This is a genomic window from Stenotrophomonas sp. SbOxS2, from assembly GCF_013416715.1.
In the GTDB taxonomy this organism is placed as follows: Bacteria; Pseudomonadota; Gammaproteobacteria; order Xanthomonadales; family Xanthomonadaceae; genus Stenotrophomonas; species Stenotrophomonas lactitubi.
On sequence record NZ_JAAVXD010000007.1, the window covers coordinates 113755 to 171425 of the forward strand.

The window sequence follows — 57671 nt, forward strand, 5'->3', positions numbered from 1 at the left end:
GACCACGCTGGCGCGGAACGGCGACCCGTCACGGCGCACCCGCCAACCTTCGGCCGCCTGGTGCCCGCTTTCCGCCGCCAGTCGCAGCAGCCGCTGCGGCTCGCCGGCATCGCGCTCGGCCGGCAGGTAGAAGCGCCCGAAGTGGGTACCGATGACTTCTTCCGACCGGTAGCCCTTGATGCGCTCGGCACCGGGATTCCAGCTGCAGACGATGCCGTCGGGATCGAGCAGGTACAGCGCATGATCGCGCACGCTGTCGATCAGCAATCGCAGCTGTCGGGAAGGGTCCGTCAACACGGACGGCGTCGAAGCGGCAGCGACCACGATGAAATGCGTATTACCTGTGTGAGGCACGAGAACGTAGGCAGTGCAGTGTGAAGAAGGTGTGCACGCAACGCCCGTGCCATTGGTCGTATGCGGCTGAATGCGACACGGAGTAACATCACCCCCCTTTTCCAATGTGGAACCGACCTGCATGCGTCCTGGTGCGACTACGCGTGACCGCTGGATCTGGATGACCTCGGCGGTGCTGGTGGCGGCTACGGCCGCGCTGGAACTGGTGGTGCCGCTGGGCTACGCGGTGTGGCTGGCCTATTTCATGGCCATCGGCGTCACCGTGTTCCAGCGCAGCGCCCGGGTACCGTTCGTGGTGGCCGTCAGCGCCTGCGTGCTGCTGGCGGTGGGCTACAACGTGGCGCCGGCCAGTACCAATTCGTCCTTCTCGTTCGTCAACCGGACCATCGGTGGCGCCGCTTTCCTGATGATCGCGCTGATCGCATCGCGTGCGATCCAGGCGCGACGCGAGGCCATGCGCGCGCTGTGGCTGCAGGAAGCTGAGAATGCAGTGGCGCTTGGTCTGCGCGGCGAGCTGGCACCGGAGCAGATCGCCGAGGCGGCGGTGACGGCACTGGCAACCCACCTGCGTGCGGACGTTGGAGCGCTCTATCGACTGGATGGAGGCCGGCTGCAGCTGACCGGTGGACTGGCCTTGCCGACCGGCATCCCGGCGACGTTGGGCCTGCAGGAAGGGGTGGCAGGGCAGGTGGCCCGCGACCAGCTGGCGCGGCACCTGCAGGGTGGCGACGCGACCACGCTGGAGCTGCAGACGAGCCTGGGACGTGTGCCTGTGCGCGAGCGCATCCTCGCCCCGGTCAGCAGTGACGGCGCCGTGGTCGGTGTGATCGAGCTCGGTCGCTCGGTTGTGGGTGATCAGCGTGCACTGGATGACGAACTGTTGGAGCGCTGCGCCGAAACGATCGGCATGGCACTGCGCACCTCGATGCTGCGCGGGCAGCTGATGGTGCTGCTGGAGGAGTCGCAGCGCCAAGGCGAAGAACTGCAGGCGCAGCAGGAAGAACTGCGTGTTGCCAACGAAGAGCTGGAAGAGCAGAGCCGCAGCCTGATGCAGTCGCAGAGCCATCTGGAACAGCAGCAGGCCGAGCTTGAGCAGAGCAATGTGCAGCTGGAAGAGCGCACCCACGAGCTGGAGGCGCAGAAGCAGGCGCTGCTGGTCGCGCAGGGCCAGCTGGTGCGCAACAGCAACGAACTGGCTGCCACCTCACGCTACAAGTCCGAATTCCTGGCCAACATGTCGCACGAACTGCGCACGCCGCTGAACAGTTCGCTGATCCTGGCCAAGCTGCTGGCCGACAACAAGGACGGCGCGCTCAGCGACGAGCAGGTCAAGTACGCCCGCGCCATCCTGTCGTCCAACAACGACCTGCTGGCGCTGATCAACGACATCCTCGATCTGTCACGCATCGAAGCAGGGCACGTCGAACTGGCCGATGAAGTGGTGGTGGTCGACAGCGTGCTGCAGCGGCTGCGTGAGACCTTCGAGCCGATGGCGCGGCAGAAGGGCCTGACGCTGCAGGTCGAGGCCGATGGCCTGGCCCCCAGCCAACTGGTGGCCGACAACCAGCGCCTGCAGCAGATCCTGAAGAATCTGCTGGCCAATGCGGTCAAGTTCACCGAGCACGGCAAGGTCAGCCTGCACGTTCGCAGCGGCGGCAATGGCCGGATCCGATTCGAGGTCTCCGACAGCGGCATCGGCATCGCACGCGATCAGTTGCAGCTGATCTTCGAGGCCTTCCGCCAGGCCGATGGCAGCACCCGCCGCCGTTACGGTGGCACCGGCCTGGGTCTGTCGATCTCGCGTGACCTCGCGGTACGCATGGGCGGCGATATCCAGGTGGACAGCGAGCCGGGCCGCGGCAGCTGCTTCATTCTCGAACTGCCTCTGCAGGGCGCGCCGATGGCCGAGGCCGGCGGAGACACCGCAGTCGCCGCGCCCGAACAAAAGGCACCCGTCGCGCCGACGGCCCCTACGCCTGTTGCCCAGCGCTCCAGCGCCACTCCGGTCGCCGCGGTGGCCGATGACCGTGGCCGGCGCCACCACGCAGGGCGGTTGATCCTGGCCGTGGAAGATGATGCGGTCTTCGCCGAAGCGCTGGTGACGCTGGCGCACGAACTCGATTTCGACTGCGTGGTGGCCACCACCGCCGAAGAGGCGTTGGCGCTGGCGGCGGACCTGCGCCCCAACGGCATCCTGCTGGACATCGGCCTGCCCGACGTCTCCGGCCTGACCGTGCTCGAACGGCTCAAGCGCAACCCCGACACCCGGCACATTCCGGTGCACGTGGTCTCCGGCATGGACCGCAGCCAGGTGGCACGCGAGCTGGGCGCGATTGGTTTCGCGATCAAGCCGACCACGCGCGAGCGGTTGGTGGCAGCCATCGAGCAGCTTGAACAGACCAGCCAGCGCGACGTACGGCGCCTGCTGATCGTGGAGGACGACAACGACCTGCGTCGCAACCTGGAACTGCTGCTGGGCCGCGATCAGCTGCAGATCGCCGCTGTCGGCACGCTTGCCGCAGCGGTGGAACAGCTGAGCACGGTCACATTCGACTGCATGGTGATGGACCTGTCGCTGCCCGACGGCAGTGGCTACGACCTGCTTGAGCACATGGCGGGCAACGATGATGTCGGCTTCCCGCCGGTCATCGTCTACACCGGCCGTGCCCTCAGCCGCGAGGAAGAGCAGCGCCTGCGCCGCTACTCCAAGAGCATCATCATCAAGGGCGCGCGTTCGCCCGAGCGCCTGCTCGACGAGGTGACGCTGTTCCTGCACAGCGTGGAGGCCAACCTGCCCAGCGACCAGCAGCGCCTGCTGCGCGAAGCGCGCCGCCGCGACACCGTGCTCGACGGACGCACCGTGCTGCTGGCCGAGGACGATGTGCGCAACATCTTCGCGCTGTCCAGCGTGCTGGAGCCGCTGGGGGTGACGCTGGAGATCGCCCGCAACGGCCAGGAGGCCGTTGATCGGCTGGCCCAGCGTGAGGTGGACCTGGTGCTGATGGACATCATGATGCCGGAGAAGGATGGCCTGCAGGCGATGCGCGAGATCCGCGCGCAGCGCCACCTGCAGGACCTGCCGATCATCGCGCTGACCGCCAAGGCCATGCCCGACGACCGTGAGCGCTGCCTGCAGGCCGGTGCCAACGACTACATCGCCAAGCCCATCGACGTGGACAAGCTGGTATCGCTGTGCCGGGTCTGGTGCTCGCGGCAATGAACGAGCAGGCGCTGTTCGACCTGGAGCTGAAGGTCCTGCTGGAAGCGCTGTACCAGCGCTACCACTACGACTTCCGCAGCTATGCGGTGTCCTCGCTGCGCCGTCGCGTCAGCCAGGCCATGCAGCGCTATGAGTGCGAGCGCCTGTCGGATCTGCAGCATCGGCTTCTGCACGAGCCGGAGCTGTTCGCCCAGGCCATGCAGTTCTTCACCGTGCAGGTCTCGGAGATGTTCCGTGACCCGGAGTATTTCCGGCAGATGCGCGAACAGGTGGTGCCGGTGCTGCGTACCTACCCCTCGGTGAAGCTGTGGGTGGCCGGCTGCAGTACCGGCGAGGAAGTGTGGTCGCTGGCGATCCTGCTGCACGAGGAAGGCCTGCTCGAGCGCAGCATCGTCTACGCCACCGACATCAACCCCGCTGCACTGGCCACGGCCGAGGCTGGCGCCTACGGCATCGACCGCCTGGCCCAGTTCAGCCGGAACTACCTTGCCGCTGGCGGCACCGGTTCACTGTCGGACTATTACACCACCGCCTACGACGGCGCGGTCTTCGACCGCCAGTTGCGCCGCAACGTGGTGTTCGCCGACCACAGCCTGGCCACCGACACGGTGTTTTCGGAAGTGCACCTGGTGTCCTGCCGCAATGTGCTGATCTATTTCAACCGCGACCTGCAGGATCGGGCGGTGGGATTGTTCCGCGAAGCACTGGTGCATCGCGGCTTCCTCGGCCTCGGCAGCAAGGAGTCGCTGCAGTTCGGTCGCCATCACGATGCGTTCGAAGCCTGTTCGCGGGAGCACCGCCTGTACCGGAAGGTGGCCTGATGGTGGCGATGTCCCGCCCTGAAGTAGTAGTGGTCGGCGCATCGGCCGGTGGCGTGGCCGCCCTGCAGATCGTGCTTGGCGCGTTGCCGGCCTCCCTGCCGGTGCCGGTACTGGTGGTGCTGCACCTGCCGCGCGACCGTTCCAGCCGCATCGCCGATGTGCTGGCACCGTACTGCGCGCTGACCGTGCGCGAAGCGGAGGACAAGCAGCCGCTGCAGGCGGGAACGGTGACGTTCGCGCCGCCGGATTACCACCTGTTGGTGGAAGACACGCAGGCCATCGCACTGTCGATGGACGATCCGGTGCTGTTCTCGCGGCCGGCCATCGATCCGCTGTTCGAATCCGCCGCAGCCGTGTTCGGCACGCGTGTGCTGGCGATCCTGCTGACCGGTGCCAGCAGCGATGGCAGTGATGGCGTGGCCGCGGTGCGCACCGCTGGTGGCCAGGCCTGGCTGCAATGCCCCGAGGAGGCCGAAGCATCGATGATGCCGGCCTCCGCCCTGCAGCATGCCGGCGCCGACGCCGTGCTGCCCCTTGAACTGATGTGTCGCCGCCTGAAGGAGTTGTTTGCATGAACCTGCTGCCGCCGGACCCTGCTCAGTCGCAGGCCCCGGTCAACCTGCTGATCGTCGACGACGTGCCGCAGAACCTGGTGGCGATGGAGGCGCTGCTGCGCCGCGAGGGCGTCAACCTGCTGCTGGCCGATTCCGGCGCGCAGGCGCTGGAACTGCTGCTGGAGCATGAGGTGGCGCTGGCGCTGCTGGACGTGCACATGCCGGAGATCGATGGTTTCATGCTGGCCGAGCTGATGCGCGGCTCGCAGCGCAGCCGCGACGTGCCGATCATCTTCCTGACCGCCTCGCCGGACGATCCGCACAGGGTCTTCAAGGGCTACGGGACCGGCGCGGTGGATTTCCTGCACAAGCCGGTGGCGCCGCAGGTGATCCTCAGCAAGGTCAATGTGTTCATCGAGCTCTACCAGCAGCGACAGCTGCTGAAGGCACGCAACGAGGCGCTGGAGCGCGCGTTGAAGCTCAACGAGACCATGGCCGCGGTGCTGACCCACGACCTGCGCACGCCGCTGTCGGCGATCCTGCTGTGCGCCGACAAGCTGTCGCTGGAGCTGCCGGCCGACAATGCCGGCGCGCAGCAGACACTGAGCTATCTGGAAGCCAGCACGCTGCGGATGGCGCGCATGGTCGAGCAGTTGCTGGACTTCTCGCGGATCCGCAGTGGTGGCCTGCGCCTGCAGACCGGTACCTGCGACCTGGCCGAGGTGACGCGTGCGGTGCTGGTGGAGGCCGGTGCCGGTCATCGGGCTGATCGCATCGCACTGGATGTGCGCGGTGATTCGACCTTGCAGGGCGACATGGATCGTTTGGGGCAGATCATCGCCAACCTGGTCGGCAACGCACTCACCCATGGCGCTGATGCAGTGGTGCAGGTGCAGGTCGATGGCGGCGATGCACGCGTGGTCGCGCTGCGCGTAAGCAACGCCGGCCATGTCGATGAAGCGTTGCTGCCGCGTTTGTTCGAACCGTTCAAGGCAAGCTTCCACCAGAGCAACGGCTTGGGGCTGGGCCTGTACATCGTTGACCAGTTCGTGCGTGCCCATGGTGGACAGCTGAGCGCGCGCAACGACGCAGGACAGGTGGTGTTCGAGGCACTGCTGCCGCGCCGCGCCGATGGACGCAGCCCGGCCGTTTCCTGAATTCTTCAGCTGACGCGTGAGCGTACTGAGACGGACGCGTCCGCAACTGCTACCGTGGCACCACTCTTGCAAAGGAAGCTCCATGCCACTGCGTGCCATCGCCTACGTCAGCCAGTCCAAGCCGGATCTTTCCGCCGAACGTCTGCAGGCGCTGGTCGAAGATGCCGCGCGCTTCAACAAGGTGGCAGGGGTGACCGGCGTGTTGCTGAATGACGGCGAGCGCTTCCTGCAGTACATCGAAGGTCCACCTGATGGCATCGATTCGGTGTATGAGCGCATCCTGCAGGCTGGCAGTCATGTCGACATCGTCGAGCTCGCGCGCGGCCGGGTTGGCCAGCGTCAGTTTCCGTACTGGGCGATGCGCGTGTTGCCGGTGGACGCTGCGCTGCTGCGCCAGCTTTCCGCAGGGGACTGGGCGGGGTTCGCCCGTACGGTGAACGGTGACAGTGCACTGTTTACCGCGGTGGATCTGTTGACCGAGGTCGTGCGGCCGGCGCTCAGCGCGGGCTGATCGCTAGCGCTGCGGAGTGCAGTACGCCGCGTGCAATGCCTGCAGCACCCCCAGCGCCGGACCGTCCAGCAGCCGATAGTGCAGTGTCTGTGCCTGCCGTCGCGTTGCCACCACATCCAGATGGCGCAGCACGGCCAGATGCTGTGACAGCGCCGATGCGCTCAGGCCGGTCACCGCCTGCAATTCCGGCACGGGTGCTTCGCCTTCCACCAGACGACACAACACACGCAGTCGCGCCGGGTGGGCCAGCGATTTCAGCAAAGCGGCTGCCTGTGCGGCATGCGTGGCCATCGCGGCACTGTCGGTGGTGATGCTGGGCACGGCTTGACCCGATAGTTCAGGAAAGTCTAATTTAGGGAAATCTAAATTAAAGGGCAAGCCGATGCGCGCGATACAGAGGGGCAGGACGTGAACCTGCCCTGGGCGGCAATTGCAGGCGGCGGCCTGATCGGTACGTCGGCAGTGGTGCTGCTGGCCACGCTCGGTCGGGTGGCCGGCATCAGCGGCATCACTGCAGGCGCCGTGGCTGCACCACGTGGTGATCGTGGCTGGCGCTGGGCCTTCCTGCTCGGATTGATGGTGGCTGCGGCGGCGGTGCTGAGCTGGCAGGCGGGCGCGGGACAACCACCGCGCGCGTTGTTGCGTGACGCACTGCCGCCCTGGCAATTGATCGCTGCCGGTGTGCTGGTAGGCGTCGGTACGCGGCTGGGCAATGGCTGCACCAGCGGCCACGGTGTCTGTGGCCTCGCCCGTGGTTCACGACGATCGCTGGTGGCGGTGCTGGTGTTCATGGCCTGCGCGATGCTCACCACGTTCCTGGCGCGCCACGGCGGAGGCCTGTCATGAGCCGCAGCCTGTGGGCCGCATGTGCTGCCGGTGGCCTGTTCGGCACCGGTCTCGCGCTGGCCGGCATGACCGACCCGCGTCGCGTGCTCGGTTTCCTCGATGTGGCCGGCGACTTCGATCCCACGCTGGCTTGGGTACTGGCGTCGGCACTGCTGGTCAGTGCACTGGGTCAGTTCTGGCTGCGGCGGTGGCAACGCCCATGCTGCGCCGAGCGCTTCCAACTGCCGGCAGCGCAGGCGGTCGATAGGCGGTTGCTGCTGGGCGCGGCAGTGTTCGGCATCGGCTGGGGCTGGGTCGGCTATTGCCCGGGGCCCGCGCTGGCCGCGCTGGCGGTGGGCGCGCGCGAAGCCCTGTGGTTCGTGCCGGCGATGGCGGCTGGTTTCTGGCTGCATGACCGCTGGCTGCGCTGAGGTTTCACGTTTGCCTCACCGGTGCAGGGTTCAGATCACTTTTCCCGGGGAAAGGAGCATGGCATGGCACGGATGAAGTGGAACGGCAGCGCGTTGTTGGCGGCGGCACTGGCGACGGCGTCGATGCCGGCCATGGCCTGCACGCGCGCGGTGTATCTGGGCGACAACGGCGATGTCATCACCGCCCGCTCGATGGACTGGAAAGTGGATGTCGCCACCAATCTTTACGTGTTGCCGCGTGGCATCGCGCGCACCGGCAAGGCCGGGCCGGGCTCGATCGCATGGACTGCGCGCTACGGCAGCGTGGTGGCCACCGGCTACGACATCTCCACCACCGATGGCATGAACGAGAAGGGCCTGGTCGCCAACCTGCTGTGGCTGGTCGAGTCGGAATACCCGGCTCAGCGCAGCGGCAAGCCCGGCCTGTCGATCTCGTTGTGGGCGCAGTACGTGCTGGACAATTTCGCCACGGTGGAAGAAGCCGTGACCGCCCTGCAGCGCGAGCCGTATTCGATCGTTACCGACAAGGTGCCTGGCGAAGACCGCCAGGCGACGCTGCATCTGTCGCTGTCCGATGCCAGTGGTGACAGCGCGATCGTCGAGTACATCGGCGGACGCCAGGTGATCCATCACGATCGCCGCTACCAGGTGATGACCAATTCGCCGATCTTCGACCAGCAACTGGCGTTGAACAGCTACTGGCAGCAGATCGGTGGCACGGTGATGCTGCCCGGCACCAACCGTTCGGCCGACCGCTTCGCGCGTGCGTCGTTCTACATCAACGCGATTCCGAAAGCGGAAGATCCGGTGGAGGCGCTGGCCAGTGTGTTCAGCGTGATCCGCAACGTGTCGGTGCCGTTCGGCATCACCACGCCGGGCGAGCCCAACATTTCGTCCACCCGCTGGCGCACGGTTGCCGACCACAAGCGGCGCCTGTATTTCTTCGAGTCGGCACTGACGCCCAACACCTTCTGGGTCGACCTGACCAAGGTCGATTTCGGCGGCAAGGTGCTCAAGCTCGATCTCGGCCGTGACCAGCGCAATACGTTTGCCGGGGATGCGCTGCAGCACTTCGTGCCCAGCGCGCCGTTCACCTTCCTTGGCGTGGAGGGTTAGCGCGAGGCTGTGTCGCCAGCGCCCGGCAACGTTGCGGGCCGGTAGCGGCGCGCGCACACTCGTTGTATGGGCGCGATCTTCCATCTACGACACTACGGCCAGGCCACCGGCCTGGATCGCCACGACTATGCGCAGTGGGTGTTGCCACTGCAGGGTGAGCTGCAGTTCGAGATGGAGGGCAGGGGCGGCCGTCTTGACCTGTTGCAGGGGGCCTTCGTGGCTGCCGGTGAGGCACACGACCAGGTGGCCGACGGCCCCAACGGTTTCGTGATTGTCGACTGCGGGCCGGGTGTGCTCGATGACGCGACCCAGGAGCACCTGTGCCGGCAGCGCTGGCTACATCTACCTGCCTCATTGCGGCAGCGGCTTGCCCGGGTACAGGCAGGGCAGCCGGTGCCGGCGCTGCTGCCGGACCTTCTGCATACGTTCGCCCCGGCGGGCAGCGGCGCGCGCCTGCAGGGTTTGTGCGCTGCCGTGGAGGCAATGCCCGGACAGGTGTGGTCGGTAGCGCGCATGGCCGCCTTTGTCGGCATCAGCGAAAGCCGTCTGCATGCGGTGTTCCGGTGTGAGTTCGGGGTCAGCCCGCAGGCCTGGCTCAGTGCCAGCCGCCTGCGTTGGGCCAAGCACCAGTTGCGGGTCAGCCCGGCTTCGATCAGCGACATCGCACTGGCCGCTGGGTATTCCGAGCAGAGTGCACTGACCCGTGCGCTGCGCCGCGAATGCGGGCAGACCCCGGCAGCATGGCGGCGGGCGGGCGGCCAGTAGCCTCGGTCAATACGCTGGCCTCTCTGTCGCCTACACTTCGCGGCCTGTGCTCTCCCACCAAGAACCTGCAATGCGCAACAACCCGATTGCTCTGGGCATCGTCAATGGCATCGCTGCCGGAGCGCTATGGGGCGTGGTCTTCCTCGCGCCCGCCGTGCTGGACACCTTCAATGCATTGCAGCTCTCTGCTGGCCGCTATCTGGTCTATGGCCTGATCGCGGTGGCCCTGCTGCTGCCGCGCTGGAAGCGCTTGGCACCGAAGCTCGGCCGCGCCGAATGGATCGGCCTGTTGTGGCTGAGCCTGGCCGGCAACCTGGTGTACTTCCTGCTGTTGGCCACGGCCGTGCAGTGGGCCGGTGGCGCCGCTGCTTCGTTGATTGTCGGCCTGATTCCGGTAGTGGTCACTCTGGTGGGCGTGCGTGAGCAGGGGGCGGTGCCATTGAAGCCGCTGCTGCCGGCGCTGGGCCTGTGCGTGCTCGGGGTGGCGATGGTGGGCTGGGAAGCGCTGATGTCCGAGCACCTGGGCACCCCCTGGCGGCAGCGCCTGATCGGCCTGCTGTGCGCGTTCGGTGCGTTGTTCTCGTGGGCGCTGTACTCCATCGGCAACAGCCGCTGGTTGGCACGACGGCCTGATCTTTCCAGCCATGACTGGTCGCTGCTGACCGGCGTCACTACCGGCGGATTGTCACTGCTGCTGGTGCCGATGGCGTTCATCGGACACGCCGGGACTCATACGACCGCGCAGTGGAGTGGGTTCTGGGCCATCAGCGCGGGCGTTGCGGTGGTCGCTTCGATCCTCGGCAACGCGTTCTGGAACCGCGCCAGTCGCCTGCTGCCGCTGACCCTGACCGGGCAGATGATCGTGTTCGAAACCCTGTTCGCGCTTCTCTATGCCTTCGCCTGGCAGCGACGTTGGCCAAGCCTGCTGGAACTGCTGGCGATCGTGCTGCTGGTCGGCGGCGTGCTGTTGTGCGCGCATGCGCACCGCACGCCCCGCGCGATCACCGAACATGTCGGCTGAATCGACGCATTGAAGCCGACGATCACCGGTTTGTCTCAATTGCAACCAAATGCCGGCACGTTGGCCGATGATCGCCGCAAAGGAATATTGCGCCGCAACACTTGACAGGGGCCATCGTGCCGGTGTTTTCTGTACGTCATGGTCCTTGATGCCGCCAACGCCCGTCTGATCGCCCCCGCTACCGCGGGCCGTTCGACTGCGCCGGTCGCCATCACCACCACCATTACCACCACCACCGTCACCACTGCCCTGGTGCGGCCCGTCGTCTTCGTGTAACTCCCGAAAACAACGGCCCCGCACCATCCAGGTGACGGGGAAACTCGACCACCTGCATGCGACGGGGCCTCCAACCGAGGTCTGCATGTCTTCCATCGCCCCCGCCCATTCGCCTGCTGCGTCCGCTCTGGCTGCGCCGTCCACTGTCGTGCACAAGTTCGGCGGCACTTCGGTGGCCGACGCTGAGCGCTATCGCCATGTTGCCGGTCTGCTGCTGGCCCGCCCCGAGTCGTTGCAGGTCAGCGTGGTCTCGGCCATGAAGGGTGTTACCGACGCGCTGATCGAACTGGCGCACCTGGCAGCCCAAGGCGATGCCGGCTGGCAGGAAGCCTGGCATGCACTGCGCGCACGCCATCGTGGTGCCGCGGTAGCGCTGCTGGGTGAGCAGGTGGGCGACACCGTGGACTGGATCGATGCACGCTTCGATCAGCTGGCCGAGGTGCTGGCCGCCCTGGCGGTGATCGGTGAACTGCCGCGCGAAGTGCTCGACCGCGTGCAGGGCCTGGGCGAAGTGTTCTCCGCACAGTTGCTTGGCACCCATCTGCGCGCGCTGGGTGAGGACTGCGCGGTGCTGGATGCACGCGATGTGCTGGTGGTCGGCCATGGCGAACTGGGCGTGGATGTCGACTGGGATGCCAGTGCCGGCCGTCTTGCCGCGTGGCGGCTGCAGCACCCGCAGCTGCGCGTGGTGGCTACCGGGTTCGTCGCCCGCGACCGCCAGGATCGCGTCACCACGCTGGGCCGCAACGGCAGCGACTATTCCGGTGCGATCTTCGCCGCGCTGTTCAATGCCGATGAACTGCATATCTGGACCGACGTCGACGGCGTGCTGTCGGCCGACCCGCGGCTGGTGCCGGAGGCTGTGCAGCTGCACGCGCTGAGCTACGACGAGGCCTGCGAGCTGGCCTACTTCGGGGCCAAGGTGGTGCATCCGCAGACCATGTCGCCGGCAATCCGGCTGGGCCTGCCGATCTTCATCCGCAATACGTTCCATCCCGGTCATCCGGGTACCCGCATCAGCGCCGAACGCTCGCCACGTGGTCCGGTAAAGGGACTGACGCTGAGCGCGGATCTGGCCCTGCTCAATCTGGAAGGCACCGGTCTGATCGGCGTGCCGGGTACCGCCGAACGCGTGTTCGCCGCGCTGCGCCAGGCGCAGGTCTCGGTGGTGATGATCTCGCAGGGGTCCTCCGAACATTCGATCTGCTGCGTTGTCCGTGCTGGCGAAGCGGCGCGTGGTCGCGATGCCGTGGTGCAGGCGTTCTCGCACGAACTCGCAGCTGGCCAGGTACAGCGCGTGCAGGTCAGCGAGGGCGTCAGCGTACTGGCCGCAGTCGGCGATGGCATGGCGGGCCAGCCGGGCGTAGCCGCGCGGCTGTTCGAATCGCTGGGCCGGGCACAGGTGAACATCCTGGCGATCGCGCAGGGATCGTCCGAGCGCAACATCTCGGTGGCGGTGGCAAGCGCCGATGCCACCCGCGCGCTGCGTGCCGCGCATGCGGGATTCTGGCTGTCGCCGCAGACGTTCGCGGTGGGTGTGATCGGTCCGGGCAATGTCGGCGCCGCGCTGTTGGACCAGTTGCTGGCAGCACGCCAGCAGCTGCTGGCCAAGGCCAACGTCGATCTGCGCCTGCGCGCGCTTGCGTCACGCTCGCGCATGCGCCTGGAGGCCGATGGGCTGCATGAAGACTGGCGCCAGGCGCTGCAGGACGCTGGACAGAGCAGCGACCTGGATCAGTTCACCGAGCACCTGCTGGCCGCACATCTGCCGCATGCGGTGGTGATCGACTGCAGTGGCAGCGCCGAGGTCGCCGAGCGCTATGAAGGCTGGCTGGCCGCAGGCATCCATGTGGTGACCCCGAACAAACAGGCCGGCGCCGGGCCGCTTGCGCGCTACCAGCGCATCCGTGCGGCGGCGGCCGCCAGTGGCGCGCGCTTCCGCTATGAGGCCACGGTGGGTGCCGGCCTGCCGGTGATCACCACGCTGCGTGACCTGGTGGATACCGGCGACGAAGTGTTGGCGATCGAAGGCATTTTCTCCGGCACGCTGGCCTGGTTGTTCAATCGCTTCGACGGCAGCCAGACGTTCTCGGAACTGGTCGCGCAGGCACGCTCGATGGGCTACACCGAGCCGGATCCGCGCGATGACCTGTCCGGTGTGGACGTCGCGCGCAAGCTGGTGATCCTGGCCCGCGAGGCCGGACACGCACTCAGCCTGGAGCAGGTGCAGGTCGAGAGCCTGGTGCCGGCGTTGCTGCGCGAGGGAAGCGTGGACGACTTCATGGCCCGTCTGGGCGCATCCGATGACGCGCTGCTGGCACGGCTGCACGACGCCCGCGAGCGCGGTGCAGTGCTGCGCTATGTCGCGCGGCTGGGCCCGGATGGTGCCTCGGTCGGCCTGCAGGAGCTGCCGGCCGACCACGCGTTCGCCAACCTGCGGCTGACCGACAACGTGGTGCAGTTCCGTACCCGCCGCTACTGCGACAACCCGCTGGTGGTGCAGGGCCCGGGCGCGGGTCCGGAAGTGACCGCTGCCGGCGTGTTCGCCGATCTGCTGCGGGTGGCGGCCGGCGAAGGAGCGCGGCTGTGATCGCACGCGCCTTCGCGCCCGCATCGGTGGCCAACGTGGCCGTGGGCTTCGACATCCTGGGCCACGCCATCGCCGGTATCGGCGATACGGTGAGCGTGCGCCGCATCGACGAACCTTTGGTACGCATCGACGCCATCCGCGGCAGTGCGGTCGAGCTGCCGCTGGATCCGGCCGGCAACACCGCCGGCGCGGCGCTGATCGCGCTGCGGGCGGCACTGGGCCTGCACTTCGGTTTTGCCATCGAGATCGACAAGGGCATTCCCTTCGGCTCCGGCATGGGCGGATCGGCCGCCTCCTGCGTTGCCGCGCTGGTGGCGGCCAATGCGCTGTTGGACGTGCCACTGTCGCGCGAAGCGCTGTATCCGTTTGCACTGGATGGCGAAGCCGTGGCCAGCGGTGGCCGCCATGGCGACAACGTCGGCCCGCTGTTGCTGGGGGGCGTGGCGCTGTGTACGGCTGATCGCCTGGTGCCGATTCCGGTGCCGGCCAGCTGGCACAGCCTGCTGGTGCATCCACATGCGGTACTTGAAACCCGGCGCGCGCGGCAGGCGCTGCAGGGCAGCTATGCGTTGGGCGAATTCGTTGCGCAGAGCGCCAACCTGGCGCTGGTATTGAGTGGCTGCCATCGCAGTGATGCATCGCTGGTGCGCGCCGGCCTGCGCGACGTGCTGGTCGAGCCGCGGCGGGCGGGCCTGATCGTCGGCTTCGACGCGGCGCGTGACGCCGCACTGGCTGCAGGCGCGATGGGCGCAGGCATTTCCGGCGCCGGGCCCAGCGTATTCGCCTGGTTTGAAGATGCCGACCAGGCGCGCGCGGCAGCGGAACCGGTGCGTGCGGCCTTCGCCGCTGCCGGTTTCGAGAGCGATGCCTGGATCTCGCCACTCGATGCACCCGGAGCCCACTTGTGCTGAATTCTCCCTTCCTACCGGATATCGATCCCATGCAATTCGTTTCGACCCGTGGCCAGTCGCCGGCTGTTGGACTCAGTGCGGCCATCGCCGCTGGGCTCGCGCCTGATGGTGGGCTGTACGTTCCGCAGGCGCTGCCGGCGCCGCGCACGCTGCAGGCCGGCGCGACCCTGGCCGACACCGCCGCTGACCTGCTGGCGCCATTCTTCGACGGGGATGCGCTGGCCGATGCCTTGCCATCGATCTGCCGTGAGGCCTTCGATTTCCCCGTGCCATTGCGTGCGCTGGGCAACAGTGGTGATCACGTGTTGGAGCTGTTCCATGGACCGACGGCGGCGTTCAAGGACATCGGTGCGCGTTTCCTCGCCGGTGTGCTGTCGCGGCTGCAGACCGGCCAGGACCGCGACCTGACCATCGTGGTGGCTACCTCCGGTGACACCGGCGCGGCCGTGGCGGCGGCCTTCCATCGGCAGCCTGGTGTACGCGTGGTGGTGCTGTACCCCGATGGGCGGGTGTCACCGCGACAGGCGCATCAGCTCGGTTGCTTCGGCGACAACATCCAGGCGCTGCGGGTAGCCGGTTCGTTCGATGATTGCCAGGCGATGGTGAAGCAGGCACTGGCCGATCGTGATCTGCAGGCACAGGTACCGCTGAGTTCAGCCAACAGCATCAGCCTGGGCCGGCTGCTGCCGCAGATGAGCTACTACGCGCACGCGGCACTGAGCCATCACGCGCAGCATCAGCGGCGCTTGAACCTGGTGGTGCCGACCGGAAATCTCGGCAACGCGATGGCGGCGGTGCTGGCACGCGCGCTGGGCGTGCCGATCGGGCAGATCGTGCTGGCGACCAATGCCAATGCGGTGCTGCCACGCTACTTCGGTGGCGACCCGTACCAGCCCGCGTCCAGCATTGCGACCGTGGCCAACGCCATGGACGTCGGCGCGCCCAGCAATTTCGAGCGGCTGCGCTGGCTGTACCACGGCGACGACGCCGAATTGCGTGCAGCGTTCCGCGCCTTCGCAGTGGATGACGTGACCATCCGCGCGACCATCGCCAGTGCCCATGCCAGTAATGGCGAGCTGTTCTGCCCGCACACGGCCACGGCGGTGAAGGTGCTGCAGGACCTGCGCGCGGGCGGCGCCAAGGGCGATTGGGCAGTGGTCGCTACCGCGCACCCGGCCAAGTTCGAGGCGGTGGTTGAACCGTTGATCGGCGAAGCGGTGGCGGTGCCGCCGGCACTGGACGCGCTGCTGCAGCGTCCAGCGCATGCCGAGCCGCTGGCGGCCGATTACGCAGCGTTGCGCGGGGTGTTGTTGCGTTGACGGAGGCGTCTGCGTGGTTGCTGGCCAGCTGCCGGCACTACCAGAAGCACGCATCACGGGTAGTGCCGGCCGCTGGCCGGCAACCCGATACCGATCGGGCACTCAGCCCAGCACTTCACCGGCCAGACTGCGCAGGCCATCCTCGTCGAGGATCTCAACGACGTTCAGATGGGGCAGGGCGATCAGGCCCTGCTGGCGCAGCTTGGTGAAGGTGCGGCTGACCGTCTCCATGGTCAGGCCCAGATGGTCGGCAATGTCGCCGCGGCCCATCGGCAGCGAAACGCGCAGGCCATCGCCGCCCAGCTTGGCCTCGCGCGCGGCCAGGCGCAGCAGGAAATCAGCGAGTTTTTCCGCCGGTTGCAGGCGCGCCAATGCCAGCGCGGCATCCTGCGCGGCATCCAGCTCCTGGCAGGCGCGTTGTAGCAGCTTGCGCTCAAGGTGCGGATAACGGGCACGCAGGCCCTTCATCTGCGGCAGGGCGACGCGGCACACGCGGCTGTCGGCGATGGCCTCGATGTCGTAGCGATGGTGGTCGCTGCCGCTCAGGCCCAGGTAATCGCCTGGCAGCACGAAGCCATTGATCTGGCGGCGGCCGTCGGCAAGCGTGCGTACCAGCCGCAGTGCACCGCCGGTCAATGTATAGACATGCTGGCGCTCTTCGCCGCTGCGGGCGAGGGTGCTGCCCATCGTCACCTGCTGCGACACGGTCACCTGTTCCAGCGCCTGCACCTCATCGGGCGACAGCGCAGAGCACACCGCCAGGTGGCGTACCGAGCAGTGCAGGCAGTCCAGCGTGGCGCAGGACGGCGCGGCGGGGTCGTTGGTGGCGGGCGGAGCGCCGGAAGGCCGGGACATGTTGCGTGGGCGTATCGCGGGCGGGGGAGGGCTTTATGATACTTCAAGCGGCCGTTGGACCCCGTATTCCACGGCCACGCGATGCGGGGCGCTAGAATGTCGCCCCCTCCCACGTCCCCGTTCCCGCAGGAGTTCCGCCCGTGATCAAGCCCCGTACCCCGCCCGGCACCCTTGAACTGCTGCCGCGCGAGCAGATTGCGTTCCAGCGCATGCTGGACGTCATCCGCCGCAACTACGAGCGCTTCGGGTTCCTGCCGGTGGAGACGCCGGTGTTCGAGCTGTCCGATGTGCTGCTGACCAAGTCCGGCGGCGAGACCGAGCGCCAGGTGTATTTCGTGCAGTCCACCGGCGCGCTGGCCAACGCCGCCGAATCCGGCGACCGCTCGCTGCCGGAAATGGCGCTGCGCTTCGACCTGACCGTGCCGCTGGCGCGGTACGTGGCCGAGCACGAACACGAGCTGACCTTCCCGTTCCGTCGCTACCAGATGCAGCGCGTGTACCGCGGCGAGCGTGCGCAGCGCGGCCGCTTCCGCGAGTTCTACCAGTGCGACATCGACGTGATCGGCAAGGACAGCCTGAGCGTGCGCTACGACGCCGAAGTTCTGGCGGTCATCCACGCGGTGTTTGCCGAACTGCGCATCGGTGACTTCAGCATCCAGCTGAACAACCGCAAGCTGCTGCGCGGCTTCTTCGAGAGCCTGGGCGTGGCCGAAGGCGAGCGCCAGCTGGCGGTGCTGCGCGAAGTGGACAAGCTGGACAAGCGTGGCCCCGACTACGTGCGCGAGACGCTGGTGGGCGAGGGCTTCGGTATTCCGGCCGAACAGGTCGAGAAGATCCTGGCCTTCGTCGCCGTGCGTTCGCAGGGTCATGCCGATGCGCTGGCGCAGCTGGCGGCACTGGAAGCCGGCGCCGGTTCGTCGGAGATCCTGCGTGCCGGCGTGGCCGAGCTGCGCGAAGTGCTGCAGCTGGTGCAGGCACTGGGCGTTCCGGAAAGTGCGTATTGCCTGAACTTCTCCATCGCCCGTGGCCTGGATTACTACACCGGCACGGTGTACGAGACCACGTTGACCGACCACCCGCAGATCGGTTCGATCTGTTCCGGTGGCCGTTATGAAGACCTGGCCAGCCACTACAGCAAGTCAAAGCTGCCGGGCGTTGGCATTTCCATCGGCCTGTCGCGCCTGTTCTGGCAGCTGCGCGAAGCCGGCCTGATCGAGGGCATCGAGGCCAGCAGCGTGCAGGCGCTGGTGGCGCTGATGGACGAGCAGGGCATGCCGCAGTCGCTGGACATTGCCCGTCGCCTGCGCGCCGGTGGCATCAACACCGAAGTGCAGATGGAGCCGAAGAAGATCGGCAAGCAGTTCCAGTACGCGGCCAAGGCAGGTATCCGTTTCGTGGTGCTGGCGGGCGAAGACGAACTGGCGCGCGGCGTGGTGGCGGTGAAGGACCTGCTGCGCGAGCAGCAGTTCGAGATCTCGCGCGACGAACTGGCCAGCACCCTGCAGGTGGAGCTGGAGCAGTCGCGGGTCATGGCGTGAAGCCCGCCGCCGCAGGGGCGCTGATGCTGCTCCTGCTGGCGGGCTGCCAGAGCGATCCGGCGCTGCGCAGCACCCGGATCGGCCCGGCGCAGTACCAGCTGGTGGTTGATCGCTGCCATGTGATCGACCGGGCGCAGCTGGAGCGGGATCTGCAGGCCCTGGCCGAGCGTGCGTGTGCGGGTCGGGCAGGGGAGCTGCAGAACCTGCAGTCCCATCCCAGCCGGCAGGGCAGCCTGTTCGGCGAATGCCTGCGGCGCGGCGCGCTGCAGGCAGAGGTTCGCTGCCTGCCCTGAGCCGGGCCAGGCTCTTTATTTGAAAGCAGAACGCCCACCATTGGTGGGCGTTTCGCGTGCCTATACGAAGAGCAGTCGAGCATGGCTCGACTCTACAAAAGCCGTTCTCGATCACTTTCCCGGCGAGATCCACCAGATCGCGGCCAACTGTCGAAGGCGGGGTGGGTCCGGTTGAGGGGACGTGAGCCGCATGGATGCGGCGACCGAGCTTACATGGACGTACTTGCAGCGTCCCCCTCAACCGGACCCGCCCCGCAAATCCTCAGGAAACCAGCATTTGACGTTGCTTCGGCTTCTGCGGGTGCAGGGCGCAGCCCTGCCGTACCCCCAAAGCCCACGATTTGACGCAGCGCGCAAGAATGCGTTAATGTACTAACGCGCTATTACATTGATGCAAGAGTCCTGCCCGTGAAAGCCCGCCCCGACATCGCCGCCAAAGACCCGCAAGCCGATCTGGACGCCCTGGCCCAGGCCTTTGCCGCCCTGCGCGAGCCGGAACAGGTGGTCGCGTTCCTGCGTGACCTGTGTACGCCGGCCGAGCTGGAAGCCATGGCCGACCGTTGGAAGGTGGTGCCGCTGCTGCAGCAGGGCGTGCCGTACCGCGAGATCCACGAGCGCACCGGCGTCAGCGTGACCACCACCGGACGGGTGGCACGCACGCTCGAGCATGGCCATCGAGGCTATGCCGCCGCCGTCGACCGCCTTGCTTCGCGCTGATCCGCGCCCCGTTCCGAACTTCGAGACCTCCCCCATGAGTGCAACCCAGGCAGCGCCGGCGCGAGACCGGCTGCGTATCGCCATCCAGAAGAGTGGCCGGCTGGCCGAGCCCGCCCGCAACCTGCTCAGCGCCTGTGGCCTGAGTTGGCGCGAGAGCCGTGACAAGCTGTTCTGCTACGGCGAGTCGCTGCCGGTGGACCTGTTGCTGGTGCGCGACGACGACATCCCCGGACTGATCGCCGATGGCGTCTGCGACCTCGGCATCGTCGGCCGCAACGAACTGGACGAGCAGGCCGCTGCGCGTCGCCAGATCGGTCTGCCGGATGCTTACCACGCGCTGCGTGGGCTGGGCTTCGGTCAATGCCGGTTGATGCTGGCGGTGCCGGAAGAGTGGCAATGGCAGGGGCCGGCACAACTGGCCGGTACCCGCATCGCCACCAGCTACCCGGCCATCCTCAAGCAGTGGCTGGTCGCGCAGGGCGTGGATGCGCAGGTGGTGGAGCTGTCCGGCTCGGTGGAGATCGCGCCGCGCCTGGGCACCGCCGACCTGATCTGCGATCTGGTCTCCAGCGGCGCCACCCTGCGTGCCAACCAGCTCACCCCGGTGCACAACCTGCTCGACAGTGAGGCCGTGCTGGCCGGTGCGGTGCGCGTTCCCGATGATGCCCGCGGCGCCCTGCGCAGCATGCTGCTGCGTCGCCTGGACGGTGTGGTGCAGCGGCAGGATCGCAAGCTGCTGATGTTCCGCGCCACAGAGGACCGCGTCGACGCGCTGGCGCAACTGCTGGCCGATGCCGAACCGTTGGTGCGTTTGCCTGCCGATGGCGGTGCGTTGCGCCTGCAGACCATGTGCCCGGGTCCGTTGACCTGGCAGCGCATGGAAGAACTGGAGCGCGCCGGCGCCCAGGGCCTGATGGTATTGAGCGTGGAGCGGTCGCTGGCATGAATCGTCTTATCTGGTCGCAACTTGATGAGGCCGCGCGCAGCGCGGCGCTGACCCGCCCGGTGCAGACCGTGGCGCAGCAGACCCGTGATGCGGTGGCCACGCTGATCGCGCAGGTGCGCACGCAGGGCGATGCCGCGTTGCGCGCGATCACTGCGCGCTTCGATGGCGTGGACCTGCAGGATTTCGAAGTTTCCGACAGCGAGTTCGCTGCCGCCGAAGCCACCGTGCCGGCCGCGCTGCGCCAGGCCATGGTCGAGGCGGCCGAGCGCATCACCCGCTTCCACAAGGCGGGGATGGGCCAGGGCTATGCAGTGGAAACCGCGCCGGGTGTGGTCTGCGAGCGCATGCTGCGGCCGATCGGCCGGGTTGGCCTGTATGTGCCGGCCGGCAGTGCGCCGTTGCCGTCCACCGCGCTGATGCTGGGCGTGCCGGCGCAGTTGGCCGGTTGCCCGCAGGTAGTGCTGTGCACGCCGCCGCGTGCCGACGGAACGGCCGACCCTGCGGTGCTGGTGGCTGCGCGCCTGACCGGCGTGCAACGCGTGTTCAAGCTGGGCGGTGCGCAGGCGATCGCGGCGATGGCCTATGGCACCGGGAGCATCCCGGCGAGCGACAAACTGTTCGGGCCAGGCAACAGTTTCGTCACCGAGGCCAAACAGCAGGTTGCCCAAGACGGTGTCGCCGCCATCGACATGCCGGCCGGTCCGTCGGAAGTGCTGGTGATCGCCGATGCGGGCGCCAATCCGGCCTTCGTCGCCGCCGATCTGCTGTCGCAGGCCGAGCACGGCCCGGATTCGCAGGTACTGCTGCTGACCGATGACGCAGCGATGCTGGCTGCCGTCGAGGCCGAAGTGGAACGCCAGGTGGCCCTGTTGCCCCGGCAGGACATCGCCCGCCAGGCGCTGTCGGCGTCGCAGCTGATCCTGGTCGAGTCACTGCTGGATGCGTTTGCGATCAGCAACCGCTACGCCCCCGAACACCTGATCCTGGCCCTGCGTGAACCGCGCGATTGGCTGGGCCAGGTGCAGGCGGCCGGTTCGGTGTTCCTCGGCGACTACACGCCGGAAGCACTGGGCGACTACTGCAGCGGCACCAACCACGTGCTGCCGACCGCCGGTGCCGCGCGTGCCTACAGTGGTGTCAGCGTGGCCAGCTTCCAGAACCTGATCAGTGTGCAGAGCGCCAGCGCCGCCGGGTTGGCGGCGATCGGCGGCTGCGCGCGCATCATCGCCAGCGCCGAAGGGCTGGACGCGCACGAACGTGCGGTGGCGCTGCGCATGGAGGTGGCCGCATGAGCGCGGACATCGACGGCGTGCTGGCCTTGGTGCGCTCGGATCTGCAGGCCTTCGCCGGCTACAGTTCGGCGCGCAGCAGCGCTGTGCAGGGTGAGGTGTGGTTGAACGCGAATGAATCGGCGTGGGCCAATCCGGCCGACGCCACCGGTGGCAGCCGCCGCTACCCGGAGCCGCAACCGGCTGCGCTGCGTGAAGGGCTGGCATCGCTGTACGGCGTGCAGCCGCAACAACTGCTGGTAGGCCGCGGCAGCGACGAGGCGATCGATCTGCTGGTGCGCGCCCTGTGCGTGCCCGGCCGCGATGGCGTGCTGGTGACGCCGCCGGTGTTCGGCATGTACGCGGTCTGCGCACGCCTGCAGGGTGCGCCGTTGATTGAAGTCCCGCTGATCGATGATGAAGGGGGCCTGCGCACGGACCTGGATGCGGTGATTGCCGCTGCGAAGGGGCAGGGCGCCACGCTCGTTTTCCTGTGCGCGCCGTCCAATCCTGCCGGCAGCGATATCCCGCTGGCGGAGATCGAGCGCGTGGCCGTTGCCCTGCGTGGGCAGGCACTGGTGGTGGTGGATGAAGCCTATGTCGAGTACGCGCAGCGCGCTTCGGCGACCACGTTGCTTGCCGCGCACGCCAACCTGGCGGTGCTGCGCACATTGTCGAAGGCGCACGCACTGGCTGCGGCGCGCATCGGCACCCTGATCGCCGCGCCGGAACTGATTGCGGTGCTGCGTCGCTGCCAAGCGCCATACCCGGTGCCGACGCCATGCGCCGAACTGGCCGTGCAGGCACTGCAGCCGGTCGCGCTGGCACGCACCGCCGAACGCGTGGCCACGGTCATCGCTGAGCGCGAGCGCCTGGGCACCGCGCTGGTTGGCCTGCCGGGCGTCCTTCGGGTGTACGCATCGGCCGGCAACTACCTGCTGGTCCGCTTCGCCGATGCGCAGGCTGCGTTCGACGCGCTGCTCGCCGCTGGCGTGGTGGTGCGCGACCAGCGCGCCGCACCGCAGCTGGGCGATGCACTGCGCATCAGCATCGGCAGCCCCGAAGAGAACGACCGCGTGCTTGCGGCCCTGTCGGCACGGAGGGCCGCGGCATGACGCCGATCCTGTTCATCGACCGCGACGGCACCCTGATCGAGGAGCCGGCGGATTTCCAGATCGATGCCTACGAGAAGCTGCGCCTGGTGCCGCAGGTGATCCCGGCGCTGTTGAAGCTGCGCGATGCCGGCTACCAGTTCGTGATCGTCACCAACCAGGATGGCCTCGGCAGCGAGAGCTACCCGCGCGCCAGCTTCGATGGCCCGAACGACCTGATGCTGCAGATCTTCGAAAGCCAGGGCATCGTCTTCCGTGACGTGCTGGTCGACTGCAGCTGGCCGCACGACAACGCGCCGACGCGCAAGCCGGGCATCGGCCTGATGACCGCCTATCTGCAGGACCGCAGCATCGACTGGGCGCGCTCGGGCATGGTCGGCGACCGCATCACCGACCTGCAGTTCGCCGACAACCTCAACATCCGTGGCTTCCAGCTGCGCAGCGGACAGTTCGGCGGCGAGTGGGACTGGCCGGGCATCGCCCACGCACTGGCCGATGCGCCGCGTACGGCGGTGGTCCAGCGCAATACCAGGGAAACGAAGATCCGTGTCGAACTGGATCTGGATCGTGCCGGTGATGCGCACATCCACACCGGCCTGCCGTTCTTCGACCACATGCTGGAACAGATCGGCAAGCACGGCGGCTTCGCGCTGGACATCCGTGCCGAGGGCGACCTGCACATCGACGAGCACCACACCATCGAAGACACCGGCCTTGCGCTGGGCCAGGCCCTGCGCGAGGCGCTGGGCGACAAGCGCGGCATCGGCCGTTACGGTTTCACCCTGCCGATGGATGAAACCCTGGCCAGTGCTGCGCTGGATTTCAGTGGCCGCCCGTATTTCGTGTTCGACGGCGAGTTCAAGCGCGAGCGTGTGGGCGACATGCCGACCGAGCTGGTCCCGCACTTCTTCCGTTCGCTGTGCGATGCCAGCGGCCTGAACCTCAACCTGCAGGTGCGCGGTGACAACGACCACCACAAGGTCGAAGCCTGCTTCAAGGCATTGGCGCGTGCGTTGCGGCCTGCGCTTGCGCGGCAGGGCACCGCATTGCCGACCACCAAGGGGGCGCTGTGAGCGAGGTCGTGCTGATCGATGCCGGCGGCGCCAACCTGGGCTCGGTGCGCTACGCACTGGAGCGGCTCGGCGCCACGGTGAAGCTGGTCCGCGAGCCTGCGGGGCTGGCCGGTGCGCGGCGGGTGATCCTGCCCGGCGTCGGTGCGGCCGGCCCCGGCATGCAGCGCCTGCATGCGCAGGGCCTGGTCGAGCCGCTGCGCCAGCTGCAGGTGCCGCTGATGGGCATCTGCCTGGGCATGCAGCTGTTGTTCGATCGCTCCGAAGAGGCCGGCGTGGATACGCTGGGATTGATCCCCGGGGTGGTGCGCAAGCTGGTGCCGGCCTGTGGCATCCGTGTGCCGCACATGGGCTGGAACCGGCTGCTGCCGTTGCGCCCGTCGCTGCTGCTGCAGGGGGTGCCAGAGCGCGCCAGTGCGTATTTCGTGCACAGCTACGCCGCGCCGCTGAACAGCCATACCGTTGCCGCCTGCGACCACGGTGGGCTGTTCACCGCCGTGGTCGAGCAGGGTCGCTACTTCGGCGCCCAGTTCCATCCCGAGCGGTCCGGCGACACCGGTTCGCTGATGCTGCGCAATTTCCTTGAGGGCACCGCTGCATGAGTTTCATCGTCTATCCCGCGCTGGATATCCGTGATGGCCGCGTGGTGCGGTTGCGCCAGGGTGACTACGCGCAGGAAACCCACTATGGCGATGATCCGTTGCCGCGTGCGCAGGCGTTCGCCGCGCAGGGCGCGCAGTGGATGCATCTGGTCGACCTGGATGCCGCACGTGCCGGTGGCTATACGCTGGCGCCGCTGCTGGCGGCGATCCGTGCGCAGACCCCGCTGCAGGTACAGACCGGTGGCGGCGTACGTGGCCGCGACGACGTGGCGCGCATCCTCGATGCCGGCGCCAGTCGCGTGGTGATCGGGTCATTGGCGGTGCGCGAGCCGGAGCAGGTAATTGGCTGGTTGGCCGAGTTCGGCCCGGAGCGGTTGACCATTGCCCTCGATGCGCGCCAGGACGCGCAGGGACAGTGGCAGTTGCCGGTGCACGGCTGGACCGAAAACGCGGGGGTGACCCTGGATGCCCTGGCCGGACGCTACGCGCAGGCCGGCATGCGTCACCTGCTGTGCACCGACATCGCCCGCGACGGCATGCTGGCCGGCCCCAACATCAGCCTGTACCAGCACCTGGCGGCATTGCTGCCGGGCGTGGCGGTACAGGCGTCGGGTGGTATCCGCGACGTGGCCGATGTGGCTGCCGCACAGGCCGCTGGTTGTGGCGGCGCGATCCTCGGCAAGGCCCTGCTGGAACAGCGCATGGACCTGGCGGAGGCGCTGGCATGCTGAGCCGCCGCATCATTCCGTGCCTGGACGTACGCGATGGCCGCGTGGTCAAAGGCGTGCGCTTCCGCGATCACGTCGACATGGGGGACATCGCCGAACTGGCCCAGCGCTATCGCGACCAGGGCGCCGACGAGCTGGTGTTCTATGACATCGGCGCCAGCCCGGAGGCACGCTCGGTGGACGTGGCCTGGATCGAACGCATCGCGCGCCTGATCGATATCCCGTTCTGCGTGGCTGGTGGCATCGACAGCGTGGAGACGGCGCGCCGCGTGCTGTTCGCTGGTGCGGACAAGATATCGATCAACTCACCCGCGCTGGGCCGCCCGGAACTGATCAGCGAACTGGCTGAGGAATTCGGTGTGCAGTGCGTGGTGGTGGGTGTCGACTCCGTACGCGAGGCCGACGGCCAGTGGCGCGTGCGCCGTTTCAGCGGCGATCCGGACAAGACCCAAGCGGTGCCGTTGCGCACGCTGGACTGGATCGTCGAGGCGCAGCGCCGGGGTGCCGGCGAGATCGTGCTGAACTGCATGGACAGCGATGGTGTGCGCCGCGGCTATGACGTGGAGCAGCTGCGGCAGGCACGTGCACTGTGCCAGGTGCCACTCATCGCTTCCGGTGGCGCGGGTGCGATGGAGCACTTCGCCCAGGCCTTTGACCAGGCCGACGTTGACGGTGCGCTGGCGGCCAGCGTGTTCCACAGCGGCGCCATCGCCATTGCCGACTTGAAGCGCTACCTGCGCGAGCAGCAGATCGAGGTACGAGATGTCTATTGACGTGCGGCCGTCGCCGCAGGCGCTGGAAACGCTGGACTGGGACAAGGGTGATGGGCTGTTGCCGGCCGTGGTGCAGGACGCCGACACCCTGCAGGTGCTGATGCTGGGCTACGTCAGCGCCGATTCGCTGGCGGCGACGCTGGCGATCGGCCACATGACCTTCTTCAGCCGCAGCAAGCAGCGTCTCTGGACCAAGGGCGAGCAGTCCGGCAATGTGCTGGCGGTGCAGTCGATCAGCGTCGATTGCGATGCCGATACGCTGCTGGTGCTGGCACGCCCGGCAGGCCCCACCTGCCACACCGGGGCGGAGAGCTGTTTCGATGGTGCGCCGAAGGACTTCCTTGGCGGCCTGGACCAGTTGGTCGCGGTACGTGAGGCGCTGCGTCCTTCCGGCAGCTATACGACGTCGCTGTTCGAGGGCGGCATCCGCCGCATCGCGCAGAAAGTGGGCGAGGAAGGCGTGGAGACGGCGCTGGCCGGGGTGGCGCAGGACGATGAGGCACTGCTGGGCGAGGCCTCGGACCTGCTGTACCACCTGCTGGTGCTGCTGCGCGCGCGCGGGCTGTCGCTGAAAGATGCGCGCGACGTGCTGGAAAAGCGCCATCGTTGAACAAGGTGTGCGGACCAACGGTCCGCACCTACAATATGGCGTCTTCTTTTGCCCGGACCGCCCCCATGAAACTGCCTGCCGCCTGGCTGTGCTGCCTGTTGCTGACCTCGCCGGCCTGGGCCGCAGACACCGTGGTCAGCGGCAAGGTCTATCTGGAGCGTGACGGCAAGCCGGGCCGCGGTGCGACCGATCCGGGCCTGGCCGGCGTGCAGGTGTCCAATGGCGAAACCATCGTCAAGACCGCTGCCGACGGCAGCTACAGCCTGCCGGTGCGTGACGGCCAGACGGTCTTCGTCATCAAGCCCGATGCCTATTCCTTCCCGAAGGCTGCCGACGGCCTGCCGTCGTTCTGGCGGCACTACCGGCCGAACGGTTCCCCTGCGCTGAAGTACGGCGGCATCGCGGCCACCAGTGACGTCGCCCGCAACTGGGATTTCGCCCTGCAGAACGACCGGCATGACAGCCGTCGTGGCTTCCAGATGCTGGTGTTCACCGATTCGCAGACCGCCAGCCTGCAGGACATCGGCTACTACCAGCAGTCGATCGTGGCGCCGCTGGTGGGGCAGACCAAGGCGCGTCTGGGTACCACGCTGGGTGACATCGTCAACGACGATCTGACCCTGTACCCGGCGATCAACAAGGTCACCACCGAACTCGGCGTGCCGTGGTTCCACGTGCCCGGCAACCACGACCTGGATTTCGATGCGGCCAATGACGCGCATTCGCTGGACAGCTGGCGCAACATCTACGGCCCCGATACCTATGCGGTGGAAGAGGGCGGCGCCAGCTTCGTGTTCCTCGACGATGTGGTGTACGACCCCACTGCCAAGCCGAAGTATGTCGGCGGCCTGCGCGAGGATCAGTTCGCCTTCCTGGCTGCGTATCTGAAGGGCCTGCACAAGGACCGCCTGCTGGTGCTGGGCATGCACATCCCGCTGTTCGATGCGGCGCCGGGGCGCGAGACCTTCCGCCATGCCGACCGCCAGCGCCTGTTCGACCTGCTGAAGGACTTCCGCAACGTGCTGGTGCTCAGCGGCCACAGCCACACCCAGCAGCACGTCTACCACGGCAAGGCTGACGGCTGGCAGGGTGCCAGGCCGCTGCATGAGTACAACGTCGGTGCCAACTGCGGTGCGTTCTGGTCGGGCGTGAAAAATGCCGCCGGCGTACCGGACAGCACCATGAGCGATGGCACGCCGAAGGGCTATGCGCTGCTGGACGTGGCCGGCAACGGCAGCTACCGCCTGCAGTACCGGGTGGCCGGTGCAGCCGCCAGCGAGCAGATCGGCCTGCATGCGCCGAAGGTGCTGCGCAAGGGCGCGTACCCGGCGTGGGGCGTCTACGCCAACGTGTACATGGGCGAGGACGCCAGCGTGGTCGAGTACCGCGTCGATGGCGGCGCCTGGCAGCCGATGAAGCAGGTCAGCCAGCCTGATCCGCGGCTGATGGTGGAGAACGTCGCCGACGATCTGGCCTCGACGTTGCGCGGCTACGACCGTTCGCCGGAAGCCACCGCTTCGCCGCACCTGTGGCGTGGTGCGTTGCCGACCGATCTGGCCGTGGGCAGCCACAAGGTCGAGGTGCGTTCCACCCAGCCGGATGGTGCGGTGTTCACCGCCAGCACCAGCTACAACCTGCAGACCGCGCAACCCTGAGCGCGGGCCGGGCTTCCGTCACGCACTTCCATCACGAAAGGACGCAGCATGGACATCCGCTTCATGGCCGGCACCACGCCGGTCACCCTCAGCCGCCACTGGTTCACCGGCGCGATGATGCTGCAGAGCGCCAGCGAGAAGGTCTGGGTGCAGCATCCGCTGCATCCGGGCACGCATTTCTCGTTCTCGCTGGTACAGTCGTGGCAGCGCCATATCGCCGGCCATGAAGTGCTGGTGGAGCGGACCCGGCCGCTGCTGTTCGCCGGGTTCCGCCCGCAGCGCCTGCGGGTGCTGGTGGACGGCGTGCAGGTGGCCGAGCAGGAAGGCATGTGAGGCCGGGCGGCGGCATCGCCGCGCTAGGCAAAGGACGTCCGATGCCTGAGAATCGGGACGATTCAATCGATCCAAGCAGGCCAGCGTGAACGTTGCAGCAGTGTCCCCGGTTCCATCCGAACCCGCCCGCAGCGGCGTTCCACGCAGCCTGGTCGTCGCCGATGTCGGCGGTACCTTCGCCCGTCTGGCGCTGGCCGAGACCCTGCCGGGGCAGGCGCCGCGGCTGGGCAGCTACCGCACCTACGCCTGCGCCGACCACCCCAGCCTGGCGGCGATCCTCGCCGATTTCACCGCCAGCCTCGGCCAGCCGATGGCCAGCGCGGTGGTCGCCATCGCCGGCCTGCTCGACGGCGACACCCTGATCAACGCCAATCTGCCGTGGACGGTATCGCTGTCGGCGACGCGCCGCGATTCGGGCCTGCCCGACCTGCAGCTGATCAATGATTTCGAAGCGGTGGCGCTGGCCATTCCGTATCTGCAGGCCGACACGCTGGTGCCGCTGAACGGCGACGCCGATCCGGCCAAGACCTTCCCGGCGCTGGTGCTGGGGCCGGGCACCGGCCTGGGTGCGGCACTGCGCTTCGCCGATGGCGAGCGCCCGGTGCTGGCCAGCGAGATCGGCCACGCTGCGTTGGGCGCCGGCAACGCGCTGGAACTGCACGTGCTGGGCCAGCTGCTGCAGCGCTGGCCGCACGTGGACAACGAACGCGTGCTGTCCGGCAGCGGCCTGATGAACCTGTACCCCTGCCTGTGCGAACTGCGCGGCGTGGCGCCGCAGTGGACCAGCACCGAAGCGCTGATCGCGGCCGCGCGGCAAGGCGACGATGCGCTGGCGGTGGAAACCCTGCAGGTGTTCTGCGCCTGGCTGGGCAGCCTGGCCGGTGACGCAGCGATCGCGGTGGGCGCGCGCTCGGTGTACCTGGCCGGTGGCATTTCCACCCATGTGCAGGACTTCCTGGCCGACGGCCGTTTCCGTGAGCGCTTCCTCAACAAAGGTGTGCTGACCGACGTGCTGCGCCAGGTGCCGGTGTGGCGGGTGGAACATGGCCAGCTGGGCGTGCTTGGTGCAGCGGCCTGGCACGCAGCGCGGACGCCCGCGCACGATTGATCGGCGCTGCCGGCATCGGGCCGGCGGGCGCAGCATGCAGACGGAGGCGAAGATGGTGGATCGCAGGCAGTTCCTGCAGGCCGGTGCACTGGCCGCAGGTGTGGCAGCGTTGCCGGTGGTGAAGGCGCGCACGCAGGGCGGGGCCAAGGTGGTATCGACCTGGGACTTCGGCGTGCCGGCCAACCAGGCCGCGTGGAAAGTGCTGGCGCAGGGCGGCAGTGCGCTGGATGCGGTGGAAGCCGGTGCACGCTGGGCCGAAAGCGAGCTGTGCAATCCCACCGTCGGCCATTGCGGCAACCCGGACCGCGACGGCGTGCTGAGCCTGGACGCCAGCATCATGGATGGCGATGGCCGCTGTGGCGCGGTCGCTGCGCTGGTCGACATCCTGCATCCGGTCTCGGTGGCCCGCAAAGTGATGGAGAACAGCCCGCACGTGCTGCTGGTGGGCGAGGGCGCCCAGCAGTTCGCCGTGCAGCAGGGCTTCGAGCGCCAGCACCTGCTGACCCCGAAGGCCGAAGCGGCGTGGCGCGAATGGCTGAAGACCGAGAAGTACGCGCCGCAGATCAATGCCGAGCGCCGCGGTCTACCCGGCAACAGCGACAACCACGACACCATCGGCATGCTGGCACTGGACGCCAAGGGCAATCTGGCCGGTGCCTGCACCACCAGCGGCATGGCCTGGAAACTGCACGGCCGGGTGGGCGACAGCCCGATCATCGGCGCAGGCCTGTACGTGGACAACGAAGTGGGTGCCGCCACCGCCTCGGGTGTGGGCGAAGAGATGATCCGCAACGCGGCCTCGTTCCTGGTGGTCGAGCTGATGCGCCAGGGGCGCTCGCCGGCACAGGCGTGCCGCGAGGCGATCGACCGCGTGGTGCGCAAGCGCCCCGAGGTGAGCAGGACCCTGCAGGTCTGCTTCCTGGCGATGAACAAGCAGGGCGAGGTCGGTGCCTATGCGCTGCATCGCGGCTTCGTCTACGCGGTGTGCGATGCACAACGCCAGGATGACCTGCGCGACTCGCCGTCGATCTATGCGAGCACGCAGGCGTGAACGTGCGCCGCACGCTGGAGATCGCCAGCAATTCAGTGGCTTCGGCGTTGGCCGCGCAGGCCGGTGGCGCAGACCGCATCGAACTGTTCGACAATCTCGCTGAGGGCGGCACTACGCCGTCGTTTGCCAGCATCGCCATAGCCCGCGAGCGGCTGCAGATTCCGTTGTTCGTGCTGGTGCGACCACGCCCGGGTGATTTCCACTACGACGCGCTGGAAACCGAGCTGATGCTGCGTGATATCGCGCAGTGCCGCGCGCTGGGCTGCGACGGCGTGGTGATCGGTGCGCTGGATGAACAGGGCGACATCGACCGGCCGCTGTGCCTGGAACTGGTGCGGGCGGCCGGCCCGCTGCAGGTGACCTTCCACCGTGCGTTCGATGCCGCGCACGATCTGCCGGCGGCGCTGGAACAGGTGATCGGGCTGGGCTGCCAGCGGGTACTGACCTCCGGCGGTCAGGCCAGCGCCGAAACCGGTGCCGAGGTACTGGCCGCGCTGGTCGCACAGGCGGCCGGCCGGATCAGCGTCATGGCCGGCGCCGGGCTTGGCCCGGGCAATATCGCCGCCGTGGCGCGGCAGACCGGCTGTACCGAACTGCATGCCTCGGCCAAGGGGCAGCGACGCTCGGCCATGCAGTTCCAGAACCCGGCCCTGCGCGGCCTGGACCCGGACTGGAGCCAGACCGACACGGCGACAGTGACCGCACTGCGGAAGGCGCTGGACGCCTGAGAGCTGCCGGGGTTGGATCCCTTCGCCGAAGGGCTCCGACCCCGACCAAGCGCTATCGGGTCAGCACCCCTCTACGAGAGGATCCGACCCGGGTACCCCATTCGCCACGGACAAAACCGTTCTGCGCGCGAGTGTCGTGATCGTGTCATCGACATCTGCGCCGCATCCGTAGCGATGTTTCGCAACTTATTGATTCACTTGGATACCTATAGGCGATAGCGACACGCAGCGGTCGGATGCTGCGTCGCCGCATGCCGGGCGTGGTTCAGCTGTGCTTTAGTTTGGATCGATCCACAGGGGAGGGTGATCGAATCGAGAAGGATCGATTCAACGCCCGGGATCGCCATCCGACCGCGCGCCCACCATCCAAGAGCAACCACCCATGGCTCAGTCCGTCCGCAACCGTCGTCATCTGCTGTCCCAGGCCCTCGTGCTTGCCTTGCTGCCCTTCGCAGCGGGCGCACAGGAAGCGACCACGTCCTCTACCAAGGACCTCGATGCCGTCACCGTTACCGGTTCGCGCATCAAGCGCGCCGGCGTCGAAGGTCCGGCCCCGGTCAACGTGATCACCGCCGCACAGATCCAGAAGGAAGGCTTCGTCACCGTCTACGACGCGCTGAAGACGCTCACCGAAGCGACCGGCACCGTTGAAGCGGCATCGCAGTGGGGCTCGCACACGCCCAACGCGAGCGGCCTGAACCTGCGCGGCATGGGGCCCAACCGCAGCCTGCTGCTGGTCAACGGCCGCCGCGTGGCCGACTACCCGCTGCCCTATGGCGGCGAGACCAATTTCTCCAACTACAGCAACATTCCTGCCGCTGCCGTGGAACGCATCGAAGTGCTGACCGGCGGCGCATCGGCGATCTATGGTTCGGACGCCATCGCCGGCGTGGTCAATGTCATCCTGAAGACCAACTATGACGGCGACGAAGTGCGCGTGCGCGGTGGTACCTCCACCGAAGGCGGCCGCGATACCTGGGATCTGTCCTGGGCGGGTGGCAAGACCGGCGACAACTGGAGCGTGACCTACGCTTTGCAGTACACCAAGCGCGATCCGCTGTTCGGCCGCGACCGGCCGCAGATGGACGACGCTGACGATGCGCTGTACCCGTCCTGGAACATGGAGCAGCGCAAGGTCGGCTTCCGTCCCACCGCAGGCCTGGCGCTGATCGACCCGAGCACAGGCCAGCGCCTGGCACCGCCGGACGGCACCTGCGAGAAATTCGCTGGCGAGTACTACACCGCCGATCGGCTGGTCTACAACTACAACGCCAATACAGTGAGCAACACCGGCCGCCTGTGCGGCATGAGCGCCGACTACGCCAACTGGCTGCTGACCGGTGGCTCGGAGAACGTGTCGGGCAATCTCTATGGCACCTTCGATTTCGGTGATGGCCTGCAGGCCTGGAGCAATCTGGCGGTGTACCGGTCCGAGGCGATCTGGGGCACCAATCCCCCCAGCGTTTCGTTGATCGACGATGCCAACGGCTATTACTGGGATGCCAACCGCAATCGCCCGGTGCTCGGCGTGCGCCAGTTCACGCCGAACGAAGTCGGTAGCCTGGACACGCTGCGCAATACCAACCGCGAGTTGTCGTGGGATATCAGCGCAGGCCTGCGTGGACGCCTGGCCGATCGCTTCGACTGGAGCGCTACGGTCGGCCGTTCCTACTACCGCGTTGAGGAGCGACAGAATGTGGTGGACGAACAGAAGTCGTACGACTTCTTCCTCGGCCCACGGCTGGGCACCACCGGCGACGGTGAGGCCATCTACGCATTGAACGAGTCGCGCTGGTGGAACCCGATCACCCCGGACCAGTACTGGCAGATGGGCACGGTCGCGAAGAATCGCGCATCCTCCTACGTCAACCAGGCCTCGGCCGACATCACTGGTGAACTGTTGCAGGGCTGGGCCGGTCCGATTTCGTTCGCGGCGGTGGCCGAAGTGGCGAAGCAGGGCTATCACCTCAGCCCGGATCCGCGTGCCGGCATCGATTTCGACCTGCAGAACGTTGATCGTGGCGGCGGTGAGCGCACCCGCTATTCGGCCGGTGTCGAGTTCAAGATCCCCTTGGCCGACAGCCTGATCGCCACCGCTGCGGCACGCTACGACCGTTATGGCAGCTACAAGGCCGACGGCGGCGGCGAGGCGCTGGATGTCGGCAGCCAGAAGGAAACCACCTGGAACGCTGGCCTGGAATGGCGTCCGTTCGAGTCGCTGCTGGTGCGCGGCTCCTACGCGACCAGCTTCCACGCGCCGGACATGCACTACCTGCTCGGCCAGGCCAGCAGCTCCGAAGTGCTGACCTACGACCGCCTGCGCTGCATCGAGAGCGGCGCGTATCTGGTCAACAACTGCGGCGTGGGCAATACCGATGTCTGGTATGCGTTCGACGTGAACCGTCGGGGTACGCCGCTGCTGCGCTCGGAAACCGGCAATTCGTGGACGGTCGGCTTCGTCTGGGACGTACTGCCGAACCTGTCGATGAGCGCGGATTACTGGGCGATCAAGCTGGAAGACATGATCGTCGACGTCGGTGCGGACGAAGTGCTGGCCAGCGAGGCCGGCTGCCTGACCGGCAAGAACATGGACGGTACGCCGTGGGCGAATCCGGCTGGTGAGGCTTACTGCGCCGGCATCCTGGCCCGGGTGAATCGTGACAGCAGCGGACGGTTGGTGTCGATCGAGCGCGGGCCGTTCAACCTGGCCAGCCGCGAAGTGCGTGGTATCGATCTGAGCGCGCGCTATCGGCTGGAGACGGCCGCATGGGGCAGCTTCCAGCTGGGGGTGAACTACACCAACCAGATCTCGACGAAGGAGCAGCGCTACGCCAACGATCCGAACCCTGAGCGCCGCGACCGTGACCTGCGCAGCAAGTTGCGCGCGAGCCTGGCCTGGCAGGGCGGCAACTGGAACGCGAACGTGTATGCCGACCGCATCGGCTCGGTGCCGGGCGTGCGCTATCACTGGGGCACCGACCGCCTGGACAACCCCGGCGGCTGCCTGCCTTTCGCCGATGGCTACGTGCCCAGCGACAGTCCGTCGTTGAACTGCCTGGAGCCTGCCACCCGTCCGGATGGATCGGCCAATCCGAACCCGAATGCGGGGCAGCAGACGGCGCGCTATTACGGCCGGGTCGGGCCGTTCATTACCTGGAACTTCAATGTCGGCTACCAGGTGACCGAGTTCATGAAGGTCAATCTGTACGTGAACAACGCGTTCAACGCGACCAGCTGGAACCACAAGGACCCCTACAAGGTCGACTACGATTTCGCCCCGACGCGTCTGCTTGGTGCGGTGGGCCGCGAGTTCGCGCTGGAGTATGTGTTCACGTTCTGAGGGACGGCGGCGCCGGGCATGACCCGGCGCCAGCCACGGGGTGACGGGCAGCCACGCATGGCGTGGCTCTACTGGGCGTTCGGGATGCAGGGTGGTCAGGCATGGCGTGGCTCTACCCAGGCTTTGCAGTAGATCCACGCCATGCGTGGATGGGCCGCTGGCCGGGCGGGGTGGATTTGACCTTCCCACGATGGCAAGGTCTAGGCTGGTCATCTCTCCAGATGGAACCAGGGAAACCAGGCCATGAGCACCTCAAGCGTTACCGCCGTCCCCGGGACGGCTTCCACCCTCAGCCTGCCGATCGAAGGCATGACCTGCGCCAGCTGTGTTGGCCGGGTCGAAGCGGCCCTGGCCAAGGTCGAGGGGGTCGCCAGCGTGTCGGTCAACCTGGCCACCGAGCGTGCGGACATCCGCTCCTCTGGCCCGGTCGACCGCGACGCTTTGATCCAGGCGGTGGAAAGCGTGGGTTATGAGGTACCGGCGGCGACCACCGAACTGGCCGTGGAAGGCATGACCTGCGCGTCCTGCGTCGGCCGCGTGGAGCGCGCGCTGTTGGCGGTGCCGGGTGTCAGCCAGGCCAGCGTCAACCTGGCCACCGAACGAGCGACCGTGCGCGGCGTCGCCGGCATCGACGCACTGGTAGCGGCCATCGACAAGGTCGGCTACGCAGCGCACGCGATCGATGGCGGCGCCCAGGTCGATGAGGAAGCGGCGGAAAAGAAGGATGCCGAGCGGGTGGCGCTGAAACGCGACCTGATCCTGGCCAGCGTGCTGGCAGCACCGGTGTTCGTGCTGGAAATGGGTTCGCACCTGATTCCCGGCATGCATCACTGGGTGATGTCCACGATCGGCCTCCAGGCCAGCTGGTACCTGCAGTTCGTGCTGACCACGCTGGTCCTGGCCATTCCCGGCCGGCGCTTCTACCAGAAGGGCTTCCCGGCGCTGCTGCGCTTGGCGCCTGACATGAACTCGCTGGTGGCGGTGGGTACCGCGGCGGCGTTCGGCTATTCGGTGGTGGCCACCTTCATCCCGCACCTGTTGCCGGCGGGCACGGTGAATGTCTACTACGAAGCGGCGGCAGTGATCGTCGCGCTGATCCTGCTCGGCCGGTTCCTGGAGGTGCGCGCGAAAGGCCGCACGTCAGAGGCGATCAAGCGCCTGGTCAACCTGCAGGCCAAGGTGGCGCACGTCAGCCGCGAAGGGCGCATCGTCGATATCCCGATCAACGAGGTGCTGCTGGGCGACCTGCTGGAAGTGCGTCCGGGCGAGCGCGTGCCGGTGGATGGTGAGGTGACGGAAGGTCGCAGTTTCGTCGACGAGTCGATGATCACCGGCGAGCCGATCCCGGTGGAGAAGTCGGCAGGCAGCGGCGTGGTCGGCGGCACCGTCAACCAGAAGGGCGCACTGACCCTGCGTGCGACCGCGGTGGGTGGGCAGACCATGCTGGCGCAGATCATCCGTTTGGTTGAACAGGCGCAGGGCTCCAAGCTGCCGATCCAGGCCGTGGTCGACAAGGTGACGCTGTGGTTCGTGCCGGCGGTGATGCTGGCGGCCCTCGCTACCTTCCTGGTGTGGCTGATCTTCGGGCCGTCGCCGGCGCTGACCTTCGCGCTGGTCAACGCGGTGGCCGTGCTGATCATTGCCTGCCCGTGCGCGATGGGGCTGGCGACGCCGACCTCGATCATGGTCGGCACCGGCCGCGGTGCCGAGATGGGCGTGCTGTTCCGCAAGGGCGAGGCGCTGCAGTTGTTGAAGGACGCCAAGGTGGTGGCGGTGGACAAGACCGGCACCTTGACCGAAGGCCGCCCGTTGCTGACCGACCTGGAGATCGCCGACGGCTTCGATCGCGCGCAGGTACTGGCCCGGGTGGCAGCGGTGGAATCGCGCTCGGAACATCCGATCGCCCGCGCCATTGTCGAGGCAGCGACGGAGGAGGGCATCGCGCTGTCGGCGATGCTTGATTTCGAGTCGGTGACCGGCATGGGCGTGCGTGCCATCGTCGATGGCGCACGCGTGGAAGTAGGCGCCGATCGTTTCATGCGTTCGCTGGGCGTGGACATCGGCAGTTTCGCCGTGCTGGCCGATCGCCTGGGCAACGAAGGAAAGTCGCCGCTGTATGCCGCCATCGATGGCCGCCTGGCGGCGATCATCGCCGTCTCTGATCCGATCAAGCCGAGTACGCCGGCCGCCATTGCCGCCCTGCACCAGCTTGGCCTGAAGGTGGCCATGATTACCGGTGACAACGCCGCTACCGCACAGGCCATCGCCCGCCAGCTCGGCATCGATGAAGTGGTGGCCGAAGTGCTGCCGGAAGGCAAGGTGGAAGCGGTGCGCCGCTTGAAGGCGGCTTACGGTCAGATCGCGTTCGTCGGTGATGGCATCAACGATGCGCCGGCGCTGGCCGAGGCGGATGTCGGCCTGGCCATCGGCACCGGCACCGACGTCGCGGTGGAGTCGGCCGACGTGGTGCTGATGTCCGGCAACCTGCAGGGCGTGCCCAACGCCATCGCGCTGTCGAAGGCGACCATCGGCAACATCCGCCAGAACCTGTTCTGGGCCTTTGCCTACAACACCGCATTGATTCCGGTCGCGGCCGGTGCGCTGTATCCGGTATGGGGCGTGTTGCTGTCACCGGTGTTCGCGGCCGGTGCCATGGCCCTGTCCAGTGTGTTCGTGCTCGGCAATGCGCTGCGCCTGCGGCGCTTCCAGGCGCCGATGGCGGGCGCGTCCCATGCGGCCCATTGAAGGAGCGATTGCATGAACATCGGTGAAGCATCGAAGGCCTCCAGCGTGTCGGCCAAGATGATCCGTTACTACGAGCAGATCGGCCTGATTCCGCCCGCTGACCGCACCGGCGCGGGCTATCGCGCCTATTCGCAGTCCGACGTGCATCGGCTGCGTTTCATCCGTCGCGCGCGTGATCTCGGCTTTTCGGTGGCCGAGATCACCGACCTGCTGGGCCTGTGGAACGATACGTCGCGCCACAGCGCCGACGTCAAGCGCCTGGCCGAGCAGCACATCGATGACCTGGAACAGCGCATCGAGAACATGCGGCAGATGGCCGACACGCTGAAATCGCTGATCAGCTGCTGCGCCGGCGATGATCGACCCGAGTGCCCGATCCTGCAGCGGCTGGGCGAAGGCGAGGAGGGCGCTGTTCCGGTTGCAGCGCCCGCCGGGGCAGTACGCAGGCGCGCGCGCAGGACCTGACGAAGACAGATGGAAAAGAAAATGCCCGCCCCGGCAATTGCACGGGGCGGGCATCGTTCATGCAACTGGCAGGGTGTTCAGGCCGTACGCGGCGGGAAACCCGCTTCGGTCAGTGCCGCGACGATCTGTGCTTCGCTGGCCGACGTCTGTACCTGCACGCGGCGGCTGGCCGGGTCGGCCGACACGGTCGCCGCCGGATCGACCAGCTCGATCGCCTTGGTCACGCTGCGCGCGCAGCCACCGCAGGTCATGCCGTCCACATGGAATTCCATCTGTAGCTCCTTCGATTCACTTGGGGGTGGAGGCAGTGTGCACCTTGCAACGATGGCAGGGTCAAGCGTTCCCCGGAGCGAAGGGACCACAAAAAACGGCAGCCACCTGTACCAGCGCGGCTGCCGTGGAGGATCGTCCCCGCCCACAGGCGGGGGTGAGACCTTAGAACTTCCAGTTCACGCCGAAGTACAACTGGCGGCCGGCATACAGGTTGGACAGCAGACGGGCCTGGCTGTCATTGCCGATGTAGCTGCGCAGTTCCGACTTGGTGGCGTTGAGCACTGCCGCGGTGACCGTCCAGTCCGGCGTGAGGTTGTAGGCAACGTTCAGGTCGAGCTGGCTGTACGGCTTGGTGTAGGTGGTCATGCCATTCTGCAGCCCGCCAACCACTTCACCGCGACGGTTGTACGAGGCGCGGGCCAGGATCTTGTCGTTCTCGTAGAACACGGTCACGTTGGCCTGGTTCTTGGCGCTGCCCACCAGTGGCGAAGAACCGATCTCTTCGCCATCGAGCACGATCGAGGCCAGGTTGGTGTCGTTGTAGGTGTAGTTGGCCTGCACACCAAAGCCCATGTCGAAGGTGTACTGGCCGTACAGTTCCACGCCCTGCGAGACGCCATCACGGCCGTTGGCCTCGGTGCGGTACTTCTGCACGGTGACCGTCTGGCCGCCGACGGTCATCTGCTGATCGCGCACCACCGGCACGGTGAAGTTGTCCACGTTCTTGCGGAACAGCGCGACACCGGCTGCGGAACCCGGCTTGAAGTACCACTCCAGGCCGATGTCGAACTGAACGGCCTTGAACGGTTCCAGTGCCTTGTTGCTGCCCGAGCCATACCAGCCGGGAGTGTCGGTGCCGCCAGCGACGCGGCGGTCGTTGCTGTATTCCTCGCTGATGTAGGTGAGGCCGCCGGGATAGGCAATGCTGGTATAGCTCGGGCGGGCGATCACTTTCGAAGCCGCGCCACGCAGCACCAGGTTGTCGGTGATATCCCAGGCGATGTTGAAGCTGGGCAGGAAGTCGGTGTAGGTCTTGTCCAACGAGGCCAAGGTGAAGACCTTGTCGCTGGCCTGGGTGTCAGGCACGCGCACGAAGCCGCCCTGGCAGCGCAGGGCGGGATCGGCGGCCGGGTCATCGCAGCTCATCGGCGCGCCGCTGGCGTTGTCCACGAAGTAGTCGTTGAAGCGTTCGACCGAATCGCTGGACTGGGCAAACTGCTTGGTGCGCACCACGCGCACGCCGACGTTGCCGCGTACGCGCTCGGTACGGAAGTTGGCCTGGAAGTAGCCCGAGTAGATCTTCTCGTTGACGTCGTAGACGAAGTCTTCCTCGGTGCGGTTATGCGAGCCGCCGTAGGTCTTGTTCAGGTAATCGATGTAGGCCGGGTAGTTGATGCCCGGGAACACGTTGGCGTTGAAGCCGCCGGCAATGTTGCTGATCGGGTTGGACAGGAAGAAGCCAGGCTGGGCATCGCCGGCAGTTGAATCGCAACCGGCCTGGTAGCGGTTGTTCTTGTAGTCCGCCGGGTCCAGGCCCTGGCACACCCAGTAGGTATTGCCGGTATTGCGGTGCACCTTGCCGTCCCGGTACTTGGTGCCGAACTGGATCGAATCCAGCCAACCGGCTTCGAACAGTTTGGTGAAATCGGCCTGGAAGTAGTTCTGCTCGACCTCGGTCTGCATCCACGACGAGTCGGTGGAGCCGGTGTCCACTTCGGCGATGCCGGCCATCAACTGCTGCTGCAGATCCGGTGAGAACTGTGCCGATGGCGTACCGGTCAGGTCCCAGGCGGTGTAATTGACAGACTGCCATTCGTTGCCGACCTTTCGGCGCGGCTTGGCCGACATCCGGAAGTTCATCGACGGGCCACCTTCAGACCAGGTGCGGCCGCCGGTGAACGACGCCTTCCACAGCGGGCTGATGTCCCAATCGATGGTCAGGTCGGCGGTCTGCGAGAGCGCTTTTTCCTTGCTGTAGCCACCGGTCAACTGCGGGGTAGGCATGGTGCAGTCATCCGGGCCCCAGCCGCCCGGTGCCAGGCCGGCCGCCTTCGCCTGCTCTTCGCTGCAGATATATGTCTTGCCCGGCAGCTTTTCGAACTGTGCGCCGGTCACGATGCTGCCACTGGGGTCGAAGTCCAGCCCATTGAGCAGTCGTCCGCCAGCCCAGTTCCCGTCGCCGTTGAAGCGAGCCATGCTCCACTCCGGCACCTTCAGCATGTTCTGGGTGTAATCACCCTGCAGCTCGAAGCGGAAGTAGTTGGCGGTCAGGGTCAGGTTGTCGATCGGCTTGAACTGGAAGGTCAGCTGGCCGCCCGTGCGCTCGCGCTTCTCTTCCTTCACCGCGAAGTTCACCGAGGTCGGCATGAAGAACTCGCTGTAGTTCTTGCCGGTCTGGTTGTTGAAGCCGGACTTGCCCCACCAGTAATGGATGCCGTCCTGTTCCAGCAGGTTGCCGTTGGCATCACGGGCGGTGGTGCCGTTGCCGTACCACTGGTAGTCCTCGGTGCTGGCTTCCATGGTGCGGCTGGTGCGATTCTGCTGGGTCACGCCGACCAGCACGCCGAAGCGCTCGTCCTTGCTGTGCCAGGAATACAGCGCCGACACCTGCGGGTCGACGTCGTGGCTGGTGTCGGACGAGGTGCCTTCCAGGTTCACGTAGCCGGAATTGGCTTCCATATCCAGCGGGCGGCGGGTGTGCAGGATGACCGTGCCGCCGATGCCGCCTTCGTCGATGCGCGCTTCCGGCGACTTGAACAGCTCGGCGCTGGACAGCATGTTCGACGGCAGCAGGGTGTAGTTGAACGAGCGGGTGGCTTCGTTGTTGGTTTCCGACGAAGCGACGAAGTTGCCGTTCAACTGGGTCAGGGTCAGGTCGGGCGCGAGGCCGCGCACGCTGACCGACTTGCCTTCGCCACCGCTGCGGGTGATGACCACGCCGGGCACGCGCTGCAGGGCGTCGGCCACGTTCTTGTCGGGGAACTTGCCAACGTCCTCGGCGGTGATCACTTCGACCACGGCATTGGCGTCGCGCTTCTGCTGCAGGCTCTTTTCGATTGCGTAGCGATAGCCGGTGACCTGGACGCTGTCCAGGGTGGTGGCATCCTGCGCGCCGGTCGTTGCCGCCTGCTGCGCGGAAGCGCCAAGCGGGGCGACGGCGGCGGCCAGGGCCAGCGCGATGGCCAGCGACAACGCGTCGTGGCCCTGCGTACGTGTTGAATGCTTCATTGCCATCTCTCCCTCTCTCCTGGATTGATCCGGTGACTGACTGACGCGGAAACTTGAATCGATCTAATTCGTGATGCAGATCTTGCCTTCGCCCTGCAGATGCAGCGAGCGCCTGGCAGATGGCGCGGCACGTCCTGTCTTGCTCCCCAACTCCGGGCCATCGCGCTGTCGTCTTGGATCGATCTAAGCGATGGGCGGGGCGATTTTTAGCACGGCAACGGCGCCGACGCATGTTGCTGCGCAATATGGCAGCGACGTGTCGTGCAAATGACCCTTCGCGGAAAATTGCTGTAAGCGGTTACATGCGCAAAAGGGGTGGGCCGGCCGGGCTGCGCCCGGCGCCCGCAGAGGACGAAGCCAGGGCAGCAGCAACGGCAACAGCAACAGCAACAGCACAGCGGCTTTCCGTGGGATGGCGGGGTGGGTCCGGTTGCGGGGGACGCTGCAAGTACGTCCCTGTAAGCTCGGTCGCGCCATCCATGGCGCTCACGCCCCCGCAACCGGACCCACCCCGCCTTCGACAGATTCCCGATGCCGTTGGTAGATGTCGACCTTGGTCGACACCTGGATCCATGCTATGCATGGATGAAATCCAATCGATGATTTCGAAATCGGTAGGTACATCCATCCACGCCTTGCGTGGATCAAATTCGTCGAAATCGAATATTTCGGTAGTTCATCGAACAGCATCCGCGCGTGGCGTGGATCCACGTGTCGACCAAGGTCGACACCCACCAGAATTCCGACAGATCGCCGAAAACTGTCGAAGGCGGGGTGGGTCCGGTTGCGGGGGTGTCCGCGGCATGGATGCCGCGGCCAAGCCCCCAGGGACGGGTTCACGGCGTCCCCCGCAACCGGACCCACCCCGCCATCCCCCGGAATGCAGCTGTCGCTGTTGCCGTTGCCGTTGCCGTTGCCGTTGCCGTTGATCCGGCTCCGGCTCCGGCTCCGGCCTCTGTGGGTGCCGGGCGCAGCCCGGCCACAGCCCACCCCTCATGCTGCGCCGCAGAATGCATTGGGCGAAATTCCCATGCTCTACTTGAATCGATCTAAATCCGCCGGGGTGCGGATTTGTACCGATGGAAACGAGGGCTCGGCCTGTGCGGCCGGTCCTTCGCTGCCGCCCTGCCGCCAAGGAGTCCTGCCCGTGACCAGGTTGTCCCACCGTCGTCCCGACCGCCGCCTGTCGGCACTGTCCCATCGGCCCCTGGCCCGCATCGCCTGCCTGTTGGCGCTGGCGGTGACGCCCTGGCTGCAGGCCGCGCCGGCCGCGCTGGAGCGCGAGGTCAATACCTTCATCGGCAGCAAGGATGACGGCAACACCTTCCCCGGTGCCTCGGCACCATTCGGCCTGATCCAGGTCAGCCCGATCGGCAGCCACTATTCGGGCTGGCGCTACGACGACGACAAGATCCGCGGCTTCGGCCATTCGTTCCTCTCCGGTGCCGGTTGCTGGGAGCAGGGCGGTCAGGTCTCGGTGCTGCCGGTGACGGGCAGCATCGGCCCCGGTGGCGACTTCGATACCGCCAACCCCAAGCAGTTCGACCACAAGGCGTATGCGTCGGCCTATACCCATGACGGCGAAATTGGCCAGGCCGGCTACTACAAGGTGCGTCTGACCAGCTACGGCGGCATTGATGCGGAAGCGACGGCGCGTACGCGCGCGGCTGCCGAGCGTTACACCTTCAGCCAGGGCAAGGGCGATGGCCACGTGCTGGTCAATGTCGGCCAGGCCAACGAGCGCCACTCGGTGATCGGCAGCGTGGTCGACGTGGTGGGTGACCGCGTGGTTGAAGGCAAGCTGGTCACCAAGAGCTTCTGCGGTGGCCATCAATACACCACCTGGTTCCGTATCGAGTTCGACCGTCCGTTCAAGGCGCATGGCACCTGGGGCGAGGGCGGTGGCCTGCCGGGCGCGCGCCACAGTATGGAAGGCGAGCAGAAGCCGAATGGCGCGTGGCTCAGCTTCGATCTGGCCAAGGGCCAGTCGGTCACGGCCGTCAGCGCGATTTCGCATGTGGATGCCGAAGGTGCACGCACCAACCTGCGCGCTGAGGGCATGCAGGGCGGGGCGCTGCTCGGTTTCGATCGCATGCGCGCGCTGTCGCAGCAATCGTGGCGCGAGCAGCTGGCACGCGTCCGCGTGCAAGGGGGCAATGGTGATGACCGCACCGTGTTCTACAGCGCGCTGTACCACGCGCTGCTGCAGCCGCTGACCGGCAGCGATGCTGATGGGCGCTACCGTGGTTACGACGATGGCATCCATCGCGCCGATGGCTGGACCTATTACGAGTACTTCTCGCTGTGGGACACCTACCGCGCACAGAACCAGTGGCTGGCACTGACGCGCCCGGACGTGGCGCGCGACATCGGCCGCAGCCTGCTGGCGATCGACGAGCAGGGCGGCTGGTTGCCGCGCTGGGGCTATGCCAACTTCGAGACCAACATCATGACCGGCGACCCGGTCACCCCCTTCATGGTCGATCTGTGGCGCTTCGGTGCACTCAAGGGCCGTGAATCGCAAGCCTGGGATGCATTGCGCCGCAATGCGTTCGGCACGCCGCCACTGAACTCGCGGATGGCCGGCCGTTCCGGCAACCCGACCTATCTGGACAAGGGCTACGTGGTCTACGACCGTGCGTTCCCGTCCAAGGGCATGGATGTCGATCCGCACCATGGCGGCTCGGCGACGCTGGAATATGCGCTGGCCGACTGTGCGCTTTCGCAGATGGCCGAGGGCCTCGGCCACACGCAGGATGCAGCAACGTTGCGTGAGCGTGGCCGCAACTGGCGCAAGGTATGGGACCCGCAGGTACGTGATGCGGAAACCGGCTTCAGTGGCTTCCCGCGCCCGCGCACCGAAGATGGCCAGTGGTATACCCCGGCAGACGGCCATTACAGCCCGCGCTCGCACCATGGTTTCCATGAAGGCACCGCTTGGCAGTACCAGTGGCTGGCGCAGCAGGACGTGCCGGGCTTGGTCGAGGCGATGGATGGTCGCGAGCAGGCAGGCCGCCGCCTCGATGCGTTCTTCGCGATGGATGCGCTGCAGGCCGACCCGCTCAATGCCGCCCGCAAGGAATGGGTGGTCGGGCCGTACAGCTACTACAACCAGTTCCGCTACAACCCCAACAACGAGCCCGACCTGCATTCGCCGTGGCTGTACACGCTGATCGGCCAGCCGTGGAAGACCGCCGCGGTGGTGCGTGCAGCGCAACAGCTGTTCACCAATGCGCCCAATGGCGTGACCGGCAACGATGACCTCGGCACGATGTCGGCCTGGTACCTGTTCAGTGCGATCGGCGTGTACCCGGCGGTGCCGGGCAGCGGCGAGTTCCTGCTGCATACGCCGCGCTTTGCCAAGGTCGAGGTCGAGCTGGGCAACGGCCGCACCCTGCGCATCGAGGCGCCTGGCGCCGATGGCCGCCGCCTGCAGTACGTGCAGGGCGTGCAGGTCGATGGCCAGGCACATGCCCCGGTGTGGCTGGGCTGGAACCAGCTGCAGCAGGGCCCGAAGCTGCGTTTCGCCCTCGATGGCACGGCGCCGACGCAGGGCTGGGGCACGGCGGTGAAGGATCTGCCGGTGTCCTGGTGTGCGGCCCCGGGCAGCCAGCTGCACTGAGCCGGGCTGTGCCGTTCGAGGCAACCCAGCGAACGGCACGGCACGACAGGGCCACGATCCATTAGGCTTGAGCATCCATCGGAGTGCGGGAAGACGATGAACGACAACGGCGACAGTTCCAGCAAGCGTTCTGGCAAGGCGGTGACGGTGACCGACATCGCCCGTGCCATCGGCGTCTCGCGCGCGACCGTGTCGCTGGTGCTGCGCGGCAGCCCGCTGGTCAACGTCGATACCCGTGCCCGGGTGGAGGCTGAGCTTCGCCGCCAGCGCTATGTCTACAACCGCGCGGCGGCGAACCTGCGGCGACGCACATCGTCCAGCATCGCGCTGGTCATCAACGATCTGTCCAACCCGTTCTTCGCCGAATTCGCTTCCGGTGTGGACGAAGCACTGGGCGGGCGTGGCTACGTGACCCTGCTCGGCAGTACCGGCGAGTCACCCGAGCGCCAGCAGGCGGTGCTGTCCACGCTGATGGAGCACACGCCTGCAGGCCTGATCCTGTCGCCGGCCGAAGGCAGCGATGCCGCGCTGCTGCGGCAGGCGCTGGGTGCCAATGCCAACGTACTGCTGTTCAACCGCGAGCTGGAAGGCGCCGAGTGGGACTTCCTGACCCTGGACAACCAGCATGGTGCTTACCTGGCCACCCGCCACCTGATCGAGCGCGGTCATCGCCAGATCGCGTTCTTCGGTGGCCACGCCGCATCGAGTTCCTGCCACCAGCGCCGCGCGGGTTTCCAGCAGGCACTGGCCGAAGCCGGTCTGGCGCTGCCGCCGGGCTGGATGATCGAATCGGCACCCAACCGCCTGGAAGCGGCCGCGCGTACCGACGAACTGTTCGTCGACGGCCATCGGCCGAGCGCGGCGGTCTGCTACAACGACACCGTCGCGCTGGGCCTGATGCTGGGCCTGAACTCGCGCGGCATCCGTCCCGGCGGTGATTTCGCGGTGACTGGTTTCGATGATATTTCCGAAGCGTCGGTCGCCGTGCCGCCGTTGACCACCTTGACCGCCGACCCGCGCGAGCGCGGCCGGCAGGCGGCATCCCTGCTGCTGCAACGACTGGAGGAACCGGATGCGCCCCCACGGCGCACGGTCGCCCCGGTACAGTTGCGCATCCGCGAAAGCAGTGCCGCACGTCCGAACTGATGCTCTGCTGCTGAACTGATTGCACCCTTCCACGCACCAACGACCTTTCGCGCATCGAGGCGCGTACCGCATGCCGATCTCCGCAACGCCCCGCCCATCCGGTTCCCCGGGCAACCAGCCTGCCGTCACCAACGGCAAGGCGCTGGCCGTGGTCACCACCATCTTCTTCATGTGGGGCTTCCTGACCTGCCTCAATGACATCCTGATTCCGCATCTGAAGGCGGTGTTCGAGCTGAACTACGCCAAGGCGATGCTGGTGCAGTTCACCTTCTTCGGCACCTACTTCCTGATGTCGCTGCCCGCAGGGCGGCTGGTGGCGGCGCTGGGCTACAAGAAGGGCATCGTGGCCGGCCTGGTGATCGCCGGCATCGGCGCGCTGGGTTTCTGGCCTGCGGCCGAGCTGCGCGTCTATGGCGCCTTCCTCGGTGCGTTGTTCGTGCTGGCCACCGGCATTACGGTGCTGCAGGTAGCAGCCAACCCGTATGTCGCGCTGCTTGGGCCGGAGCAGACCAGCTCCAGCCGCCTGACCCTGGCGCAGGCGCTGAATTCACTGGGCACGGCCATTGCGCCGATCTTCGGCGGCATGCTGATCCTGTCCAACACGGCCATGAGCGGCGAGCAGATTGCTGCACTGCCGGCCGCCGAGCAGCTGGCCTACCGTACCGCCGAGGCGCACGCGGTGCAGGGCCCCTACGTGGGCTTGGCGGTGGCGCTGGTGCTGCTGGCATTGTTCGTGTTCCTGTTCCGCCTGCCGGCGCTGAACGACACCACCGAGCAGGCTGACGAGGGTCATCAGCACAGCTACCTGGACGCGCTGCGCAAGCGCCATCTGCTGCTGGGCGTGCTCGGCATCTTCTTCTATGTCGGTGCTGAAGTATCGATCGGCAGCTTCCTGGTCAACTACCTGTCGATGCCCACCATCGGCGGCTTCAGCGAGCAGGAAGCCACCCACTATGTGTCGGCCTACTGGACGATGGCGATGATCGGCCGCTTCGCAGGTTCGGCGCTGCTGGCGCGCTTCTCGCCGAGCCGCCTGCTGGCGATCTTCGCGCTGGTCAATGTCGGCCTGCTGACACTGACCATGATGACCTCCGGCAATGTCGCGCTGTACTCGGTGGTGGCGATCGGCCTGTTCAACTCGATCATGTTCCCGACCATCTTCGCGCTCAGCATCGAGCGTCTGGGCCCGCTGACCAGCAAGGGTTCGAGCCTGCTGATCATGGCTATCGTCGGTGGCGCCGTGGTGCCTTACCTGCAGGGCGTCCTGGCCGACCACGTCGGCGTGCAGGCCAGCTTCATCCTGCCGCTGCTGTGCTACGGCTACATCATTTTCTACGGACTGGTCGGCGCCCGCGCGCCGGCTGCCGGCACGCAGGGAGGCTGAGTCGAAAATGGGTTCCATCGTCTGCTTCGGCGAAATTTTGATCGATCTACTAGCGCAGCCACCGGCCTCGGCCGATACACCGCGCGCGTTCCTGCAGTACGCCGGCGGTGCACCGGCCAACGTCGCGGTGGCCGCCGCACGGCTGGGCGCGAAGACCCAGTTCGTCGGCATGCTCGGCCGCGACATGTTCGGCGACTTCCTGGCGGAGAGCCTGAGCGAACACGGCGTCGGCACCGACTACATCGTGCGCACCGACGCGGCCAAGACCGCGCTGGCCTTCGTGGCGCTGGACGCGGGCGGCGAGCGCAGCTTCAGCTTCTACCGTCCGCCTGCCGCCGACCTGCTGTTCCGTGACAGCGACTTCCAGGCAGGCTGCTTCGATGGCGCGCAGTGCTTCCATGTCTGTTCCAACAGCCTGACCGAAGCGGACATCGCCGAAGCGACGTTCGCCGGCATGGACCGCGCACGCACGGCCGGTGCGGTGGTCAGCCTGGATCTCAACCTGCGTCCGGCGCTGTGGCCGGCCGATGTCGACCCGACGCCGCGGCTGTGGCAGGCGCTGGAACGCGCCGATCTGGTCAAGCTGTCGCGGGAAGAACTGGAGTACCTGGCAGCGCCGCTTGGCGATGACGGCGAGGCACTGGTGCTGCGGCGCCTGCTGGCTGCGCAGGCACGCTGGGTGATCATCACCGACGGCGCCGCCACGCTGCATTGGTACACCCGCGAAACGCAGGGCAAGGTCACCAGCTTCCGCGTGCCCACCGTGGACACCACTGCCGCCGGTGATGCCTTTGTTGGTGGCGTGCTGGTCGGCCTGCTGGAGCGGGGTGGGGCGGGTGCGGGCTTTGCCGCGTTCTGCCAGGACCCGCAGGCAATCGCCGCCACGCTGCGCTTCGGCGCTGCCGTTGGCGCACTGGCGGTGACCCGCAAGGGCGCGTTCGCTGCGATGCCCTCGTTCGATGAAGTGCAGCAGTTGCTGCAGGCACAGGATCTTCCCGCATGAGCACCTCGCCCGATTTCCGTTCTCCCGCTTTCCTGCGCGCGCACATCGCCGACACGATGGCGTTCTACCACCCGCGCTGCATCGATCCGAAGGGCGGTTTCTTCCACTACTTCCGTGACGACGGCAGCATCTACGATGCCAGCCATCGCCACCTGGTGAGCAGCACCCGTTTCGTCTTCAACTACGCCATGGCCTACCGCGAATTCGGCAATGCCGAGTATCGCGATGCAGTCGAGCACGGCGTGCGCTACCTGCGCGAGGTGCATCGCAATCCGGCCACCGGCGGCTACGCCTGGACCCTGCGCGAGGGCGTGGTCGAGGACGACATGAACCACTGCTACGGCGTGGCCTTCGTGCTGCTCGCCTACAGCTGTGCATTGAAGGCGGGTATCGAAGAAGCCCGCGCGTGGATGGACGAGACCTGGCAGCTGTTGGAAGCGCGCTTCTGGGAAGCCGAGCACGGCCTGTACCGGGACGAGGCCGACGGCCAGTGGAACTTCACCGGCTACCGTGGCCAGAACGCCAACATGCACATGTGCGAGGCGATGCTGGCTGCGTTCGAGGCCAGTGGCGAGCAGCGCTATGTCGAGCGCGCGCTGCAGCTGGCCGACAACATGACCCGCCGCCAGGCGGCCAAGGCCGGTGGGCTGGTCTGGGAGCACTACGACGTCAACTGGAACATCGACTGGGACTACAACCTGGACGATCCCAAGCATCTGTTCCGGCCATGGGGCTTCCAACCGGGGCACCAGACCGAGTGGGCCAAGCTGCTGCTGATCCTGGACCGCCACGTGCAGGCCGACTGGCTGCTGCCGACCGCGCAGCATCTGTTCGATGTGGCCGTGGAGCGCAGCTGGGACGAGGCGCGCGGCGGCCTGTACTACGGCTTCGCACCGGAGTCGCGGCGCCAGCCTGGCATGGACGGCGCGCCGATCGGCGGCGACAGCTTCGTCTGCGACGACGACAAGTACTTCTGGGTGCAGGCCGAGACCCTGGCCACCGCCGCACTGATGGCCGCGCGCACCGGCGATGAGCGCTATTGGCAGTGGTACGACCGTCTCTGGGCGTACTCATGGGAGCACTTCGTCGACCACCGGTACGGCGCGTGGTTCCGCATCCTCGACGCTGACAACCGCAAGTACAGCGACGAGAAGAGCCCGGCTGGCAAGGTCGATTACCACACCATGGGCGCCTGCTACGAAGTGCTGAACGTCGTTCGTTGAACATCGTCCGAATGCAGTAGTGCCAGGCCATGCCTGGCAAAAACAACAGGAGTCCGCACGTGCATCGCCTTCCCCTCGTTGTCCGTCTGCTCCTGCTGCTGATCGCGGCGACCGCATTCCCTGCAACCGCCGCCCCGCTGCAGGCGCAGTGGGAATTCCGCCTGCTGCCCGGCGACGCGCAGGGCGCGGCGCATCCGGGCCTGCAGCAGTGGCGCGCGGCCACGGTGCCGGGCAGCGTGCATACCGACCTGCTGGCGCACGAGCTGATCCGCGATCCGTACGTCGGCGCGCCCGAAGCCGAGCTGCAGTGGATCGGCCTGGCCGACTGGGAGTACCGCGCCCGTTTCGATGTGGACGCCGTCACCTTGGCCAGGCCCAACGCCGAGTTGCGCTTCGATGGCCTGGATACCTATGCCGAGGTGAAGCTCAACGGCAAGCCGCTGCTGCGTGCCGACAATGCCCACCGCACCTGGCGCGCCCGCGTCGAAGGTCGCCTGCGAGCGAAGGGCAATGAGCTGCAGATCGTGTTCCGTTCGCCGATCCGCACGCTGCTGCCGGGCGTGCAGGCGATGCCGCACAAAATCGCAGGCAATTATCCTTCGCCGTACGGCGATGAGCCCAAGGACGCGATGGTCGGCAACTTTGCGCGCAAGCCGGCCTACCACTTCGGCTGGGACTGGGGGCCGCGCTACGTGACGGCTGGGGTCTGGCGCGGCGTTGACCTGCAGGCATGGGGCGCGCATCGGTTGACCGACCTGGCCGTACGCACCGATGCGCTTGATGCAGGCAAGGCCAGGCTGGCCGTGGTGCTGCAGATGGAGCAGGGCGCGGTCGCCGGTCCGGTGGCGGTAGACGTTGAGGTGCGTGATCCCGATGGCCGCAGCGTTGCACGGGTGCAGCGCACGGTCGAGCTGAAGCCCGGCCAGAACAGCGTGGAGGTGCCGGTTGAACTGGCCAAGCCGCGGCGCTGGTGGCCGGTCGGTCATGGTGCGCAGGACCGCTACACCGTAATGGCCTCGCTCGACGGTGGCGCCGATTCCACGTTGAAGCGTGAGCAGCGCATTGGCCTGCGCACGGTCGAGCTGCGCCGCGAGCAGGACGACAAGGCAGGGCAGGGCTTCGCCTTCGTGATCAATGGTGTGCCGATCTTCGCCAAGGGCGCGAACGCGATCCCGTTCGATGCCTTCCCTGCGCGTGTTGATGCTGCGCGACTGCGCCAGGTACTGGTCGCCGCGCGCGATGCCAACATGAACATGCTGCGCAACTGGGGTGGTGGTTACTACGAAGACGATGCGTTCTTCGATATCGCCGACGAACTGGGCCTGCTGGTCTGGCAGGACTTCATGTTTGGCGGTGGCATGCAGCCGGGTTACGACCCGGCATTCCGCGCCAGCGTGGTCGCCGAGGCGCGCGACAACGTGCGCCGGCTGCGGCACCATCCCAGCATCGTGCTGTGGTGTGGCAACAACGAAGAAGAAACAGCATGGAAGGATTGGGGCCACGGCCGCGACCTGAAGGCCGCTGATCCGGCGTTTGCAGCGAAGGTCTGGCAGGGCTACGTCGATCTGTTCGGCAACGACCTGCGCCAGGTGGTGAGCGAAGACGGGCTGGGCGTGCCGTACTGGTCCAGTTCGCCCAGCAATGATCTGGACGAGAAAGCCAACGACTCCGCCCGCGGTGACAAGCACTACTGGCAGGTGTGGGGCAATCCAGCGTTGCCGGTGCAGGCCTATCTGCGCGAGACCCCGCGCTTCATGTCCGAGTACGGCCTGCAGGCCTGGCCTGCGGTGGCAACGGTGGACCAGATCGCTACTCGTGCGGAGCAGCGCATCGACAGTCCGGTGATCCGTGCGCACCAGAAATTCATGGCCGGCGAGGGCAATACGCGCCTGCTGCACTACATCGCGCTGGGCTACGGCACGCCGAAGGACTTCGAGGACTTCGTCTATCTGAGCCAGGTGATGCAGGCCGATGGCATCGCCCTGGCGGCGCTGCATCATCGCGCTTCGCGACCGTACACGATGGGCTCGCTTTACTGGCAGCTCAACGACGTCTGGCCGGGTGCCTCGTGGTCGAGCGTTGACTACTTCGGCCGCTGGAAGGCGCTGCACTTTGCCGCGCGCCGCTTCTTCGCGCCGGTCACCGTGGCGGCGCTGCGCGATGAGGGCAGGACGCGCGTGCGCCTGATCAACGACCAGGCCGCGCCGTTGGATGCACGGTGGCGCCTGCGGGTGATGGACGTGGAAGGCAAGGTGCTGCGTCGGCGCGAGCAGGCGGTGACGCTGGTCGCTGCCGGGGTGACCGATATCGGCAATTACGTGGATGCCGAACTGCTGGCCGGCGCCGATCCGGCGCGGACGGTGGCGGTGTTCGAGCTGCTGCAGGACGGCAGGGTGACGGCGCGGCAGGTCGTCGGATTCGTCGAAGCCAAGGACCAGGTGCTGCCACGGCAGCAGCTGAAATCAGCGCTGGCGATCGACGGTGACCACTACCGCCTGCGGCTGCAGAGCGCAGCACTGGTGCGCGCGGCCTGGATCGATTTCGGCGCGCTGGACGTGCAGGTGGAAGACAACCTGCTGGACCTGCTGCCGGGCGAAACCCGCGACATCGCCGTGCGTGGCCCGGTGGATCTGACTGCGCTGCGTGAGGCGTTGAAGGTGCGCACCCTCAACGATCGTTGAGGGTGGCTGAACCACGGTCTGGTAGGTGTCAACCTTGGTTGACACATCGGCCGTATGCCAACCAAGGTTGGCATCTACCAAGAGCGGTACCCGGTAGCCGATGCCGCAGAGCCCATCGGCGGGCCGCGCTTACAGCTGGATCTGCTGGAAGTTCTCGACGCGGTCATGGCCGTTGGCGGCTGCGCCGATGCGCGGCATCGGGTAGTCGTCCAGGCGATCGATCAGACGCGTCTGCAGGCCGGCTTCGCGGGCGGCGTCCAGTTCCTCGACCACATCGGACAGGAACAGGATCTCGCCAGCGGGAACGCCGATGGCCTGCGCGATATGGCGATAGCTGTCGGCCTCGCGCTTGCCACCAACTTCGGTATCGAACCAACCCGACACCAGCGGACTGAGGTCACCGGCATCGCTGAACCCGAAGAACAGCTTCTGCGCCGGCACCGAACCGGAGGAATACACGTACAGCGGCAGGCCCGAGGCGTGCCAGCCCTTCAGCACCGGCGCCACTTCCGGGTAGAAGTGCGCGGTGTAGTCGCCACGACGGTAGCCCGCATCCCAGATCAACCCCTGCAGGGCCTTCAGTGCGGTGTGCTTGCGGTCCTGGTCGATCCAGCCCTGCAGCGTCTCGGCCACCAGGCTGTCCTGGCAGGCGCCGCCGATCTCGCTGGCGACGGCGTCCAGCCAGCGACGCACCTCTGGCTGCTGGCCATGTTCGGCGACGAAGCCGGGCAGCGCCTGGCGTGCGTACGGAAACAGCACGTTCTTGACGAACGAGATGCTGCTGGTGGTGCCTTCGATGTCGGTCAGGATGACGCGGGGCTGCATTGATCAGGACGCCTGGGTCGGAATGTAACGGGGGAATTTCTGCGCGATGTCGGTGCCGGTGAAGTGACCGACCCAGCCATCCGGCTCGGTGAAGAAGCGGATCGCCACGAAGCTGGGCTCATCGCCCATGTCGAACCAGTGGGTGGTGCCGTCGGGCACGGCGATCAGGTCATCCTTCACGCACTCGATCTCATAGACCTTGTCGCCCACGTGCAGGGTGAACAGGCCGGAGCCAGCAACGAAGAAGCGCACTTCGTCTTCCTTGTGGAAGTGTTCGTCGAGGAACTTCTTCCTCAGCTCGGCGCGGTTCGGGTTGTCGGGCGCGATCGAGGCCACGTCCACGCTCTTGAAGCCGCGCTCGGCGACCAGGCGGTCGATGTCGGCGCGGTAGGCAGCAAACACCTCGTCCTGGCTTGCGCCCGGGGCGACCGGCGCGGTGGCCTGCCAGCGTTCAAAGGTGACGCCGATCTTCTGCAGTTCGGCAGCGATGACCGCGCCGTCCTGGGTATCCAGCAGCGGCGATTCGGGATGGGTGTCGTCGTAGATGCGCAGTCGGCTCATGGCGGCAGCTTGAACGTCTCGGGGGGAGGACAGGGTAGCAGGGTGGCAACGATGGCCAGATTCCAGAATGGCATCTGGCCTTACTGGAAACGTCAGCGGCGCAGCTTGCGCAGCTCCAGCTCGCAGTGCAGCAGGAACTCGAATGCTTCCATGTGCCGGCGCGCTTCGGCCATGTCGCGACCCCAGGCGTACAGGCCGTGGCCGTCGATCAGGTAGCCCCAGAGTGTCTGCGTGTCGAGCAGGGCGTCGACCTGGGCCGACAGCACGTCCATGTCCTGGGTGTTGGCGAACACCGGGATGTCGATGGCCATCTCGTGGGTGCTGTTGCCGGCGAAGGCCTTCAACAGTTCGTAGCCTTCCACCCGGATATGGCCCTGCGGCGCATACAGTCGCGAGGCGATGGTCTGCACCGGCGAATGGGTATGCAGCACGCAGCCGATCTCCGGGAAACGGCGATACAGCTGGGTATGCAGCAGGGTTTCGGCGGACGGGCGCAGCGGGCGGCCGACGGCCTTGCCATCGAAGTCCACCACCATGATGTCGTCTTCGATCAGCCGGCCCTTGTCCTTGCCGGACACGGTGATCGCGGCGTGGCGGTCATCCAGGCGGTGGGAGAAGTTGCTGCTGGTGGCCGGGGTCCAGCCGGCCTGGGCCAGTTCGCGGACGTTGTCGATCAGCAGCTGGGCCAGTTCGCTCAGGCGCGCGGTGTCGTAGGGGAAGGTGGGGCTGTTCATGGGGGCGATTTTACTGGATTCGGCCAACGGCTGAGCCCCTCGTGGCTGGTCGAGTAGAGCGGTTCATGGGGTGGGCGGGGCAGGTGGGCCGTGCAGGGGACGCTGCAAGTACGTCCCTGTAAGCTCGATGGCGCCATCCATGGCGCCAACGCCCCTGCACGGCCCACCCGCCCCACCCCTGACAGGTTCCTGCGGGCGGCCAGCCACGGAGTGAAGAAGGAAAAGCGAAAAGCGGGTCGCTTCGCTGCGCTTGCTCGGAGCGGAGCATGGCTCCGCTCTACAGCAGATTCGTCCCCGAACATTCATTTCCCGGAACGTTTCATCCACGCATGGCGTGGATCTACCGGACGGGGCAGGAGACTGTCGAAGGCGGGGAGGGGTGAGATTGCGGGGGCGTGAGCCGCATGGATGCGGCGACCGAGCTTACAGGGACGTACTTGCAGCGTCCCCCGCAATCTCACCCCTCCCCGCCAAACCCTCAGACCCGCCGGTGCCGTTGCTCTGGCTTCAAAGGCGGGTGCAGGGCCGCAGGCCCTGCAATGCAAAAAACCTCACTTCCCCCGCAGGCGGCTGTGCTTGAACCCGTAGAAGAAGTAGATCACGAAGCCGACAAACGTCCACACGCCCATCAGCATCCAGTTGTGCAGCGTCATCGCCGACAGCAGTGCGAGGCAGCTCAGTACGCCCAGGCTGCAGATCAACCACGCGCCGGGAATGCGGAACGGCCGCGGCAGGTCCGGCTGGGTGCGGCGCAGGATCAGCACGCCCGCACATACGGCCGCGAAGGCGATCAACGTGCCCATCGAGGTCAGTTCACCGAGGATGTCCAGCGGGAACAGCGCCGCCAGCAGGGCGATGCCGATGCCGGTGATCACCGTGTTGATATGCGGCGTGCGGTACTTCGGATGGATCTTGGTGAACACCGGCGGCAGCAGGCCGTCACGCCCCATGATCATGAAGATGCGCGGCTGGCCGATGATCATCACCAGCACCACCGAGGACAGGCCGATCAACGCACCGATCTCCACCACCACCCGCAACCAGCCCAGCTGCGGGTGCGCGGCCACGGCGGTGACCACTGGCTCGTCGGTGCCCAGCAGCTGGTAGGGCACCAGGCCGGTCATGACCGCAGCCATCGCGATGTACAGCACCGTGCAGATCACCAGCGACAGCATCATGCCGATCGGCATGTCGCGCTGCGGCTTGTGTGATTCCTGCGCGGCCACCGATACGGCTTCGAAGCCGATATAGGCGAAGAACACCATCGCAGCGCCGCGCAGCACGCCTTCCATGCCGTACTTTCCGGGGCCTTCGTTGGCGGGAATGAACGGGGTCCAGTTGCTGGTGTCCACGTACTTCCAGCCGACCACGATCACCAGCACGATCAGGCCGGTCTTGAGGATGACCATGGCCATGTTCATCGCCGACGACTTGCTGATGCCGACGTAGCACAGCCAGGTCAGCAGCAGCACCAGGATCGCGGCGGGGATGTTGGCGATGGCACCGGTCGGGCGCAGCTGCGCGTCCAACGGGGCGCTGACCAACGCAGCGGGTAGATGGATGTCGAAATGGCTGAGCAGGCTGAGGAAATAGCCGGTCCAGCTGACCGCCACGGCCGAGGCGGAGACGCCGTACTCGAGCACCAGCATCCAGCCGATGAACCAGGCCGAGAGCTCGCCGAAGGTGGCGTAGGTATAGGTATAGGCGCTGCCGGAGACCGGCACCATCGCCGCGAACTCGGCATAGGCCAGGGCGCAGAAGGCGCAGCAGATCGCGGCCAGCACGAACGACAGCATGATGGCCGGGCCGGCGTGGTTGGCGGCAGCCTGGCCGGTGATGACGAAGATGCCGCCGCCGATCACCGCACCGATGCCGAGTGCGGTCAGGCCCCAGGGGCCGAGGTGGCGACGCAGGCTCAGGCCGTTGGCGTCTTCGTGGGCGGCGTGCGGGTGCTTGGTGGCCCACAGTTGCTTGAACATGTGTGGTGGTCTTGTGCGGTGCGCCCCGTGAACGGGCGCGGGCGGAAATGCTTGCGGATATCGACGGGCCGGCGCAGGAGCCGGCCCGTCGGGAGGATCAGGGCGACTTGGCCAGCTTGCTGTGGCGCATGCCGTAGCCGAAGTAGATCAGCAGGCCCAGCACGGTCCAGCCCACGAACAGGTGCCAGTGCACCACGAACGCCTGCCAGAACAGGAACAGGCACGACAGCGCGCCCAGCGGGCAGATCACCCACACCAGCGGCACGCGGAACGGGCGGTGCAGCTCCGGGCGGGTGTAGCGCAGGATCAGCACGCCCACGCAGACCGTGGCGAAGGCCAGCAGGGTACCCATCGACACCAGCTCGCCGAGCACGTTCAGCGGCACCAGGCCGGCCAGCGAGGCGGCGATCACGCCGACCACGATCGTGGCCCAGTACGGCGTGCGAAAGCGCTTGTGGACCTTGCCGAATACCTTCGGCAGCAGGCCATCGCGCGAGATGGTGTAGGCGATGCGGGTCTGGCCCATCATCATCACCAGCACCACCGAGGACAGGCCGGCGATCGCGCCGATTTCCACGGCGGTCTTCAGCCAGGACAGGCTCGGGTAGGCTTCCAGTGCGGTGGCCACCGGCTTGTCGGTGCCCAGCAGGTGGTACGGCAGCATGCCGGTCAGCACCGCGCAGACGATGATGTAGACGATGGTGCAGACCGCCAGCGAGCCGAGCAGGCCGATCGGCATGTTGCGCTGCGGGTCCTTGGTTTCACCGGCAGCGGTGGAGACCGCATCGAAGCCGATGTAGGCGAAGAACACGATGGTGGCCGCGCGGAACACGCCGCTCCAGCCGAACTCGCCGGACACGCCGGTGTTTTCCGGGATGAACGGGTGCCAGTTGGCCGGGTCCACGTGGGCCGCACCGATACCCACGAACAGGCAGATCACGAACACCTTGATGGCCACAATGATCGCGTTGACGAACGCGGACTGGGTCACGCCCACGTACAGCAGGCCGGTCACCGCCGCCACGATCAGTACCGCCGGCAGGTTGAACAGCTTGCCGGAGGCGGCGAACTCGTGCCCGTTCCAGGCGATCGGCGCCGCACTCAGCGCGTCCGGGAACGGCATGTGCAGCGTGGTGGTGATGAAGCTGATCAGGTACGCCGACCAGCCCACCGCGACCGAGGCCGAGGCGAACAGGTACTCCAG

At 66.8% G+C, this 57671-nt stretch carries 49 protein-coding genes (2 of these 49 only partly in view); 39 read left to right on the plus strand and 10 right to left on the minus strand.

The window, feature by feature from the left end; genetic code table 11:
- On the minus strand, window positions 1–297 hold the start of the coding sequence (locus HFK18_RS15310; RefSeq protein ID WP_100465734.1) for a PAS domain-containing sensor histidine kinase. The gene continues 837 nt to the left of window position 1, outside the view; only the first 297 of its 1134 coding nucleotides appear in the window; its start codon is at window positions 295–297; its stop codon lies beyond the left edge, outside the window.
- A gap of 178 nt (window positions 298–475) precedes the next feature.
- Here HFK18_RS15310 and HFK18_RS15315 point away from each other — a divergent pair, with 178 nt between their 5' ends.
- The 5 genes from HFK18_RS15315 (at window position 476) to HFK18_RS15335 (ending at window position 6617) form a co-directional block, all read left to right on the plus strand.
- Window positions 476–3574, plus strand: coding sequence for a response regulator (locus HFK18_RS15315; protein WP_180166911.1), 3099 nt, complete (start codon window positions 476–478; stop codon window positions 3572–3574).
- Window positions 3571–4395: a CheR family methyltransferase gene (locus tag HFK18_RS15320; protein WP_100465185.1), complete on the plus strand. Its 825-nt coding sequence runs from the start codon at window positions 3571–3573 to the stop codon at window positions 4393–4395. The genes HFK18_RS15315 and HFK18_RS15320 overlap by 4 nt, the downstream gene beginning before the upstream one ends.
- Window positions 4395–4970, plus strand: coding sequence for a chemotaxis protein CheB (locus HFK18_RS15325; RefSeq protein WP_180166912.1), 576 nt, complete (start codon window positions 4395–4397; stop codon window positions 4968–4970). Before HFK18_RS15320 ends, HFK18_RS15325 begins: the two co-directional genes overlap by 1 nt.
- Window positions 4967–6106 carry a hybrid sensor histidine kinase/response regulator gene (locus tag HFK18_RS15330; protein WP_180166913.1) on the plus strand — a complete coding sequence of 380 codons (1140 nt, stop codon included), beginning with the start codon at window positions 4967–4969 and terminating at the stop codon, window positions 6104–6106. Before HFK18_RS15325 ends, HFK18_RS15330 begins: the two co-directional genes overlap by 4 nt.
- A gap of 82 nt (window positions 6107–6188) precedes the next feature.
- Entirely contained in the window at window positions 6189–6617 is a 429-nt protein-coding gene (locus HFK18_RS15335) for a BLUF domain-containing protein (RefSeq protein WP_180166914.1), read from the plus strand.
- A 3-nt stretch (window positions 6618–6620) separates the two neighbouring features.
- Here HFK18_RS15335 and HFK18_RS15340 read toward each other — a convergent pair whose 3' ends face one another.
- Window positions 6621–6908, minus strand: coding sequence for a metalloregulator ArsR/SmtB family transcription factor (locus HFK18_RS15340; RefSeq protein ID WP_180167441.1), 288 nt, complete (start codon window positions 6906–6908; stop codon window positions 6621–6623).
- Window positions 6909–7025: 117 nt separating this feature from the next.
- On the opposite strand from HFK18_RS15340, the gene HFK18_RS15345 reads away from it, so the two are divergent.
- The 9 genes from HFK18_RS15345 (at window position 7026) to thrC (ending at window position 15871) form a co-directional block, all read left to right on the plus strand.
- Window positions 7026–7463 (plus strand): YeeE/YedE thiosulfate transporter family protein, encoded by a 438-nt coding sequence (locus HFK18_RS15345; protein WP_180166915.1) that lies wholly within the window; start codon window positions 7026–7028, stop codon window positions 7461–7463.
- A complete protein-coding gene (locus tag HFK18_RS15350) occupies window positions 7460–7873 on the plus strand; it encodes a DUF6691 family protein (RefSeq protein ID WP_180166916.1) in 414 nt (137 codons plus the stop codon). The genes HFK18_RS15345 and HFK18_RS15350 overlap by 4 nt, the downstream gene beginning before the upstream one ends.
- Before the next feature lie 63 nt (window positions 7874–7936).
- On the plus strand, window positions 7937–8989 hold the full coding sequence (locus HFK18_RS15355; RefSeq protein WP_180166917.1) for a linear amide C-N hydrolase: 1053 nt from the start codon (window positions 7937–7939) through the stop codon (window positions 8987–8989).
- Window positions 8990–9055: 66 nt separating this feature from the next.
- A complete protein-coding gene (locus HFK18_RS15360; RefSeq protein ID WP_180166918.1) occupies window positions 9056–9754 on the plus strand; it encodes an AraC family transcriptional regulator in 699 nt (232 codons plus the stop codon).
- Window positions 9755–9824: 70 nt separating this feature from the next.
- On the plus strand, window positions 9825–10775 hold the full coding sequence (locus HFK18_RS15365; RefSeq protein WP_180166919.1) for a DMT family transporter: 951 nt from the start codon (window positions 9825–9827) through the stop codon (window positions 10773–10775).
- A 138-nt stretch (window positions 10776–10913) separates the two neighbouring features.
- Entirely contained in the window at window positions 10914–11051 is a 138-nt protein-coding gene (locus HFK18_RS15370; RefSeq protein ID WP_164745120.1) for a hypothetical protein, read from the plus strand.
- An 85-nt stretch (window positions 11052–11136) separates the two neighbouring features.
- Window positions 11137–13641 (plus strand): bifunctional aspartate kinase/homoserine dehydrogenase I, encoded by a 2505-nt coding sequence (gene thrA / locus HFK18_RS15375; RefSeq protein ID WP_180166920.1) that lies wholly within the window; start codon window positions 11137–11139, stop codon window positions 13639–13641.
- Window positions 13638–14552 carry a homoserine kinase gene (locus HFK18_RS15380; protein WP_180166921.1) on the plus strand — a complete coding sequence of 305 codons (915 nt, stop codon included), beginning with the start codon at window positions 13638–13640 and terminating at the stop codon, window positions 14550–14552. The genes thrA and HFK18_RS15380 overlap by 4 nt, the downstream gene beginning before the upstream one ends.
- A 29-nt stretch (window positions 14553–14581) precedes the next feature.
- On the plus strand, window positions 14582–15871 hold the full coding sequence (gene thrC / locus HFK18_RS15385) for a threonine synthase (protein ID WP_180166922.1): 1290 nt from the start codon (window positions 14582–14584) through the stop codon (window positions 15869–15871).
- 102 nt (window positions 15872–15973) lie between these two features.
- On the opposite strand, the gene HFK18_RS15390 is transcribed toward thrC, so the two are convergent.
- Window positions 15974–16726, minus strand: a complete 753-nt coding sequence (locus HFK18_RS15390) for a helix-turn-helix domain-containing protein (protein ID WP_099818299.1) — start codon at window positions 16724–16726, stop codon at window positions 15974–15976.
- A 140-nt stretch (window positions 16727–16866) separates the two neighbouring features.
- On the opposite strand from HFK18_RS15390, the gene hisS reads away from it, so the two are divergent.
- The 19 genes from hisS to cueR all read left to right on the plus strand — a co-directional run bounded on the left by hisS (window position 16867) and on the right by cueR (window position 37808).
- On the plus strand, window positions 16867–18264 hold the full coding sequence (gene hisS / locus HFK18_RS15395; protein WP_100552400.1) for a histidine--tRNA ligase: 1398 nt from the start codon (window positions 16867–16869) through the stop codon (window positions 18262–18264).
- A gap of 23 nt (window positions 18265–18287) precedes the next feature.
- Window positions 18288–18557 carry a hypothetical protein gene (locus tag HFK18_RS15400; protein WP_180166923.1) on the plus strand — a complete coding sequence of 90 codons (270 nt, stop codon included), beginning with the start codon at window positions 18288–18290 and terminating at the stop codon, window positions 18555–18557.
- Window positions 18558–18965: 408 nt separating this feature from the next.
- Window positions 18966–19274, plus strand: a complete 309-nt coding sequence (locus HFK18_RS15405; protein ID WP_025874839.1) for a YerC/YecD family TrpR-related protein — start codon at window positions 18966–18968, stop codon at window positions 19272–19274.
- A 34-nt stretch (window positions 19275–19308) separates the two neighbouring features.
- A complete protein-coding gene (gene hisG / locus HFK18_RS15410) occupies window positions 19309–20220 on the plus strand; it encodes an ATP phosphoribosyltransferase (RefSeq protein ID WP_100554107.1) in 912 nt (303 codons plus the stop codon).
- Window positions 20217–21512: a histidinol dehydrogenase gene (gene hisD / locus HFK18_RS15415; protein WP_180166924.1), complete on the plus strand. Its 1296-nt coding sequence runs from the start codon at window positions 20217–20219 to the stop codon at window positions 21510–21512. Before hisG ends, hisD begins: the two co-directional genes overlap by 4 nt.
- Window positions 21509–22603, plus strand: coding sequence for a histidinol-phosphate transaminase (gene hisC, locus HFK18_RS15420; RefSeq protein WP_180166925.1), 1095 nt, complete (start codon window positions 21509–21511; stop codon window positions 22601–22603). The genes hisD and hisC overlap by 4 nt, the downstream gene beginning before the upstream one ends.
- Window positions 22600–23673 carry a bifunctional histidinol-phosphatase/imidazoleglycerol-phosphate dehydratase HisB gene (hisB, locus tag HFK18_RS15425; protein WP_180166926.1) on the plus strand — a complete coding sequence of 358 codons (1074 nt, stop codon included), beginning with the start codon at window positions 22600–22602 and terminating at the stop codon, window positions 23671–23673. Before hisC ends, hisB begins: the two co-directional genes overlap by 4 nt.
- Entirely contained in the window at window positions 23670–24272 is a 603-nt protein-coding gene (hisH, locus tag HFK18_RS15430) for an imidazole glycerol phosphate synthase subunit HisH (protein WP_180166927.1), read from the plus strand. Before hisB ends, hisH begins: the two co-directional genes overlap by 4 nt.
- Window positions 24269–25003, plus strand: coding sequence for a 1-(5-phosphoribosyl)-5-[(5-phosphoribosylamino)methylideneamino]imidazole-4-carboxamide isomerase (gene hisA / locus HFK18_RS15435; RefSeq protein WP_180166928.1), 735 nt, complete (start codon window positions 24269–24271; stop codon window positions 25001–25003). Before hisH ends, hisA begins: the two co-directional genes overlap by 4 nt.
- Entirely contained in the window at window positions 24997–25773 is a 777-nt protein-coding gene (gene hisF / locus HFK18_RS15440) for an imidazole glycerol phosphate synthase subunit HisF (RefSeq protein ID WP_099818308.1), read from the plus strand. Before hisA ends, hisF begins: the two co-directional genes overlap by 7 nt.
- Window positions 25763–26383 carry a bifunctional phosphoribosyl-AMP cyclohydrolase/phosphoribosyl-ATP diphosphatase HisIE gene (gene hisIE, locus HFK18_RS15445; protein ID WP_180166929.1) on the plus strand — a complete coding sequence of 207 codons (621 nt, stop codon included), beginning with the start codon at window positions 25763–25765 and terminating at the stop codon, window positions 26381–26383. Before hisF ends, hisIE begins: the two co-directional genes overlap by 11 nt.
- 65 nt (window positions 26384–26448) lie before the next feature.
- Window positions 26449–28038 carry a calcineurin-like phosphoesterase family protein gene (locus HFK18_RS15450; protein ID WP_180166930.1) on the plus strand — a complete coding sequence of 530 codons (1590 nt, stop codon included), beginning with the start codon at window positions 26449–26451 and terminating at the stop codon, window positions 28036–28038.
- A 48-nt stretch (window positions 28039–28086) separates the two neighbouring features.
- Window positions 28087–28371, plus strand: coding sequence for a hypothetical protein (locus HFK18_RS15455; RefSeq protein ID WP_025874818.1), 285 nt, complete (start codon window positions 28087–28089; stop codon window positions 28369–28371).
- A gap of 85 nt (window positions 28372–28456) precedes the next feature.
- Window positions 28457–29479 (plus strand): glucokinase, encoded by a 1023-nt coding sequence (locus HFK18_RS15460; RefSeq protein ID WP_180166931.1) that lies wholly within the window; start codon window positions 28457–28459, stop codon window positions 29477–29479.
- Window positions 29480–29531: 52 nt separating this feature from the next.
- Complete coding sequence (locus HFK18_RS15465; RefSeq protein ID WP_180166932.1) at window positions 29532–30530, plus strand: N(4)-(beta-N-acetylglucosaminyl)-L-asparaginase; 999 nt, start codon at window positions 29532–29534, stop codon at window positions 30528–30530.
- A complete protein-coding gene (locus HFK18_RS15470) occupies window positions 30527–31258 on the plus strand; it encodes a copper homeostasis protein CutC (RefSeq protein WP_180166933.1) in 732 nt (243 codons plus the stop codon). The genes HFK18_RS15465 and HFK18_RS15470 overlap by 4 nt, the downstream gene beginning before the upstream one ends.
- 382 nt (window positions 31259–31640) lie before the next feature.
- Window positions 31641–34598, plus strand: a complete 2958-nt coding sequence (locus HFK18_RS15475) for a TonB-dependent receptor (protein ID WP_180166934.1) — start codon at window positions 31641–31643, stop codon at window positions 34596–34598.
- Window positions 34599–34841: 243 nt separating this feature from the next.
- Window positions 34842–37343 (plus strand): heavy metal translocating P-type ATPase, encoded by a 2502-nt coding sequence (locus HFK18_RS15480; RefSeq protein ID WP_180166935.1) that lies wholly within the window; start codon window positions 34842–34844, stop codon window positions 37341–37343.
- Between the two features lie 12 nt (window positions 37344–37355).
- Complete coding sequence (gene cueR / locus HFK18_RS15485) at window positions 37356–37808, plus strand: Cu(I)-responsive transcriptional regulator (protein ID WP_180166936.1); 453 nt, start codon at window positions 37356–37358, stop codon at window positions 37806–37808.
- Between the two features lie 77 nt (window positions 37809–37885).
- Here the strand turns inward: cueR and HFK18_RS15490 are convergent, their stop codons facing one another.
- Together HFK18_RS15490 and HFK18_RS15495 are read right to left on the minus strand one after the other, a co-directional pair.
- On the minus strand, window positions 37886–38080 hold the full coding sequence (locus HFK18_RS15490) for a heavy-metal-associated domain-containing protein (RefSeq protein ID WP_180166937.1): 195 nt from the start codon (window positions 38078–38080) through the stop codon (window positions 37886–37888).
- 163 nt (window positions 38081–38243) lie between these two features.
- Complete coding sequence (locus tag HFK18_RS15495; RefSeq protein ID WP_180166938.1) at window positions 38244–41315, minus strand: TonB-dependent receptor; 3072 nt, start codon at window positions 41313–41315, stop codon at window positions 38244–38246.
- Window positions 41316–42492: 1177 nt separating this feature from the next.
- On the opposite strand from HFK18_RS15495, the gene HFK18_RS15500 reads away from it, so the two are divergent.
- The 6 genes from HFK18_RS15500 (at window position 42493) to HFK18_RS15525 (ending at window position 52368) form a co-directional block, all read left to right on the plus strand.
- Window positions 42493–44931: a GH92 family glycosyl hydrolase gene (locus HFK18_RS15500; RefSeq protein ID WP_180167442.1), complete on the plus strand. Its 2439-nt coding sequence runs from the start codon at window positions 42493–42495 to the stop codon at window positions 44929–44931.
- A 96-nt stretch (window positions 44932–45027) separates the two neighbouring features.
- Window positions 45028–46077, plus strand: a complete 1050-nt coding sequence (locus tag HFK18_RS15505) for a LacI family DNA-binding transcriptional regulator (protein ID WP_099818319.1) — start codon at window positions 45028–45030, stop codon at window positions 46075–46077.
- Between the two features lie 70 nt (window positions 46078–46147).
- Window positions 46148–47461 carry an L-fucose:H+ symporter permease gene (gene fucP / locus HFK18_RS15510; RefSeq protein ID WP_180166939.1) on the plus strand — a complete coding sequence of 438 codons (1314 nt, stop codon included), beginning with the start codon at window positions 46148–46150 and terminating at the stop codon, window positions 47459–47461.
- A gap of 7 nt (window positions 47462–47468) precedes the next feature.
- Window positions 47469–48464 carry a carbohydrate kinase gene (locus HFK18_RS15515; protein ID WP_100465219.1) on the plus strand — a complete coding sequence of 332 codons (996 nt, stop codon included), beginning with the start codon at window positions 47469–47471 and terminating at the stop codon, window positions 48462–48464.
- Complete coding sequence (locus tag HFK18_RS15520) at window positions 48461–49687, plus strand: AGE family epimerase/isomerase (protein ID WP_180166940.1); 1227 nt, start codon at window positions 48461–48463, stop codon at window positions 49685–49687. Before HFK18_RS15515 ends, HFK18_RS15520 begins: the two co-directional genes overlap by 4 nt.
- Before the next feature lie 59 nt (window positions 49688–49746).
- On the plus strand, window positions 49747–52368 hold the full coding sequence (locus HFK18_RS15525; RefSeq protein WP_180166941.1) for a glycoside hydrolase family 2 protein: 2622 nt from the start codon (window positions 49747–49749) through the stop codon (window positions 52366–52368).
- Between the two features lie 129 nt (window positions 52369–52497).
- Here HFK18_RS15525 and mtnC read toward each other — a convergent pair whose 3' ends face one another.
- The 5 genes from mtnC to HFK18_RS15550 all read right to left on the minus strand — a co-directional run.
- Complete coding sequence (gene mtnC, locus HFK18_RS15530) at window positions 52498–53193, minus strand: acireductone synthase (RefSeq protein ID WP_180166942.1); 696 nt, start codon at window positions 53191–53193, stop codon at window positions 52498–52500.
- A 3-nt stretch (window positions 53194–53196) separates the two neighbouring features.
- Entirely contained in the window at window positions 53197–53754 is a 558-nt protein-coding gene (locus tag HFK18_RS15535) for an acireductone dioxygenase (protein ID WP_180166943.1), read from the minus strand.
- Between the two features lie 92 nt (window positions 53755–53846).
- Window positions 53847–54488: a methylthioribulose 1-phosphate dehydratase gene (locus HFK18_RS15540; protein ID WP_180166944.1), complete on the minus strand. Its 642-nt coding sequence runs from the start codon at window positions 54486–54488 to the stop codon at window positions 53847–53849.
- Between the two features lie 551 nt (window positions 54489–55039).
- Window positions 55040–56467 (minus strand): amino acid permease, encoded by a 1428-nt coding sequence (locus HFK18_RS15545; protein WP_180166945.1) that lies wholly within the window; start codon window positions 56465–56467, stop codon window positions 55040–55042.
- Window positions 56468–56564: 97 nt separating this feature from the next.
- Window positions 56565–57671 carry the 3' portion of an amino acid permease gene (locus HFK18_RS15550; RefSeq protein ID WP_180166946.1) on the minus strand. The gene runs 369 nt beyond the window's last position, so 1107 of the gene's 1476 nt are visible here — the last part of the coding sequence; its start codon lies off the right edge, out of view — the gene reads right to left on this strand; the stop codon is at window positions 56565–56567.

Excerpts from the sequence above, each read along its gene's own strand:
- hisA (WP_180166928.1), top strand. The coding sequence starts at position 24,269 with ATGAGTTTCATCGTCTATCCCGCGCTGGATATCCGTGATGGCCGCGTG.
- mtnC (WP_180166942.1), bottom strand. The coding sequence starts at position 53,193 with ATGCAGCCCCGCGTCATCCTGACCGACATCGAAGGCACCACCAGCAGC.
- hisB (WP_180166926.1), top strand. The coding sequence starts at position 22,600 with ATGACGCCGATCCTGTTCATCGACCGCGACGGCACCCTGATCGAGGAG.
- HFK18_RS15400 (WP_180166923.1), top strand. The coding sequence starts at position 18,288 with ATGCTGCTCCTGCTGGCGGGCTGCCAGAGCGATCCGGCGCTGCGCAGC.
- HFK18_RS15450 (WP_180166930.1), top strand. The coding sequence starts at position 26,449 with ATGAAACTGCCTGCCGCCTGGCTGTGCTGCCTGTTGCTGACCTCGCCG.
- HFK18_RS15495 (WP_180166938.1), bottom strand. The coding sequence starts at position 41,315 with ATGGCAATGAAGCATTCAACACGTACGCAGGGCCACGACGCGTTGTCG.
- HFK18_RS15505 (WP_099818319.1), top strand. The coding sequence starts at position 45,028 with ATGAACGACAACGGCGACAGTTCCAGCAAGCGTTCTGGCAAGGCGGTG.
- HFK18_RS15390 (WP_099818299.1), bottom strand. The coding sequence starts at position 16,726 with ATGTCCCGGCCTTCCGGCGCTCCGCCCGCCACCAACGACCCCGCCGCG.
- HFK18_RS15540 (WP_180166944.1), bottom strand. The coding sequence starts at position 54,488 with ATGAACAGCCCCACCTTCCCCTACGACACCGCGCGCCTGAGCGAACTG.
- HFK18_RS15465 (WP_180166932.1), top strand. The coding sequence starts at position 29,532 with ATGGTGGATCGCAGGCAGTTCCTGCAGGCCGGTGCACTGGCCGCAGGT.
- hisD (WP_180166924.1), top strand. The coding sequence starts at position 20,217 with ATGAATCGTCTTATCTGGTCGCAACTTGATGAGGCCGCGCGCAGCGCG.
- HFK18_RS15480 (WP_180166935.1), top strand. The coding sequence starts at position 34,842 with ATGAGCACCTCAAGCGTTACCGCCGTCCCCGGGACGGCTTCCACCCTC.
- HFK18_RS15455 (WP_025874818.1), top strand. The coding sequence starts at position 28,087 with ATGGACATCCGCTTCATGGCCGGCACCACGCCGGTCACCCTCAGCCGC.
- HFK18_RS15360 (WP_180166918.1), top strand. The coding sequence starts at position 9,056 with ATGGGCGCGATCTTCCATCTACGACACTACGGCCAGGCCACCGGCCTG.
- HFK18_RS15365 (WP_180166919.1), top strand. The coding sequence starts at position 9,825 with ATGCGCAACAACCCGATTGCTCTGGGCATCGTCAATGGCATCGCTGCC.
- cueR (WP_180166936.1), top strand. The coding sequence starts at position 37,356 with ATGAACATCGGTGAAGCATCGAAGGCCTCCAGCGTGTCGGCCAAGATG.
- hisIE (WP_180166929.1), top strand. The coding sequence starts at position 25,763 with ATGTCTATTGACGTGCGGCCGTCGCCGCAGGCGCTGGAAACGCTGGAC.
- HFK18_RS15490 (WP_180166937.1), bottom strand. The coding sequence starts at position 38,080 with ATGGAATTCCATGTGGACGGCATGACCTGCGGTGGCTGCGCGCGCAGC.
- HFK18_RS15475 (WP_180166934.1), top strand. The coding sequence starts at position 31,641 with ATGGCTCAGTCCGTCCGCAACCGTCGTCATCTGCTGTCCCAGGCCCTC.
- thrA (WP_180166920.1), top strand. The coding sequence starts at position 11,137 with ATGTCTTCCATCGCCCCCGCCCATTCGCCTGCTGCGTCCGCTCTGGCT.
- HFK18_RS15535 (WP_180166943.1), bottom strand. The coding sequence starts at position 53,754 with ATGAGCCGACTGCGCATCTACGACGACACCCATCCCGAATCGCCGCTG.
- thrC (WP_180166922.1), top strand. The coding sequence starts at position 14,582 with ATGCAATTCGTTTCGACCCGTGGCCAGTCGCCGGCTGTTGGACTCAGT.
- HFK18_RS15325 (WP_180166912.1), top strand. The coding sequence starts at position 4,395 with ATGGTGGCGATGTCCCGCCCTGAAGTAGTAGTGGTCGGCGCATCGGCC.
- HFK18_RS15330 (WP_180166913.1), top strand. The coding sequence starts at position 4,967 with ATGAACCTGCTGCCGCCGGACCCTGCTCAGTCGCAGGCCCCGGTCAAC.
- HFK18_RS15335 (WP_180166914.1), top strand. The coding sequence starts at position 6,189 with ATGCCACTGCGTGCCATCGCCTACGTCAGCCAGTCCAAGCCGGATCTT.
- HFK18_RS15545 (WP_180166945.1), bottom strand. The coding sequence starts at position 56,467 with ATGTTCAAGCAACTGTGGGCCACCAAGCACCCGCACGCCGCCCACGAA.
- HFK18_RS15520 (WP_180166940.1), top strand. The coding sequence starts at position 48,461 with ATGAGCACCTCGCCCGATTTCCGTTCTCCCGCTTTCCTGCGCGCGCAC.
- HFK18_RS15320 (WP_100465185.1), top strand. The coding sequence starts at position 3,571 with ATGAACGAGCAGGCGCTGTTCGACCTGGAGCTGAAGGTCCTGCTGGAA.
- HFK18_RS15370 (WP_164745120.1), top strand. The coding sequence starts at position 10,914 with ATGGTCCTTGATGCCGCCAACGCCCGTCTGATCGCCCCCGCTACCGCG.
- HFK18_RS15515 (WP_100465219.1), top strand. The coding sequence starts at position 47,469 with ATGGGTTCCATCGTCTGCTTCGGCGAAATTTTGATCGATCTACTAGCG.
- hisC (WP_180166925.1), top strand. The coding sequence starts at position 21,509 with ATGAGCGCGGACATCGACGGCGTGCTGGCCTTGGTGCGCTCGGATCTG.
- HFK18_RS15350 (WP_180166916.1), top strand. The coding sequence starts at position 7,460 with ATGAGCCGCAGCCTGTGGGCCGCATGTGCTGCCGGTGGCCTGTTCGGC.
- HFK18_RS15315 (WP_180166911.1), top strand. The coding sequence starts at position 476 with ATGCGTCCTGGTGCGACTACGCGTGACCGCTGGATCTGGATGACCTCG.
- fucP (WP_180166939.1), top strand. The coding sequence starts at position 46,148 with ATGCCGATCTCCGCAACGCCCCGCCCATCCGGTTCCCCGGGCAACCAG.
- HFK18_RS15340 (WP_180167441.1), bottom strand. The coding sequence starts at position 6,908 with ATGGCCACGCATGCCGCACAGGCAGCCGCTTTGCTGAAATCGCTGGCC.
- hisF (WP_099818308.1), top strand. The coding sequence starts at position 24,997 with ATGCTGAGCCGCCGCATCATTCCGTGCCTGGACGTACGCGATGGCCGC.
- hisG (WP_100554107.1), top strand. The coding sequence starts at position 19,309 with ATGAGTGCAACCCAGGCAGCGCCGGCGCGAGACCGGCTGCGTATCGCC.
- HFK18_RS15355 (WP_180166917.1), top strand. The coding sequence starts at position 7,937 with ATGGCACGGATGAAGTGGAACGGCAGCGCGTTGTTGGCGGCGGCACTG.